The sequence below is a fragment of the bacterium genome (assembly GCA_013360195.1).
Classification (GTDB): domain Bacteria; phylum Electryoneota; class RPQS01; order RPQS01; family RPQS01; genus JABWCQ01.
Genome location: JABWCQ010000004.1, coordinates 57,672 through 115,342, shown reverse-complemented (window position 1 = coordinate 115,342; position 57,671 = coordinate 57,672). Strand labels below are relative to the sequence as shown.

Sequence of the window (57,671 nt, the reverse complement as noted above, 5' to 3'; positions counted from 1 at the left end):
CGATGATATTAAACTTATTCATCATCGACTCGATTCCACTTTCCAACCAGTGCTCAATGGCATCGGCTCCACGCCCAACCAACTCATGATAATCGGCTAGCTCTTTGCCGCGAAGCCGCTTCAACACGTAATTTCCGATATCCGCTCCGGGATAGCCACCGCCGACGCCCATTCTCATTCGCGGAATTGATTCGGTGCCAATACTTTGAATAATCGAATTTAAGCCCTTTTGCCCGCCCGGTCCTCCACCCTGACGAATGCGAAGCCTGCCAAACGGAATGTTGACGTCATCACATATTACAAACACGTCTTGAGGCCGTATCTTGTACCACCTTATCGCGGCGGATACAGGTCGGCCAGACAAATTCATAAATGAGAGCGGCTTGAAAAGAACTGTCTCAAATCCGGCTGGCATTTGTGCGGTCATGCTCTCTGCCACTGGACCCCTTCTAAAACTGACCAGAGCCCGCCTGGCCAATTCATCTAAGGTCGCAAAGCCTACGTTGTGTGGTGTATCGTCATATTCGGCACCGGGATTACCCAAGCCCACAACTAGCCGCATCTTAACTATTGATTATTCGGCAGCCGGTTTCTTCTCTCGAATCACTTCAGGCTCGGCAGAAGCGGCTTCAGCTGCCGCAGGTACGCCTTCTTCAGCCTTCTTTCCGCTGACATGTAACACAACTGCATGAGGATCCCCAAGCACAGTAATACCGTCAAGTTTGATGTCTTCGATGCGCAATGCATCGCCAACCTTCAGCTCGTTGACATCCAGATCGATATGCGCGGGCATGGCGTCCGGCAGGCACTCAATTTCTACTTCATAGATCACGATATCCAGAACGCCGCCCTGCAGTTTCACGCCGTAAGGAACGCCGACGGCATGGACTGGAACATGGACGCGGACACTCTTCGTCAAATCTACCCCGAACAGATCCACATGAATAATATCACCAAAAACCGGATGACGTTGTACTTCGCGAATTACGCAAGGGAGTTTCTGTCCACCGATCGTCAGATCAAGCACGGCCATTTCCTTGCGAAGAAGGCGATTAAGCTCGAATCTGTCAAATGAAACGTACTTGACGTCCCGATTTGCGTTGTAATACACTCCCGGAACTCGACCGCTCTTTCGCAGTTGGTGTCCTTTGGGCTGATTTGGAGTCCGCGACTCTGCGGACAAAGTTAAATGCTCAGACATTGAAGGTATTTTGAAAGTTAATTGAAAACGTTAATCGGAGGAAATAATCCCGGAAAGCATTTCGAGCTGTGCGGAATCAACCATGGATTCCCGGGACTCATCGTGGTCGTCAAGGAAAAGGTGACTAATCGACTCTTCTTCGTGAATCCTGCGAATGGCACCGCCGAATAGCTTTGCAGTCGAGAGTTTATGTATCTTATTGAACTGGTGCTCTCGAGGAGTCGGAAGCGTGTCGCAAACCCACATCGCCGTAATGGCACTGCTCTCAATGCGGTCGACTGCCTGTCCGGAAAGCACCGGGTGCGTTATCGCGCAATAGATATCTTTGCAGCCGCGCTCTTTCAGCATTGCAATCGTCGCCGACAGTGTGCCGGCAGTATCCACAATGTCATCTACAATTAAGCAGTTCTTGCCCTTGACATCGCCAATAAGGTTCAAAGCAACCGCTTGATTAGGTCCAGTCCGATACTTATCGACAATGACGAAGTCGGTTTTCATGTAATTGGCATAAAAACGGGCAAGCTTCGTTGATCCCACGTCCGGCGCTACAATCGTGAGATTCTCGATGGAGTGCATTGTAAACAAGTCGATAAACAGCCGGGAGGCCATCAAGTGGTCAAACGGTATGTTAAAGAACCCCTGAATCTGAGGTGCGTGCAAGTCCATCGTAAGGATTCGATGGATTCCTGCAGCCTGCAACAGATCTGCAACAAGTCGTGAGGTTATTGCTACTCGCGGCCCATCCTTGCGGTCTTGACGCGCGTAACCGTAATACGGGATGACTGCTGTTATCCGGCCGGCTGATGCGCGTTTGGCTGCATCAACCATGATCAGCAACTCAAGCAAATTCTCCGCGGGAGGGCAAGTCGGTTGTACTAGAAAAACATCGCGACCACGTATGTTTTCTTCGAATTGCACACCGATTTCGCCGTCCGAAAAGCGGCTAATCTTCACTTCCCCTAGTGGAAGACCGAGACATGCGGCAATCCGCTCTCCCAATGGTCGATGGGCAGTGCCGCTGAAAATTTTCATTTCGTAGCTGCGATACAATAGAGATGCTCCGTTACACCGTCAGCAACGCGATTTCTCGGAATTTTTGCATTGCCTGAGCCCATTCTCGCTGGGGCGGAAGGACTCGAACCTCCGAATGGCAGGACCAAAACCTGCTGCCTTACCAACTTGGCGACGCCCCAGTATACGCACTGTATTATCTGTCAAAGCCACTGCCATGGCCGGGTGCGACCGGACTTGAGGCTGCTTCGTCTGAAAGTCTTCTGAACTCTTCGAGGATCTGGTTTTCCATCTGCCGACGGAACTCGTTTGTAATCGGATGAGCTATGTCCTTGTATGTTCCGTCTTCTAACTTTCGGCTTGGCATACAGACGAACAGCCCTTCCTTACCCTCGATAATCTTGAGCCCGCGAATCACAAAAACATCGTCGAACGTGATGTTCACGAATGCTTTCAATTTTTCTTCGTCGCGGAGATTTACGTGAATTTCTGTAATGGTCACGATTCGACCCCTTGCTTCCCATGCAAGAATGACCTGGCCCCTCAGAGGGGGATGACTTTTTATCGATCACGGGCAACTGGTCGGCACACCTTAACCCGAAAATCCATTCTCTGGCTCAAGAGTCTTGCTGCATCCAGGGCTTCTGACTCCGAGTTATATATACCGAACAATGTGGACCCACTCCCGGATAATAAGGAGACAGGTGCACCCGTCTGAAGAAGCAGATCCCTGTACTCCCTGAGTACCGGAAATCTCTGGAAGACTATATTTTCCAAATCGTTACGCGGAAAAACTTGGGGGTAATCCGCACCCTCCTCCGTCCAGACCAGAGGCTTAAATATAACATTCTTCTCCACTTCTGTCAAGCGTAAGTCAAAATCCGCAAAGACACTGGCGGTCTCCACGCCAAAATCGGGCACCAGCACGAGAAGAGTACCGCGAAGCGAGCCTGGCATCGGCGAAATCAAGTCGCCACGGGATCTTCCTCGGGCAAGTCCGCCAAAGAGGAAGAAAGGGCAGTCTGCGCCCAATGATGCCGCAATCGGGATGAGTTTCTCAAGCGTCCAATCAAGCCCCCACAAATGGTTCAATCCAATCAGTGTCGTGGCTGCATTAGAAGATCCGCCACCGACACCTCCTTGGATCGGAAGCGACTTTAAAAGCCGGATTCGGCCTCGAAGTGGCCGACCCGAAACTCGGGACAGTTCTGAGGCCGCGCGAGCGACCAGATTCCTGTTGTCCGTGGGCAGGTCAGCACCGACTACTTCCAAGGAGAAACTCCCGGACTCCTCAAACTCCATATAATCTGACCAGTCTATTTCCTGAAAAACCGTATCCAGCTCATGGTATCCATCATCTCGCTTCCCGACGACCCGAAGACTCAAATTTACCTTCGCTGGGGAATGCATCGAGATACCATGGTCAGATGGTATGAAATCAGAAACTCGTGGCGGTGTCACAAAAGTTTGACGAGTGAACGAAAATAGCCGCTCCGTTCACCAATGTGAACGGAGCATTTTGGAGGGGTATGAAGTAGACTAAGTTGCGTCAGTTACATCTGGTGCCGCAGTATGAGGTCGTACGCGTTTCAACGCGTTCTTCCTCTTCCTTCTCTCACCGGACTCGGAGCCGTAGTAGTAATAGTACTGGTAGTAATGGAAGTAGTAGTAGTAGGTACCGTACATCTTCTTGATGTCAAGTCCGTTCAGAATGATTCCCAAGACGTTTGAACCCACGCTGCGGATCAGTCCGATTGCACGCTTCAGTTCAGATCGTCCGGTCATTCCTGAACTCACGACCAATATGGTCGCATCTGCGCGCGTTGTAAGTATCGCTGCGTCCGTCACTGCCACAACCGGCGGGCTGTCCAGGAGCACAACATCATAACGATTACGCGCCTCCTCGAGAAACATGCGCATTCTCTCCGAAGCAACCATTTCGGCGGGATTGGGTGGAATATCGCCTGCCGTAATCAAATCAAGATTCTCAACCTCTGTACGTTTTATGACATCGTTGAAGCTCAAGGAACCAATCAAGACATTACTAAGCCCATACATCTTATCGACGTTGAAGAAGCTATGAAGGGTCGGGCGTCGCAAATCGCTGTCAACAAGCAGGACACGCGAACCAGTCTGCGCAAAAGTGATCGCGAGATTGACACATGTTGTTGACTTTCCTTCCTTCGTCGCAGCTGACGTCATCAGAATAACACGTTTCGGATTGTCAATGTCCGAAAACTGAATATTCGTTCGCAAGCTCCGGTATGCCTCAGAAATCGGCGATTTCGGCGAGAAGCGTGTGATCATCTTGGATTCCAGCCGAACCTCGTCCTGTGCTGTCAGCTCCTTGCCTTGCCGCTTCAGTCGACGCCGAATATCTTCGATGTTTACAATTGGAATTGTTCCGAGCGCAGTTAATGCCATGCGCTCAAGTTCTTCCGGGGTTTTTATTGTGTCATCAAGCAAATCAATAAGTAAAGTTATTCCAACCCCAAGTGCGAGGCCAAACAACATCCCAAAAAGAATATTCAGCTTCTTCCGCGGCTTGATTGGAAACTCAGGCGGCTTTGCGGTATCAACAATTTCGACTCCGGCCGACTTCGCGGCTTCACTGATTCGGGCCTCCTCATACTTCTCGTTCAGCATGAGGTAGAGCTCTTCGTTCAGTTTCCTGTCGCGGGTGAGCCGGGCTAACACCAATGTTTTCTCCGGGAGCTGCTCAAGGTCGTAATCTACATTGGCTATTGCTTCGCGAAGCGCCTCTGCACGTGCGGTAAGAGCCTTGATCTCAACCTCGCTCTTGAGAATACTCTCAAACAATTCCTGCGAAGTCTTCAGCGGTTCAAGTGAACCTGCGCCGCCTGCAATCTTTCTTACTTCCTCAACAAGCTTGCCCTTGATCGTTTCGATTTCGTTTTCAAGAGCGTTTATGGTTACTTCTGTGCCGGGGCCAGGATTAGATACTAATGCTGCAAGTCGCGACTGTTTGTCCGCTATTTCCGATTGGAGCGTCTCAATAATCGGACTCGTGATATTGCTCATATCCTCGACAAGAGATCCCCTGACATCCTCCAGCTGCCGCTTCAGATAGTCCATTCTACGAAGCTCGGCGTTCAAATCGCTTTCGGTCTGATTATAGATAGCATGCAAATTCGTTGACTGCTCTACCATTGTGCGGGCTTCGTCATCAAGAGACGATACTCCACGGCTCTCCTTATAGGCACGTTCGAGTTCTTCCGACTGCGATAGTTGATCGCGAACGACTTCAAGCTGTTGTTCAAGAAACTGTCGGATTTCAGATATCTCGCCCCGTGCGCTCCGCAGCTTGTAGCGGTAATACTCTTCGGCAAGCGCGTTTGCAAGAAACGACGCTTCAAATGCTGAAGGCGCCCGTACAGAGACGCGCAACACGTCTGTATCCTTCAGATTCTCAACGCTTGTATTCTCGCGCAGCAACCTAACCCTGTCATCAAACGTAATCGTGTTCCCTTGCACATCCGTATCCCGCATAATCGCAAGCTCAGTTCGATACGGCGATTCGGCGAGTGACCTCAAGACGTCTTCGGCAATTCTCCGGCTGCGGAGTAACTCCGTTTCGTTCAAATTTCTCGATTTTCTAAACGGAGCCGGATCGGCATTCCTCAACGTAACGTCCACCGGATCAACATCGAGTATCATCACGCTTGCCGAGGCAACGTAGACCGGCTCCATGCGGTAGGTTAGGTATGTCGTCGCAGCGACAACCGCAAAGAAGCAGCCAATGATAATCCAGCGGCCGCGGAACAGCACGCGGAAGTACTCAGAAAATCGACTTGTATTGTCTCTGAACTCCAAATTCACCTCTCGGCTTACGAAATTCTACTCGATACCGGCCTTGGATTGCCAAGATTCGGCTCGTCCAGCCCTTCAACTCTTGGTGTATGAAAAGATAGTCCATACTTCCAGAAGAAAATCAGACCAACAACTGTTAGCGGAATGTAATTCAGAGCATGCAGAAGCACAGCGAATCCGGCGGCTCTGTCGCCCGGAACATTAAACAAGCTAAGTCCTAACACCGCAATGCCGTGATAGGTGCCTACAGCACCGGGAGCGCCCGGGATCACAAATCCGATGGTTGTGACAACAAGCATTACCAGAACCGAACCAATTAGATCGTCATGAATCAGCGGATAGCTCGGACCCGTTAGTCCCACCGCGGCCATAACAAGATAAACCATGTAAGTGTACATTGCCCAAAGCGCCAGGGAAGACAAAGCTAACCGCCAGAACAAATCACGACTTCCCATTACCCCGAGTCCTGCGCTAAAAGTTGACAGCACCTCGAGAATCCTATTTGCAGCGCTTGCAGGAAGGATGCGCAAGGCCAGATTCGCATATTTCAGGGCACGTTCCCTATCAAGTCCAAGCCAGACACAGAATCCGCCAAGAAGGAAGGCTGCCGCAGACAATAAGTAAGCACCTGTCTGCAATCGTTCAGGCAACGGATAAATAATCAATGCTGCCGCAATATACGGCACCATGTACACAAGGTCTATCAGACGTTCTGCGACGATGGTGCCAAATGCTGCGGGGCGGGATAGTCCGGTCAACTGGTGAATCACTTGCGCCCTGTAAACTTCTCCCAGTCTCATCGGCAATAAGTTGTTTGCCATATAACCGATTGTCATCGCACCAAAAGTTGGGAGAAGCTTTATCTGCGTCAATGTCAGCAGAGTTAGTCGCCAACGCCAAGCTCTTAGCAACTGCGTCGCATAAAAAACCACCCCTGCAACCAGTATGTAAATCCACTCTGCATTCCTAATTACGGCTCCGAGCTCGCCCAAGTTAAACCTTGGCGATCCAAAAAGCGCTATGAACGGAGTCATCTCGCCACTAATCAGCGAGATAAAGTGCGGCTTAAACGCAGTCAGATACAGAAAGAACAGACTAATTGCGAGGCTAAGCAGAATTTTCGAGAACCGATTCTTCATCAATGAATGCAATTAGGGTGTTCTAAAATCAATTGAGTTTTCTTCTGGCACTGACGGCGGAACGAACAGATTGCTGTCAAGCTGGACAGATTCATGCCACATCAAAATATCGTAACTGCTAACAGTCAGTCCCTCATCGTCGATAAAGGTAATTTGCTTGGGAGAACGCCTGCCCCGTTCAAAAACCATTTCGACCTGTCCGGACACTTCTGCGGAAACTGCATCAAGAGTAAGTATCGTGTCACCATTTGAACCAGCCCTCAAATCAACCGGAATCAGATCGCGGTTCAAACTTAAAAGCACTGCTTCGGGAGACCACTCCGAACGAGGCTGCGGATCCTCAAGCAAGAGCGTCTGCTGCTCCTTCAATAGTCGCCATTGCAGATTTGAAGTTTCACAATGGGTCCATTCAGGAGTATCGTGATAAAACGCACTTGGCCTTTGCAACGCAAGCCTTCCAGCCAGACCTTCCGAAGGAAAACTACTGCCTGTTGCCAAGTAGCCGATTTCCAGTGACGGCAAAGAACGCAAATGTTGTTCCACCGAAGCGTAAAACTCGTCTGCCAGGCCATTTGCAAATGCTGCCTGCAAATGCAGAAGTGTCACTAGAACTTTCTTAATGCTGCTCAAGGTCCATTAAAGTCTGTTCATCAGCAAGTACTGCCCGGGCTTTCGACCCGTCGAATGGTCCAACTATGCCCGCCCTTTCAAGCTGATCTATCAATCTTGCAGCTCTGCTGTAACCAACTTTCAACCTTCGCTGAAGAATTGAAACACTGCCTTGGCCGGTTCGTACGACAATTTTTGCCGCTTCGAGGAACAAGGGATCGCGTCCTTCCTGCATCCCATCTGCCGCTCCGCCACCTTCACGTTCGTCCTGCGGATCCAACGGCAGCACCAATTTGTTCTTAGGTGCAGGCTGTCGTCTAATGTGTGTGATTACTCGGGCGATTTCGCTCGACGTCAAGAGAGCGCCCTGTACACGCTGCGGCGCAGGTTCTTCGGGATGCTGGAATAGCATGTCACCTTGACCCAGCAACATTTCAGCTCCATTAGTATCAAGAATCGTTCTTGAGTCCACTTTCATGGCGACACGAAACGCAATTCTAGCAGGGAAATTTGCTTTGATTACACCTGTAATGACGTCAACAGAAGGTCGTTGAGTCGCCACAACCATGTGGATTCCCACAGCTCGCGCCAACTGTGCCAATCGTGCTATCGGCTCTTCCACTTCACGTTGTGCAGTCACCATCAAGTCGGCAAGCTCATCGATGATAACCACAATATACGGCATCGGTCGTTCGCCTTCTCTCGGCGAATCCTTGACCATTTCGTTGTACTCTGATAACTGCCTGGCGCCTCGCTCAGCGAGCAGATCGTAACGGTGCTCCATCTCAACGAGACAGCTTCGAAGTACCTTTACTGCTTCATCAGGCTTGGTAATCACATGCTCGCTCAAGTCAGGACGGTGCGTTAGATGGTGGATCCGCAATTCGTTATATGCGGCAAGCTCGAGTTTTTTGGGGTCCACCATTACGAACTGAACTTCTTCTGGTGTTGCACGAAGGAGTATTGACGTTATAATTGCATTTACGCAAACGGACTTGCCCGATCCTGTGGTCCCGGCGATAAGTAGGTGCGGCAATGATCCTAAGTCTGCAGTCAGTATCTCACCGTTAACGGTTCTTCCAAGTGCAATGGTGAGTTTGGACTTTGCTGACTGAAACTGTGACGACTCAACAACTTCACGGAAAGTAACCAACGCCGGTTTTGGGTTTGCGATTTCAACACCGACCGCCGCCTTGCCTGGAATCGGTGCAAGGATACGCAGTCCTCGCGCGCGAAGTGCGAGGGCGATGTCATCCGCAAGCGCCTCAATTCGCGACACTTTCACGCCTGGTGCAGGGGCAAGTTCGAACTGTGTAATGACTGGGCCTGGATTCACTTGAGTAACTGTTGCCTTCACGCCAAATGTCTCCAGACTCTTCTCGAGAAGAGCCGCATTATGCTGCTGCTCGTCTTGCTGCATTCCGCCTATTCGATCTGGAGGCGGGGCGTTAAAGCAATCTGCCGATGGAAAGACGTAACCTGTTTCGTCATCAACGGGCATCGTAATCTGTTCAGGCCTCTTTGAGGACGTGAGCCTTGCGCCTGTGACAGGGTCGATTCCGTCTCCCAGGTTATGGATGACCTTGCCGGGGGCACCGTTACCTGCTGCTCCCTGTTGGATTTGCTCTGATACCGTATCTGCTGTGGCTTGCGTGGCGAAATCGATGTTTATCTCCGGAATTGAATCCGACTTTGATCGACGAGTAGAAAGCCACTCCCGCATCAACCGCCACGCCGGTACGAACGACGGCAAGGGAAGGTTTCGCGCTCTTCCCGCCAAATTCGCCGTTTGTGCGGCTCTCCGTTCAATCCACTCACTGAAACCTGCGACCGTCATAGACAATCCGACGAGCATGAGCACGCACATGATGAGTACTGCGCCGAATCTTCCCGTAAGCTCTTTCAATTCTTGAGCTGCCCAGTGTCCAAATTCTCCTGAATGCGTGTAGTAATTGGCGACATTGTCTCCATGTATGAGATCCCCCAAAACACCAATCGTTGCGGATGTCCAAAGTCCGAGCGCCAATATCCAAATCGTGAGCACTAATGCGCTGCGGCGAGAATGACGTCGGACGAATGTCCAGCCCCATATTCCGGCTATCATCGCTAAAGTCATGGACGGCCACTGGCCCATGAACATCGGACCAAGCACAGCAGAAATGAACTCTCCGAATCTTCCGACCGCATTTTCCGCCCTTGGGCCAAAGTCCTGATACGGGAAGTCGCTTCTCGAATGTGATGCTAATGCGGCAATGACGAGCACGGCAAATCCCAACAACAAAATGCCCGCCACGATTGGAGTGGACGAGCGTTCAATTGGCTTCGATGAGTTCTCGTTGACTTTACGAACCGCCATTTGTTCTTGTAACCCGGATCTTGCCTTCTATGAGTGCTGGAACAATCTGATGTATATCCACTTTTGAGCAGTGGTCTAGATCATCACTAAAACCCAGACCTGCGAGATACTTGCCGTGATAACTATTTCGAACAACTTCGGCAATCTGCGATCGATAGTACCTGAACAGATCAAGCGACCCCTGAGCACCGTCATTGCCTATTCCGTTGCCATTCTGCAGACTATCCACTATTTTGCCAGCGCAGACAAAGTCCTCGATGGAGAACTTTCCGTTTCGGCCCGAACACAATACGGAGACGTCAAGTTCGCTCTTGCGCGCTTCAGCTGCAACCGCTGTGAAATTATTAAAACATCCCACGACAATCATCTCTGCCGGCTTTGCGCGAACAAGTGTTGGTGAACCATTCGTCGAAGCAAAGACAACTGTGCGGCCGGCAATTTGTTCTCGAGTGTATTCAAAAGGCGAGTTACCCAGATCAAAACCTTCAATCTGCTTGCCGTCCCGCTCGCCACCCAGGATCACGTCGTTGCGGCCGGCTTTCACGGCAAACTCTCCTGCCTCAGCCGGAGTGGCTACCGGAACCACTTCGCGCGCACCGTTCGCCAGCGCCTGCGTAATCGTCGAAGACGCGCGAAGCACGTCGATCACGATTGCGAAGGATCCGCGCACATCATCCTCAGTCCACTCCTTCGGAGTGGCAAAAACACGAATGTTTGTCACGACTTCTGCTCAGTATGGACGCTTGTAGAACGGAGGCTTTACGACCTTCGCGGGAACTGACTTGTTATGACATACAACAAAGACGCTTGAACCAACTCCCGACAACTCCGTGGGTACATAGCCCATTGCAATCCCTTTGTTCAAGCACGGAGACACCGTACCAGAAGTCACGTGACCAACTGTATTACCTGCACTATCGTGAATGACATAGCCATGCCTGGGGAATGCATTGCCCTCGAGTTCCATTGCCACGAGCTTTCGTTTAATTCCGGAATCGCGCGCGCGCAGCAGAGCATCCCTGCCAATAAAATCACCCTTGTCAAGCTTTGTAATCCACCCAAGTCCTGCCTCAAGAGGGTGGGTAGTATCATCAATGTCATTGCCGTACAAACACATCTTCATCTCAAGCCGCAGTGAGTCTCGCGCACCTAGGCCAATTGGTTCAATATCAAACTCCCTACCTGCCTCCAAAACAGCTCGCCAAATTGTCACGGCGTCTTCGTTAGCAACATAGAGTTCGAACCCGTCTTCGCCAGTGTAGCCCGTCCGCGCTATTACGGCAGTTCGACCGAGGAGTTTACCGTGTATGAAATGATAATTGGCGACAACTGACAGGTTGGACTCGGTTAATTTCTGAACAACTGCGGCGGCATTTCGACCTTGCACAGCCATAAGCGACGTTTGCTCAGATCGATTTTTGAGAATCACATCACCCATTGTGTTGCTCGAAAGCCAGCTCCAGTCCTTTTCCAAATTCGAGGCATTGACAACAACCATGATGTGATCTGCACTCTTGTAAATCAGCAAGTCATCTACGATTCCGCCGTCCGGTTTGCACATACAAGAATATTGCGCCTGGCCGATGTTCAGACCCTTCACGTCGTTTACCGTCACTCGATTCAGATACTCCTCTCTGTCCTTTCCGGTGACAATGAATTCACCCATATGTGAAACGTCAAATACTCCGACTGTATTCCGAACCCGAAGATGTTCAGCCCGAATTGAGTGATATTGAATTGGCATTCTGTAGCCGGCAAAATCCACCAGCTTCGCCCCGAGCGCTTCATGCTCGGCCGTAAGCGCCGTATTCTTCAAAATAGCTCCGTTTATGTAATTTGCTGCCTTGTATTTCTATATGAGTATGCGGCTTTCAGCCATTTCGCCGCGAAAACGTATCGACTGTTGACGTGTCAATCTGTTCAGAACTCTTTAGCTGAATGATGCGGACTGGCACAGATGCCGGTCTGTAACCCTCGTTCATGACCATCTTCTGACCATCATTGGAAACCAGAAATGTCAGATAACCCGCAGCTACATCGCTTTTCATGTGCGTTGTCACATATGTGAACGTCGTCATGAACGGCCAGCGAGGTGATTCCAGAATCGTCTTCGCGTTCGCGGGTATCCGAAGCTCGTCTTGTGCCCAACGCAGTTTCTTGTAACCTACAATATCCGCGGGCTTCTTCATGTAAATCAACAATGCGCCGGGGTCATGTTCTGCAAGTGATATCATTCTACTGTGCGTTGAACACACGACCGCCGCGAGAGAATCGAACTCGCCGAAATACGTCTGCAGCGAAGTCCATGCTCCGTCGCCGGGCAGCGGTGCATAAACTGTCAATGGAATGCCCGCACCGCCAATCTCTTTCCACGAATCAACTTCACCCTGTAATATCCGCCGCAAGTTTACACTGTCGAGATGCTCAACCGCCAGACTCTCACGCACCAGCAGATACACAGGATAGTGCGCAACGGGATAGGAATACAACTTCTTGCCAAACTTCGAAAATGCGAGCGATTCTTCCTGACTCAATGCACGATCAAGAAACGCTTCCTCGATTCGGTCGTTCAGCAAGGAATCCAAAAGTGACTGGGTTGAATGCCTCCAAACACCTACGTGGGCAGCTGCATGCAAATCAGAGTACTCCGTTGCTACAAACCGAGCCAATTCGAAAACAGCGTCGCTGCAGCCGATTTGTGCCGAACCTTTTGTAAATGACTCCTCCGGCTCACGTTCCTTGCAGCTCATGACTGTTAGCGCGAGTAGCAAGGAAATCCAGAATATTCTTGTCACGTTAATGCTCCCATGGCCGTCCATAATCGCCACCATATCGTCTGCGCTCGCCTTTCGGTGTCCGGGAGACAACAAACCGATGAATACCCAGCAGAATCACAGTCACACCCATGATTGGACGAAGACCTGTTCCTTTCGGGAGTTCTTTGAGTAACGTCCCTGTCAGTATTAACACACCAAGAACCGCGAACGCAGCCGGCAAAATCCAGCGCGTTATCATTTGCAAGAAAGCACTAGTTTGAGACCTTGAACTTAAATGGTATTGCAACCCAAACGGCGACGGGGCGATTCTGTTGCAGTGCAGGTGTGAACTTCCACTTTGGAATCACACGCGCAACTTCATCCTCAAAGCCGAGGCCTGCCGGTTTGACATCCACTACGTGCCATTCAGTCACATCACCCTTTTCGCTAATGTGAACCCAAACAAACACTCTGCCGCTCATCCCGGTCCGTCTTGCAAGTTCCGGGTAGGCTGGCTGCGGATTGATTTCGTACAATGCGGCTGGTGCGACTTCGAAAATCGAAAAACCCGTTTCCCATGGGGGTTTGATCCCCGCCAAACCCTCCGAGGTGTCGATGCCTTCCACCCCACCCTGCCCAGACGCTCCGGTATCAATCGTTCCATCAAGGTGACCGTTGCTGCTCAGAGGAGGCAGTTCCTCTTCCGGTAACGCAATTGAATCCAATGGCAATTCATCTACCGAAAGTACCTTTACAAAATCCGGCTGCTGAGGTGCGCTGGGTCGAATTCTCTCCGGCACCGGAGGAGGAACTATGTCTTCGCGAACCGTTGGGAAACCCGTGACTTCAATTATCACATCATTCGCAACAGGTTTCTGCGTTTCCGGCCATAACCCCAGCAGGGCAACGGCCGCACTGTGCAGGAACACGCTGACAACAAGTCCTTGCAGCAGATAACGTCCAAGATTGCCTTTCAAGTAAAGTGCACCAAGCGGCAGCCTCTTTGTCTTCGTTCCGGTTTCCATGACACCTCCTTGCCCGCAAATGCGGCGCAATTAAGAATGTAACTCCGGGACCCACACGAAGGAAACAAGTATTTTACAGAGCGCAAGACCGCACGACGAATCGCCGCGCGGTCAAAACAATTTTGCGGCAGGATTACTGAACTTTGAAGTTAAAAGGAATTGCAATCCACACACCGACCGGATTACCCTGTTGAATTGCCGGTGTAAACTTCCATTTTGGCAGTACCTTCTCAACTTCTTCTTCAAATCCAAGCTTCTCTGGCTTTGCCTGCACAATCCGCCACTTCTTGACTTCACCTTTCTTGTCAACATAAACCTGTGCGGTCACCTTGCCAGACACGCCTGCTTGCTGTGCTAATTTCGGAAATGCCGGTTGTGGACTGAAATCAGGGAGCGGCTGCGGCGGTACCTCAAAGGGAATAAATTCTTCGTAGCTTGGAATATCATCGCCGGATTCTTCAAGCACAAGCTCAACACCTTCGCCGATACCTAGTGTATCCGTGCCGTACTCTTCGACGATTGCCGCCACGAGTTCTTCCTGTTTCATGATTTCAGGCTGCTCTTCTATCGTCTCTTCACTTACGGCAATCGGAACAACGACCTTGGGAGGTGCAAGTTTCGGACGCTCAATCTTCGGTGGCGCCTGGTTTGGGTTCAGCCTCTTGAGCTTTTCAAGGATTGATGGGTCAACAACAACCACGCGATCCGGTGGAGGTATCTCCTCCTGAAAAAGCGAGGCCACAAACGGTGCAGCCACCACGGCAGTGTGCACTGCCACACTGAAGGCCAGACCGCGAATAAGGTTGCGACCGACGATCTTCTTCAGCTCAATCGCGCCGTATTTGCCTTTTTCAAGTTCTTCTAAGAAATTCATAATTCACCGCCCTTTCAACCGGCGTGAAACGGCATTTAGAGTTGTTGACCGGGAGGCGCGAAACGTGCCTCAATTTCTTCAGGCGTCGGTAGCCCTTCTGCTCCGGCCGTTTGAAATCCTGCGGCTCGAAGCATCGAATCGTCCAATGTCGTGTAATGATCGATCGAAAATCTCGTCGTGCCAACCAAATTGAACTCATCTACCAAATCCACCAAGGACATGAACTTTGCTTTTGGATGGACTCGGGCAACGACCACGACACTGTCTCCATAGCGATCATAGCGAGATTTCAAACTGTCCCGCAAGTCGGTCCACATCAAGGGTTTCGCCAGCGTATCGCCGATCTGCAGCGCCAACGAGTCATTATTCAACACGTAAAACTGGAGAAGCTTTTCCTTGAAGACCTTCCCCGGCTGAGCCACCTCGTTTGGCGGAGGCAAGACCATTTCCATTGCCGTCGGCAAACGGAATACGGTTGTCACCATGAAGAATATCAACAGCAGGAACGCGATGTCTACCATCGGCGTCATGTCAATTCGGATCGCGACTCTGGGCCGCTTCCATGCTTGACCGCCGCTCGATTTCTTGGGTCCACCTACATCTACAGCACCCATTTTCTATACCTTAGCTTTCTTCAACTTCGGTGACCATGTTCACGAACAGAAGCTCATTCTTCTGAAGAGTCTGCAGCACTTTTTCGATCGTGCCATAGGAAGCGTCCTTGTCCGCTTTCAACACGACCTTATCAACTAGTCTCTTCAGCATCAACCTTTCAATTGGTTTCACAATCGAATCCGGCTGGAATTCGATGCCACGGGTCGTTAAACCCTTTACTTCTGCCAATCCGTTCTCAACGTCCAGTGCGGCATTGTCCAGCGTCATGAAGACCCGGTTGTCTTTTGGAATCGTGATTACAATAATTCCCGTTTCCGGCAGCGGTCGTATCGAATGTGATGAAGGAGCCTGAACGTCTACTTCAGCAGGCTTCTTGAACACCGTTGTTGACATGAAGAATATCAATAAAAGGAATGCAATATCCACCATCGGTGTCATATCGATGGATATCGGAATCCTGCGTTTCTTGGGAGCAGCCATAAGTTGTCCTTACTTGTTTGTGCTTGCCCGGACTCCGATTACACTTCCTTGTCCTTCAGGATCTCCACCATTAAGTACGCAGCTTCATCAATCTCATAGTTGAACTGGTCAACCTTATTCACGAAGAAGTTGTAGCAGACGATACCGACGATTGCCGCAAACAATCCGAGAGCGGTGTTCACCAGCGCCTCGGAAATACCACGTGCAAGCTCGGCGGCATTCGGCGCGCCCTGCGTGGACATAGCGGCAAACGAACGGATCATTCCGATCGTCGTGCCTAGCAGTCCGACCATCGTAGCCACTGAAGCTATCGTAGAAAGAGCAATCAGATTTCTTTCCAGGAACGGAACTTCAAGCAGTCGTGCTTCATTAATCGCTCTTTGAGTTTCCGAGATCTTCTTCTCCATATTCACCGACTTGTCATTCGCCACACGAATCCACTGCTCCGCGCCTGCCTTCAAGACCGCGGCAGCTGATCCACGCTGCTCGTCCGAAATCTTTACAGCATGGTCATACTTGCCATCCCGAACTGCTTTAGTGAATTCAGAGAAGTAGATCGGCAACGGACGGGCTCCGCGCGCCTTGCCCAACGTGATGATGCGCTCAATAACGAAAGTCAAGAGCATCAAAGTCAAAGTAATCAGAAATGGCACGATGGGTCCGGCCAAGGCAATCTGGTGAATTAGGGGCGTTTCCTCTGGGCCTTTGTCCATGGTCGGCAAAATACCCCAATAGAAAATCGAGGAGATGACCAGCGCTGCGAGAAGCGTGATCGTCGTAAAAGTTCCTTGCTTCATGCTTTAGTTCCTTTTTCCAATCAGTTGAAACCCGGGATTGGAGAGTTTATCTCATCTGCTTTAAATAATTTCCGACTTCTTCACACTTTTCCTGTCCGGTCGAATTGCCAAGACTCGCCGCACGACAATAGGCATTCTTTGCCTTCTCCACTGTTGCCTTGTCCGGTTTGTCTACCGAGAAAAAGTAGCTGTCCCCCAGAAATACCCATAAGTCTCCGCTGTTCGGGCATGCCTTCACACCCTCCAGCAAAACGTTTATCGCGGCGCCGTAGCGCTCGCGTTTCAAATCAATGTATGCATTAAGCTGATGCGCATCACAATTCCCCGGATCGCGCTCAATTACGCGGTTAACTGCTTCCCTCGCCTTGTCGTACTGTTTCGTCTCGATATAGCTGTTAACCAGGATCAGCCCGTATTTGTCTAGCATCGCGGTGTCCGCCGCAAGAACATTCAGATATTCCGCCAACCGGGCCTGATCATCGAGCCGCTGCAACAGGCTGATTTTTCTCGTAACATCACTCGCAGAATTCGGTGTTAGCTCCAGCTGCCTTTCTGTGTAAAACAGTGACGAATCGAGCTTCTCAAGTTTGTCGAAGGCACGTGCGATGCTTGCATACACATCCTGAAGTTTGGGAAGCTCTTGAGAGCTGTACATTGCATGCTGCATGATTGCAACGGACAGTTCAATCAACTCGTTTTGCAACGGATGCTTCCCATCAAGCTTCGCTGCCGGATCGCGCAAGGTCATCTCGGCCGACCGGTATTTTGCCACAAGCGCAAGGGTTTGAGCTGTACGCTCTGCATCGGTAACTACTGGAATCGAAGGGACGGATGGGACGGATCCGTCTCCCACGGGCACCGGGGGTTTTGGCGGAATGGGTACTTTGGGCGTTGCCGCACTGGCCTCAAAGCTTTCCGCCTGCTTCTGAAACTCATCTGCCAGCCGGATTTTTGATTCTTCAGACAGTGAATCCTGCTGCGACGTAAAAAACAGCGAACGCCCGACAAAATACTCCGCTTCTGCCAGGGATAGCTCAATGTCTGTACGGTCCGGCCTGAGCATCAGCGCCTTCCTCAACGGTGCAAGAGCGGCGGAATAAAAATTCTTCTTTTCCGTCTTGGAAAGATCAACGTAGCTTCGTCCCAGCCAGTAATTCGCCAGGAAGTTCTCCTGGTCCTTCTCCACCGCTTTCTGAAACTCAGCCGCGGCCTCAGCATATCGCTTCGCAGCAAACCTCAAGCGCCCGCGAAGATAGTCGACTTGCTTGTTGTCAGGGTCTCTGTCCTGTACAATCTTGAACAGCTTGTCGGCCTCATCATACTCCTTCAACGCAAGAAGTGTTTGACCATATTCAAAGGCAATATCGGGATTTCCCTCGTCAAGACTCCAAGCTTTGGCGTAGTTATCCTTGGCAAGCGTCGTGACCCCGGCGTTGCCGTAAATTCGGGCAAGAATCAGTGGATATAATGGGTTGTCAGGGTGCTTTGCTGTGGCACTGGCAAGAATTGGAGTTGCTTCGCCAATCTTGTTCTGCTTTCCCAGTATCAAAGCCCGGGAGACTTTGATCTCGTCAATTTTACCCTTAGGGTCTTTCTTTTCTGCTGCAGAGACGATGCGGTCGGCATCTTCAAGACGATTCAAAGCAACAAACACAGTTGTCAAATCAACTACTGCATCCGCCTGCTTTGGATTCAACGCAAGTGCCTGCTCATAGTACTGAATTGCCAAAGTCGTATCGCCGAAGAACAATTCGGCGCGACCACGAAGCCGCCAAGCCTCTTCGTTCTTTGGTTCGAGGTTTGCCCCTTCTTCCGCTAATGCGCGGACTTCATCCCAATTGCCGGTTTTGGCAAGTTCGCGGGCCCTGTCGAGTGGCGGATTGGCTGCATAAATGCTCGCACACGCCGAGAGAATGGCCGCTAAGTTAAGTATGTTTTGAAATCGTAAGCGCATTCACGTTGAACATTTGTCCCCCAACTTGAGGGACAAGTGGAGCGGCGGGGTTTTGTGAGGTTTTTTGAACCTCTCAATATACCCAACCGAAGCAAAAAGAGCAAGTTAGCAAACATTTTTGGGACGCTTTTGGACTCTGCAAAGGAGAGTCCTGTCTCCTTCAGTCCCAAACTGATGTTGCTGTAATACCTGTAGTTAATTCTTGTTACCCGGGCGAGTCTTCACAGATGACGAGGCCACTGCCTTGGCCTGTTCGAACATGCCCATCGCAGCTTGTATCTGCTCGTCATCTTGGAGCCTAATCAGGTTGTAAATATCCCGATTGTTGAACACTAAACCGGCAATTTCACCTTTGAGCTGAGTCTTGGTAAAGGCAATATCCTGTTCCCAACGCGGATCGTCAACTTCGATCTTGCGATCAATACAGAATTGCTTGAAGTCACCAAGCATCTCATCAGTCACTTGAAAACTCTTCGCAAAATCCTCGTGATCCTTGCTGATATTCGGGTTCTTGACCACGTATTCTGATGCCCATTCAAAGTACATTCTCTTACTGAAAAGCTGCGCGGTCAAAGTGTTTGTCTTGCTTGGTACCACCGTGCTGTCCGGAGTTATCCCTCCGCCACCATATACAACTCTGCCGCCATCGGTCAAGAACTGCTCGCGGGGAGTCGTATCTTGCTCAGCAATCTCCGGTGCATTCGGATCTTCTTCGTCACGTCCCCCCATGACATACTCGGCAAAGCCGTTGTCATAAGGTCGCTGAATCAGCCTGCCTGTTGGCGTGTAATAACGCGCTGTTGTTATACGCACTACCGATCCGTCCGGCATCGGATACGGTGTCTGAACTAGCCCCTTGCCAAAGCTGACTTGACCCACGACCAATCCGCGATCATGATCTTGAATCGCACCGGATACAATCTCTGATGCAGATGCGCTGCCATGATTTATCAGGCAAATCAAAGGCATATCGTATTTGGCTCCGATGCCTGTTGAACGAAACTCTGAGTTGGACTTCGGCGTGCGTCCCTTCGTGTAAACCAGTAGCATGTCCTTTCTCGGCATAAAAAGATCCGCAACCCGCCAGGCTTGATCAAGATACCCGCCCGGATTCCCACGCAAGTCGAGCAACAATTGTTTCATCCCGATTGCCTTGAGGCTGTCCAATGCGGATACGACTTCATCCGTGGTTGTGGCCGTGAACTGGCTGATTCGGACATACCCTGTTTCCTTGTCGGGCATTAAGAAAGCTGCACCAACTGAGAATATGGGAATCTTGTCTCGCACGATTTCGAACTCTAGTGGAACTTCAATCGTGGGTCGCTCAATCGTCACTCGGACTGTTGAACCCTTTTCACCTCTGAGCTTTTCAAAGACCTCTTCATTCGAGATCCCGTACGCGGAAAGCCCGTCTATATGCGTGATTCTGTCTCCTGCACGAATTCCAAGTCTGTCAGCGGGCGTTCCGGGTATCGGCGAGATCACTGTCAACCAGTCATTTTGAATTGTGAACTGAATTCCAATCCCTTCAAAGTCGCCACGGAACTGCTCCGTAATTCGCTTCTGCTGGTCCGCCGGGATATACACTGAGTGCGGATCAAGCTCCTTCAACATTCCTTCAATTGCGCCTTCAAGCAGTTTGGCGGCATCAGGCTCTTCAACATAGTTGTCCCGCACTGACCGCAAAATGTAGTTCAGCTTATTCAGCTGCATGTTGACGTCGCCGCTGTTGTCTGCAAAGAGAGCTGGGCTCCACAACAGACCTATACCGCCGACAATGACACCCAGGACCGCCATGATGAAGTAATTTCTTGTTCGCTTCAATCTAATTCTCCTGCTTGACGATGTTCGAGTAATGCTCTTTCATTAGCTCGATCTCTGCCTCTGTTAAATTCCGGCCCCGACGACTCATCACCAGCCTGGCTGATTCTGCAGTTCGCTCAAACGGTTCAACATGAAAACCGTCGCTGCCGCCCCATGAAAAACTTCTTATAAACCGAGGCGGATAGCCGCCCCCGTAAACGTTGCACCCTATGCCCACCACCGACCCAGTATTGAACATGGTGTTTATTCCTGTCTTCGTGTGGTCCCCGCAAATCAGTCCAACGAATTGCCTGCCGCTGTCCACAAGTTTCTGATTCACTTTCACTTTGACATTGCCGTAGTCATTTCTGAGATTTGAAACGGTGGTGTCTGCGCCCAAATTTACCCATTCTCCAAGGTGACTATTGCCAAGAAAACCTGAATGCTGTTTGTTGCAATAGCCCTGCATGACACTCGCGCTGATTTCCCCTGAGATTCGGCAATGCGGGCCGAACGTGCTTGCACCATATATTGCAGCTCCCGCCTTAACCCGGCAGTGATCACCTAGTGCAAGAGGGCCCTTGAGGTAACAATGCGGTTCAATGACCGTATCCCGGCCAATCCAAACAGGCCCTTCCGTCGTGTCAAATACAACTCCGGGCATCACCACAGTGCCGTCACCAGCGAAAACCATTGGAGTCCCTACTATTTGGACACCGCCAGAGACCTCGAGGTTTCCTGAACCCATTAACTCTTTGTACTCACCCGCCATCCCTACAGCAAGGAGTTTCTGGTTAAGGGCCATGTAATCCCATATGAAGTGGGCAGCTTCCCCGCCAAATGTGGAAATCTCAGCACTCGCCCGTATTACTTTAACGAGCGATTCCGCAAGCAGGGTTCCTGATGATCCTGACAATTCTGAAACGGTTTTCCCGTCCAGCTTCGCCCAAAGGACTTGTCCAAACGAGTCGACAACCGCTTCAGGCAGTGGAGTCTTGGTGGCAGGAAGGTGCAAGACTCGCCCATTCAGGAAGACGATGGGTTCCTGCTCGCTTGGCCAATCGTCGTCAAATCCCGCCAGTTCTCGGGAGCGCAGAGTAAGTGAAGAACGAGGTCGGAGGGACACGGAGTAGCCCGCGAGGCGAAGCTCGGCCAGCCACTGCCCAAGGGACCCGAGTCCTGACCGGATTTCCCAGGACGGACGGAGCACGTTCAAAGGAAACAGGTGGCCGGCAGTGAACTGGTCTTCGAAAACAACAAGTCTCTTGCTCGTCAGCCATTGCGGAGCAATGTATTTGTGAACAACTTCAAGCACGCACGAAGAACTTTCCGGGAAGCTGTTTGATGTAACCCTTTAGCTCCATCATCAGGAGTCGGCTCAATACTTCACCCGTTCCCTGTGATGCCTTTTCAGCAAGGATGTCAATGTGTATCTTATCTGATGAAGGAATCAGCTCCCAAAGCTTCAGTTCAGGTTCGGCAAGCGCAGGCGCCGGGGCCGCTTCGACTACATCCACGGCTCTCGTCGATATTTTTATCAAATCCAGAATATCCTGACCTGAATCAATCAGCGCTGCTCCTTCCTTTATCAACTCATGGCAACCCTTGGCTTTACCGCCAACCACAAACCCGGGAACGGCTCCTACTTCGCGACCAAAGGACAGAGCAAGTCGGGCAGTTATAAGTGCTCCTGACTTCTCAGGTGCCTCAACCACTATCGTTGCCGATGACAGACCGGCAATGATGCGATTTCGTTGTGGGAACGTATAGACCGTCGGAGGAGTACCCGGAGGGTATTCGGAAACAAGGGCGCCACCGGATGCGACAATTCGCTCCGCGAGTGCCTTGTGGCTTTCCGGATAGACAATATCAATGCCGCAGCCAAACACGGCTTCAGTGGGAAGACCGCGGTCCAATGCCGCCGCATGTGCCGCACCGTCAATTCCACTGGCAAGGCCACTCATGACGTGAATTCCCGAACCGGCAAGCGATGAAACGAGTTCCCGGCACGCTCTTTTCCCATAGTCGCTCGCGCGGCGGGTCCCGACAAACGCAACTCTGCGAGCATTCAACTGGAGGTTACCTTTCACAAACAAGACAGCAGGTGCGTCTTGCTCAAGTTCTCTGAGTAGCGGAGGGTACTCCTCATCCCAGAAACTGACCACATTTGCGCCATGACCTGCTGCCGCCACAAATTGCTTGCGCCCTGCTTCACCCTGCGAAGCAGACTTGTGGATCGCCTCAATCGCCTTTTCCCCTATTCGAGGCACCGATCTGAGCGCACCATCACCGGCATGAAACACTTTCGATGGCAATCCGAACTCCTTGACCAGACGAATGGCGCCCCACGCGCCGATTCCAGGTATCGCCAACAAGTTCAGTAGTGCGACCTTCTCTGTGTCGTTTAGTCCCACTCGTCCTCAAACTCCGATTCAATTGCCTTCTTGCCCGGCTCCGGCAAATCATCCGGCTCTCGAAATATCTTGGGGATGGGCGCACTCTCCAGCAATAACCACAGCTTCTTGATCAGCTCCTCGATTCCTTCGTGTGTTGCCGATGAAATCGAATGCTTCCACGGACCCTTGGGAAGAGGTTCGCCCTCCGGCAGCAAATCCTTTTTTGACAGGACTATCAAGCTCGGCCTCTTTAATAAGTCCGGATTCCATTGCTTCAGTTCAGCCTTCAGAATCTTCAAGTCCGCTTTTATGTCCGTGCTCGTCGCATCAAGCAGAAACAGTAGGATTCTTGTTCGCTCCACATGTCTCAGAAATTCAAACCCCAGCCCTTTACCCTCCGACGCCCCTTCAATCAGCCCCGGCAGGTCTGCCAGCACGAAGCTCGTATACTCCGTTGGACGAACGATACCGAGATTCGGTGAAAGAGTCGTAAACGGATAAGGCGCAATTTTTGGCCTGGCGGCAGTCAATACGGATAAGAGCGTGGATTTTCCTGCGTTGGGCAGACCGACCAACCCTACATCTGCCATCAGCCTTAGCTCAAGCAGAAGATTCCGTTCAACCCCCGGTTTCCCGTTCGTGGCTTTTCTCGGAGCCTGATTTCGGGCTGTCACAAAGTTGTAATTGCCTTTGCCGCCCCTGCCCCCTTCCGCAATGCACAAGCGCTGTCCGGGTTCCGACAAATCTGCGATCAACCCCTCGTCAGTGAAGACTTGAGTACCAACGGGCAAACGTAATTCAAAGTCCTTACCGCCCTTACCACTGCACTTCTTTCGCCCGCCCATTTCGCCATTTTCGGCATAGAACTCAACCTGATGCCGTAAGTCCATCAGCGTGTGCAGCTGCGGATCGGCAATCAACCATACCGAGCCACCATCTCCGCCGTCGCCGCCATCTGGTCCCCCGAGCGGTCGGTAGGCTTCGCGCAAAAACGAAACCCTGCCATCGCCGCCATCGCCGGCTTTCACATATATTTTGGCTCGATCAACAAACATTCTTTATGTAGTAGTTTTATTAGCAACACCACTTGCGACACTGCCCGGCGATCATCTCTTGCAATTGTCTGTATCACTTAAAGTATTAGGGCCGGGTGCGCTTTGGTTCACACCCGGCCCCTACAAGGACTCAAACCGAATCTAACTGTGTTCCAGCCAGATTACTTCATGAGCATCATCTTGCGCGTTGCGGAAACTCCATTGGCCTCGAGACGGTACATGTAGACGCCGCTCGCAAGCCTTGAAGCATCAAACGCGTAAGTATGAGCACCTGCTGACAACGCTTCGCCGTCAACAAGTGTGGCAACCTCTTCTCCCAGCACGTTGTAAACCTTCAGCGTAACCTTGGATGCATTCACAAGATCAAACTGAATGTTCGTGGACGGGTTGAACGGGTTCGGGTAGTTCTGGAACAGCTGGAACGCCGTCGGTATGCCTTCGCCGCCGCGGCCAACAGACGTCGCGCAAAGATTGTTCGGATCAAACGGAACCGCACCAGTGCCTGTGTGCTGGCTTCCGTCAACATGCAGCGTCACCGTGTTATACGGATGCGGCGTTGTGAACTCAAGATCCGCAAGCGGTATGCGCTGGTAGTATACGTTGTTTAACGTCGTGGCACCTTCAGTCTGCGGAACACCGCCGACATCCGTATCCAATACGTATTCAAGATGTAGGAAGCCTTCTGCACCGTCATAGGTCACCAGCGGAGCCAGCGACTGATCACGTTCATGCAGGCACTCACCCGGCGCTGCGCCAACCGGAGTCACCGTGTTGGTCACGTTGATAGGTTCAAACCACGTACGGCCGTTATTGCAGGAATAGGCAACCCAGATATCGGCGCTCATGTAGTAGTTCGCCGAATACTGTGAGGAATCGTGCCAAATGAATGAGCAGTACATGTCATCGCCGCCGTTCAGCGTGTCAAATGCCATGCTCGGACGCTGAACCATCAACTGCCACGCGTTGTCGCCTAGCAAGCTGTCGCCATTCGAGAAAGTCGCAAACTGATTGTGATTCACGATGTTGGAAAACTCGTCCGTGTCCTCACCCCAGTGCCAAATGCTGGACATGTTGATGAAGGCCGTCGGCGGAGCGTCGTAACCCGGATAACCGAATTCATACAGCGTGCGGGTCGTGAAAGCGACGTGAATGTTGTCGTTGTAGTCAAATTCAACGTCAAGGCAGGTGTAGGGACGAAGGGTATCGCCGTTGCAGGCAATCGTGTCGCCCGATGCGCAATCAAAGTCCGGCTCAATCCAGTCCGTCAAGTCGATCGGCGGAGCGAAGTTCATTCCGCCGTCTTCTGAAATCACCAGCTTGAGGTCGTTGTTGATCTGCGTAATTCCGCCTTCACCACCGCGCGAATCATTAAACACGACCGCAACACGATTCGATACGGGTGATGCCGCAACGTCCGGAGCAATCACTTCACCGTTGCCCAGAACTTGATACTGGTCGCCCGTGCCAAATGTCGTGAACTGAATCTCAATACCGAATCCCGAGTCATAAATCGGGGTCGCTTTCCAGTAATGGTAGCCCTGATCGGTATCCGGATCCGAGGTCGAAACACCGTGCAAGGTGCCGTCGTCGTCACGGACAATCTTCGGCCAAATCACTTGATTTGCGCCAAACGGATTCTGCCAAAACGGTGTAAATGCTCCTGCCGCTCCTTGGAAGTCGATGGACGCATGTGTCGTCAATACTGACTCACCAGGAGGAGTAGAGTGAAACGACGGGAACGCAAAACCGTTCGGCAGGACGGTGTTTGTGACATAACCGGCACGAACCGTATTAGCGGCTACACCGCCGTCCGGAATGAGTTCCTGCCAGTCTTCCGTGTTCGGATCCCAGCAATTGTAGTAGGCATCGCGCTGTGCAAATGACTCATCGAGTCCGTTCATCCAAACGACATGAACGAATCCATTTGCGTCCACGCCAACCATGCGGCCAACAGTACCGTTGTGCTGGTAGTCGTAGTAGGTCGTGCCGGCTTGATAAAGGTCACCGATGACGTCCAACCGGGACGCGTCCGGGATACGGCTAACCGCCGTCTGTGTGTGGTTTACCTCAGTTGCATTTCCGACTACAGGCGTCTTGTGGCTGGTATCCACACGCTTGGAGGTAGCAGGTGCTGCCCATGCTGCCGCGGCAACCGACAGCACAAGAGACAAAACCAAGTACTTCTTGATCATGGATTACTCCCTTTCTTGCTCCTGCGGGTTACGCAGGGTGTCTATGCAGGTGAATTTTTGGAGATTTGCTTATATGCAGTTCACAATAAAATACCCAGCAACTTCTAAAAAGTCAAGTGCTTCTTCAGAAACCGAGCATTTTCAGATAGGCCTCGATAAAGCCCCTCCCCCAGAATAAGCATACGACCAAACCGGCCGCCAGAAATGGACCAAAGGGGATCGCCCTGTCCATGATGCTCTTTCGTAAAGTCAATAAAATCAACGCAACAAGAGTCCCGAGCGCAGAGGCCACAAAGATCATGAGCAACGTCAACTGCCAGCCTAAAAAGCTTCCCGCCATCGCTCCAAAGACCACATCGCCCCCTCCCATGGCTTCCTTCTTGAAAACATACTTCCCCCCCAGCAACATCAAGAGGAATATCCCAAAACCGACCGCCGCCCCCACTAACGACTCCGACAGAGGCAGCATGTCGAAGAAGGCCGCCCCTGCGAAGCCGATCAGAGTAAGCGGAATCGTTATGGCGAACGGAAGCAGCCAATGCCGGAGGTCAATGATGGTCAGGGCCAATAACCCGATAAAAAGCAGCCCATGGGCCATTCCTGCGAAGGTCGCACCCCACTTCCACACTGCAAACACCGCCAACCCTGCCGAGGCCGCTTCAATCAAGGGATATTGCGCTGAAATTGCAGTCTTGCAGTTTCTGCATTTACCTCCCAAGATCAGCCAGCTCAGTACCGGGATGTTGTCATACCATGCAATCGGGCGTTCACACGACGGGCAGCGTGACGGTGGCTGAAGCAGTGACTCCTCGGCAGGAAGCCTGTAAATCAAGACATTTGCAAAGCTTCCGAAGCATGCGCCCAGGAAACCAGCCACAATCAAAACCGGTACGGCCGGCAACGGCCCCCACGGAGTTTCTACGGTCAAGTGTTCTTCCTCCCTGTAAAGAAAAGGGTGACTGCCTCAATATGCAGTCACCCTTCGTAAATTGCAAGCCCTGTGCCTTACGAACCTGACTGAATCGCGCGGCCCAACATGAACACCGGGAGGTAAATTGCAATCAAAATGATACCAATCACGCCGCCAATCAAAATGATGAGCAACGGTTCAATAAGTGATGTCAAGCGGCCGATTGTGGCATCCACCTGCTTCGAATAGAATTCTGATACTTTCTCGAGCAGCTTGTTGATTTCACCGGTCTCCTCGCCGGTTTGAATCAGCTGTACCATGATAGGCGGAAACACACCCGTTTTCTTCATGGCAACCGAAATCGCGTAGCCGTCCTTAATCATGTGCTGAGCGTCGCGCAAGGCATTTCCAATCACTCGGTTCTCAACAACGCGAATGGAGTGACTAAGAGATTCGAGAACGGGTACGCCTGAGCCGATTAGAATACCAAATGTACGCGCAAACTTGTCCATCAGTGACGACATCAGCAGCCCACCGAAAACCGGAAAGCGCAGCTTCATGTTGTCCCAAACTAGACCGCCACGCTTCGTCTTGGTCAGCACCCACAAACCGACGATAGTCGCCACCGCAAAGAGAAAGACCAGCGGTGCCTGATTAACCATCAGCTTCGAAATATTCATCAGCACCAGCGTGGCAAACGGCAATTTAGCCGAGAATTTCGAATAGACATCCTCGAACATCGGCACCACGAATATCATCAGGAATGAGATCACTCCCGTCAGGAATATCACCGAAAACACGGGATACGACATCGCTGAAACGACCTTTCGCTGCGTGTCGGCGACTGATTCCAGATAGTCGGAGAGCTGCTCAAGAATTACGTGCAGGTTACCCGAGACTTCACCCGCATGCACCAGCGCTACGTACAAATTCGAGTAAACACCCGGGTGCTTGGCGAGGCACTCGGACAGAGCGTATCCCTTCTTCAGGTCCGTCGCAACCTGTACAAGCACTTTCTTGAACTTATGGTTGCGCTCTTCCTGAAGCAAATTCTGAATCGCGCGCTCAATCGTCAAACCCGCGGAGAACATCGTGGAAAGCTGCCGCGTGAAAAACACCAGGGTCTTGAGAGGAACGCGCGTCCGCCAGCGATAAACCGCTAGGCTTAACTGCTCGCCGACGCTCATCTCGTCAAGCGCAAGACCTCCCTTGATTTCCCGAACTGAGACAATCTGGGCCGCACCCTTGCGGCGAAGAACCTCTACCGCGGCCTCATAGCTCGCGGCCTTGATATTGTCTTCCTGACGGTTGCCCGCAGCGTCTTTGATGACGTAACTGTATGTCGGCATCGCCTGTTTTGCCCGTCGCTTTGAGTTAGATTTCCTGAACCGTCACGCGCAAGAGCTCGTGACTGGTTGTAACCCCTGCAAATATTTTCTTGAATGCTGCATCGCGCAGCGTCACCATGCCGTTCGCCAAGGCCGCATTCCGTATCTCGTCCTGATTGGCGTTATCGAATACCAGCGATCGAATATTGCGGCGCATCTCCAATATCTCGAAAATACCCGTTCGACCGTGGTAGCCGGTGTTCCTGCATTGCGCACAGCCGCGACCACGCCAAAACTTTCTTCCCTTCAAGAAGTCCTTGTCTATCAGCAGCGCCTGCATCTCGGCTTCATCCGGTTCGTATTCAACCTTGCAGTGCTGGCAAATTCGACGCACAAGACGCTGGGCCATCACAAGGTTCAGCACCGATCCGCATAGGAACGGCGGAACACCGATGTCCAACAATCGTGTAATTGTGGAGGGCGCGTCGTTCGCGTGAACAGTTGAGAACACAAGGTGTCCGGTCAATGCGAACTTCACCGCGATGTCCGCCGTTTCTTCGTCTCGAATTTCGCCGATCAACAGCTTGTCGGGATCCTGACGCAAAATTGAACGCAGCGCCGCCGCAAATGTCAATCCGATTTTTGCCTTGGTCTGCACCTGATTAACGCCGGGAACGTGGTACTCGACCGGGTCTTCCACAGTCGTAATGTTGTCTTCGACACTCTTGATTTCATTCAAAGCCGCGAACAGCGTCGTGGACTTACCCGCACCCGTCGGACCCGAAATAATCACCATGCCGTACGGCTGACGAATCCAGCGGCGGAAGATCTTACCGTCTTCTTCCACAAAACCGAGCGTTGCCAAACTGAAGGCGAACGCAGATTTGTCCAGCAAACGCATCACTATCTTCTCACCGGTCACAAGCGGAAGGATCGATACGCGCATGTCAATTTCCTTCTCCGCCGTCCGCACCGTAAAACGACCGTCCTGCGGCAAACGCTTCTCGGCAATGTTCAGTTTTGACAGAATCTTGATACGTGAGACGATTCCTGCATGCGACGCCTTCGGAGGGCGCATGACTTCCGCCAACACACCGTCAACACGGAAGCGCACAATCAGTGATTCTTCCTGAGGTTCGATGTGGATGTCGGTCGCGCGCGATTTGATCGCGTCCTGCAGCATCAGGTTCACGAGCTTGACGACCGGAGCGTCCTCCGCAGCCGCCGTCTTGCTCATGTCCACGAGACTCTCGTCGTCCTCGTCCGACGTCGCAAAAAATTGCAGATCGCCGATTGCCTCGGTTACTTCACCCGCCTTGCGAATCTTCTCATACGAGTTCTCAATCGCATTTAAAATTGCCAGTGGAGATGCTAATTTCGCATCCACACGCTTTCCAGACAATTTCTCGAGATTGTCAACCGCAACAATGTCATCCGGGTCGGCCATCGCGACGATTATCGTCGAATCGGTCAACCCCAAGGGAATGACAAGGTGCTCCTTTGCAAAGCCTTCCGGTACGACTGCAAGTGCGTTCGGATTCTTAGCGGTCAGTGTCTCAGCCGGGATATACTCAAATCCCCACTGCTTCGCCAATGCCGCGTACACGTTTTCCTCAGAGCAATGCCCCAAAGAGACAAGCGTCTCGCCGATCTTCTTACGGGTTTCTTTTTGTCGAGTCAGCCCATCATTGAGCTGTTGCGATGTGATATGGCCCAAACGAACCAGTATCTCGCCAAGCTTTTCGCGCATAATTTCGTTTTATACTTCCTGTCGTCGGTCCAATATGGGCCGGAGCCGGTGTTTGTCCGGCTCCGGCCACTTTAGTTCAATCTATCATCGCCTCTGCCTTAGCGGCGGAAGTTGATAACCTGTGAGTCCGTTGCGTCCTGGTAACCCACAACTTCTACTCGAACCTCACCCGGAATTTCCGGTGTCAAAGCATCGGGGAAAATGAAGTTCACAGAGTCACAAAGGAAGATAGAGCATTGACCATCCGGTTCACCGAACTCCGGTCCCGTGAAATCCATGCTGATCGGCTGACCTTGAATCTGCGGATTCGGCCACATGCGGCCGCGATTCGCGGCATAGTAAACCTGCTGACCATTGATCAAGACTTGGTGGCCGTCCCGAACCGTTGCTTGAAGCTCTATGCGGCACGGATTGCCGTTCGCCACAAAGTGCCACGAACCCGGCAAGCAGTTCACAACAATGGTCGGCTCTTGAATCGGCAATATGAAGTCCTGGGTTGCCACGATACCGTTTGCCGTACGTGCAGAAACCGTAACGAGGCTGTTTGTCGCGAGTGAGTTGTAGCGAAGTGTTGTGAACGCGACACCCGGTCTGACATCACCGTCCGCATTTTCATTGCCTACAACCACGGCCTCCGACAGAATCTGCGCAAGTTCAACCGGCTCAACTTCAAAGAAGACCGCCGTGCCGTTAATGACGTTGTTTTGCACAGCATCCTTCACCAGCGCGCTGATTTCAACGTCCCACGCGGCGCCGCCGGCATCTTCGCCGACTTCATCGAGTCCAAGGTCAATTTCCGCTGGCGGTCCCGCTACCACCGATCCGGTAACCGGACTGCAAGCTTGCTGTCCCCCTGCTACTCGGACACAGGCGACGACAGAAACAGGCCCGGTTCCGGTTCCTGCATTCAATGTCGCTACGGCAACACCGTTTGATGTCTGCGAAGAATCCAGACTGCCACGGTTGTTAATATTGACACCGGCAGGGGCATTGGGTCCAATTTCAAACGTCACCCACGTGCCGTCTTCCACCGGATTACCATTGGCGTCATAGGCTTCAGCCTGTATCTGGGACCAGTCCTGACCGCCGGAGCCGCGAGCCAGCAGGCTTGGCGGGTTCAACGTGGTAACCACTCGATTCGCTGAACCTGACGTGACAATCAGAGTCGTCACCGCACTGTCCACGCCGCTGATCAAACGGGCCTGAACAATACCGATACCGGATGAATTTCCTGTCGCGAGGTTCGCAGTCGCAATTCCGGTTTCATCCGTGTTCACATAAGGTGTGATGGTTCCAAGTGTCGTGGTAAAATTCACCACTTCTCCGGCACGAACGGGATTACCAAACGTGTCGGCAACCGCAGCGCGTACGTCAACCACATCGCCAATTCCAACTTGCGGAAGCGCAAACAGGAAGACATAGGACGGATCGCCCGGATTAATATTAATGGTCAAAGGTTCAGAGACAACTCCGTCCACTTCCACTGTGATTTCCGGCGGGGATTGCGGTATCGCCGTGCAGAGATAGTAGAAATTCGCGGAATCGGGGCGACCGTCCACGAGACGTGTCGAGTCGTACTTGAAGCTTCCGCATTGGGTAACGCGGAACTTGGCATAGTAACCGTTCACTCGCGTGCCGTTGGCGAAGAAGACGTTCAAGTTAAGCTGAATCGAGTCCCGTCCGGCGATTCCCGACGTAGCAGGTGCCGACAGGTTAATGTCACCGATACCGGCTGCCGGAACGATGCGAATATTTACGGTGTCGCGAAGACCCCAGCGCTCATAGCGGGCGACCACCATGGACGAGTCAATGGGATCCTGATCATTCGGAATGGACATACCGCAGAAATTCACCGTGGCGACACCAAGTGAATCCGTAATGGCATAGGGCTGAACTGCGCCCAACACCGGTGCTCCGAAACGTATGGTATCACCGCGAACGGCTTCTCCGAACACGTTCTTTAACGTCGCCGTGATATTGGCGGCAGTAATACAACCGTCCGCTTCGACAAGTCGGCTGTCGGTGGCCACACGCAGCGTACCAAGCTCGCGCGGAACCTGTGCAACAGTTACAATCGCTGAGTCGCGCAACGAACCTGCGCGAACGAAAATCGTAAACTCACCAAACTGACGGTTATTAAACCACCAAGTCGTCGTGCGACCGGACGCGTCAGTGACCGGCGGCTGGACGAGAAGTCCGCCCGTCGCCGTCAGATTCAACGCAACATTGGGCACGCCGCGATTTCCTGAATCAACAATTCGCACATCAACTCTCGCGGAATCGTCTTCAAGCTCCGAAGCTTCGATGTTCTCAGGCGTGACAATCATCGTCACCGAGTTGATTTCCTGATCCGCTTCACGAATCACCAACGTGCGATTCGTGGAAATTCCTCCGGAAGAAGCGGAAATAATCTGATTGCCCGCTTGACTGTAAACTCGGAACATGCAGTTCACGCGGCCGAGGCTGTTGGTCGTGTCAAGCAGCTCGGTATCCAGAAATTCAATGACGCCAAGATTCGGATTTGCGAGCGTGATGTCAACCTTTTTCCCGGGCAAAGCCAAGCCGCGGGTGTCCGTTACGATTACCACTACAGACGTTGATGCCGAGTCGTTCGGCAGAAACGCGAGTGTGTCATTGGTTGTGCCGGTTACGATCTGAATTGAACCGACTTCACCGCTTGTGCCGTCATTACCGCCGGTACTTGTCTTTTCCTGACAACCGACGCCACTTAGCAGAATCGCCACCATGGCGACAAACATTGCTGCCCAGCGGATGAGTTTCATTCTTGCCTCCATAAGTCCCTCCAGGTCCTTTTCTGTTTGGTTTGGGAAACCGACCGGAAACTTCCTTCACGAAAATCTCCGATTGATCCCTGTCCCGACCCTGAGGTTATTGTTCTATTTCTTTGTTGCGGTGTCCAACACCAAGACAATCGTTGCGGCCTGCGCGGCCACTTGAATAACATCCTTGATGCGCTCCCATCCCGTTGTTCGCGGCCGCTGGGGAACAAACAGCACGTCGCCCGGGTCAATTGATAATTTTCTCGTGTATCTAAGTTGAGAACCGTTTCTCGCCTTCAAGACCACAGTTCGCCCCTTCCAGCCCGCGCTGTTCTTGCCGCCCGCCTGTGCAATGTAATGATTCAATGTCGCGCCTTCTTGCCAAGGCACCTCTCCGGCATTGTTCACATAACCAAGCACCCGGACCCCCAGGGGCTGAGACGGCACTTCCAAATGATCGCCGTCCTGGAGAACCACATTCCCGGAAAACCCGGATTCACCTTCACTCGCAGATAAATCAAGGACAACTGTGCCGTAATCCCACCGCGAAAACTCCGCCGACATTTCAAGGTCGGCAAGCATAATCGGATCGTCCTTCACCATCGTCTTGAGCGGATTGGCCGCCACTCTTCTGCGTTCATTGACAACCCGGTCATCGGACTTTCGAATCAGCCTGGCAGACTGCGATGCGGCATCCTCCAAAAGTCCCCCGCACTTGTTCAGCAACTCGGCTACCGTCGTTTTTCCCGGGACAATTGTATAACCGCCGGGATGACTGACTTGTCCGCTGATCGTGACCGAACCCGTTATGTTAGAGCGAGGTTTGCCGCCGACATACACCCGGTCACCGACGTGCACAGGCATCGCAAGCGAAGACGCCGAAAAATTCAAAGATTCAACTTCACCGTTGCCGCGTTCTATGCTGAGCATCGATGAGTCTGCAAGCTCCGTTAGGCCTCCGCCCAAAGCAAGCAGAGTTTCTACATTGTCACCTTGCGCGTGCTCATACAATCCCGGATTACGGACTTCACCAAAAATCCCGACTTGAACCCCGCTTTGCGCCGGAGGTACGAATATCACAGCGCCGTCCAAGATGTATGGATTACCGGTGATGTCTCCTCCCTGAAAGAATCGCTGAAGGTCCACGACGCTAACTGCGCCCGTTTGACCATTCCGCATTTCGATTCTGCGCATGGATGCCATCGGTACCATCACCGAATCTCCGGCCCTGAACTCCAACACCGACTTCAAGCCGCCGGCGAAATCAACCGCATCGGCTACTCGTGACGTTGCCGGCATCGGGTAGGTACCTGGGAACGTCACCGCGCCCGTGACGTGGATCCTCGTCTTGCGAGGTTCAAAGAGCGTTACGGACACGCGGCCACGCCGAAGAGCTGACTGGAACTCCGCCGAGATCAATTCCTCGGCTTCTGCCAGTGTTTTTCCCGTGACCTCAACCGGTCCTGCAAACGGAACCGCCACTCGGCCATCACCGGAGACAACCGCAGGAGTCTCCTCATAGGTTGGACTCCAAATCTGAAGAATCAGTTTGTCGCCTGGCCCTACGCGATAGCTGTTTCTGTCAACAGCGCCTTCATAAACGGCCTGACCAAACTCCGTTGGCAATACGGATTGGCCGGACATCCGTTTCAAAATGTCCGACTTCAGCGAAGTATTGCTGGACTGGCTTGTCTCTTGTGCCCACCCAGATGCGATTCCAAAGATCAACAGACCAAGCCAACTCAGTGCCGCGACCTGCACTCGCGGCGAGCGCTTACTCGTTGCCTTCACCACTCTCCTGAGGCATGAACTTGTCCTGAACTTCCTTCACGCGCACAGGCAGATCGATGGCGTAGCCCGTTCCGATAATGTGCGGAGTGACCTGAATAATCAAGTCTGTCTTGCGAGTGGAAGTGGATTTATGACGGAACAAACTGCCGATGAAGGGTATGTCGCCAAGGAACGGGAAGCGATGCTCCGTCTTTGATGCTTCAACTCCCAACAGACCGCCGATAATTACCGTCTCGCCATCCTTGATGCGAATCGTAGTGGAAGACGTGCGGCGCTTTACCCACGGCAGCTGAGTATCCGAGGATTCGAGGAACTGGAAAATTGACGACAATTCAGGCTGAATGCTGGTCGTGATATATCCGTCCGAGTTAATCTTGGGCGTCACGCGCAAAAGCGCGCCGACAATCACCTGATCGATCTGAACCTGACCGCCGACACCGCCTGAGCGGGCAACGTACGGAATCTCGTCCACAACTTGAATGGCGGCTTCCTTGTTGTTCAATGTAGCCACCGACGTATTGGCAAGCACTTCAGCACGGCCGGTGCGCAACAAAGCGTCAAGCGCAACTTCAAATGCCGTGGCCTGCTTCGACCAGTAACCAAGTCTGCGAGTCTCCATCGGGAAGAAAGGCATCCGAGTAGGAAGTCGGCCGCGAACGGACGGGTCAATACCCGACAGCGACGCCGCGCCTTCCGAGTTCACCGGATTACCATATTGATCCACCGGAGTCTCGGAGATAACGGTCTGGACGGACGAAAGCTTGTTCCAGTCCAATCCAAGAACTTCCTCGTTCTCAACTGCCACTTCAATCATCCGGCATTCCAGAATGATCTGCAGCGGCGGAACGTCAACTTCCTGAATGACTCGCTGGATGTCCGCCAGCACTTTCGGGCTGGTCACAACAAGCAGCTTGTTGCCTGTCGAGTCAATAGTGATTCCTGCCTGCATATTGGCAAGCATCTTGGCCACCGTCGGAGCGTCGGTGTACTGAAGATCTATCACGTAGGAATTCAATCCCACCTGCTTCTCCAATTGCTTCTCAGGTGCAACGAGGAAAGACTTGCCCACAATTTCATAGGACAACCCCGCCGCGCGGACCACGAGGTTCATGGCCTGCTCGATGGGAGTGTCTTTCAAGTGGATCGAGATTCTCTCTTCCTGATTCACTTGCGGACCGGTGACGATGTTAAAACCGCTCTCGGCTGCAAGAATGGAGAGCACTGACGGCAGAAATGCATCGTCGGCGTCAATCGTCACCAACTTCTGCAGTGCGTCATCGCCTTGCGCTCTGACGGGGGTCTGGGCAATCAACGTCCAGACCAGCGCGGCTATCAAGAGCCCGCCGCGCCAAGCGAACGAACCGATGGTCCGCCCGTGAGAATTACGGAGAAGCGTTGCCAGTTTCAAAAGCCTATTCCTTTATCTCGGCTAAAATTTGCTAATTTCAAATTGATAATGATACGCGTCTATGCGGCCTAAAAGTTCGATCCGCCGACGGAAGTGTTGCCTTCGGTAAACTCGCCTTCCGGCGCCGACTCGTTGACCAGCACCAAACGCGAACCGCCCTTTGTCAGAACCATTTCCGCCGGTCCGATAGCCGCCACACGGAAGCCGTTCAGCTCATCACCGATGCGAAGCACGTGACTCTTGCCCATAAACTTCACGATGCCCGATGGATTTTCGCCCATCACCGTACACGAGAGTCGCATCCGTCCGCGCTGCTCGAGTGTCTCGCGCAAGCCAAGACTTGCAAGAAACGACTTGCTCTGAATCGTGCGAGTCAAATCGAGCGGGTCCACCGTGACATTCGTCACGTAGGCTATGCGATCGTTCAGGTCCTTTTCAAGCGTGTTAACCGTCTCTTCGAGCTGCTGGTCGGTACCCAGAACAATGGCCTTGTTCCGCATGACCTCAATCCGCTCGGAAATTTTGTAGTTCTGCCAGCCCATCCAGACCATCGTCACCACCAGCAAGGTGAGCAGGATGCCCCACAGAACGTTCAATCGTTGTGACATATTTCGTATGGCCTTTTAGGCTTATTTCTGCTTGATCAGAGTCAAAGTGGACAATTCTATCATCATCGGCCGCTTGTCCGTCAAGCCGTTCTTGGCCATGGCCTGAACCTGCTTGACCTGACTGGACAATTCGAACTTGTCCACCGTAACCAACCGATTGCTCTTCTCGACATCATTCAGGAAATTCACCAGCGACTTGTAGCTCGTATTCACTTCCAGATTATACGGAGTCGCGATGTATGTATTGTAGTTTCTGCGCCGCCCCGGTTCTATCGACTTCAGGTCTATATTGTAGGCGCGCAGAATGTCCGTAACCTGATTCATGAACGGCAGCGACGCGTCCTCGGCCAGCGAGTCGCGCTGCGACTGCGCAAGGTTGCCTTCGATCAGGCGTGTCACCTGCTGCAGTTCGTTGGCGATGATCTGTGCCGCGATGAGCTTCTCGTTCTCAACCCGGATTTCCTCGTCCAACTCGCGGACAATCCCCGGCTTCGGCTTGTAAACAAACTTCAAATAGTAGTAGAAGCTGCCGGCGACTACGATCAGAAGAATAAGTGCTGCGATTGCTTTTCTCATTTGTCTGATCTCCCCTTACGAGCCTTGTACGATTGTCTTCGACGGCCCGGCTGCCGCTTTCTTCTTCTTGCCGCGGTCCGGATCACGAGTTATGCACTCGACCGAGAACATCAGCGCATCCTGATCCTCGACCACCTTGCGCAGCGACTTGTCGAACTTGATTTCATACATGCCTTGACGGAAGTCAGGAGTCGTCTTCAGCAGATCAACAAAGCTCGAAATGATGTCGAACTCCTTCTGTGAAGAATCCACCTTCGCGATGCAATGCAGGTAGAAACGGTTGTTATTCAGCTCCAGACCCGTGACCGACATGCCGGGAGGCAGCACATCCGCCAGAACCTCGAGGCGGCGCGCCCATAAAAAGCGTTCCGTCTCCAAATTCGCAAGCGCCATCACGTCGTCCTTGGACACGTTCGTGCCTTCCCGCTTCAAGCTGTCAAGCTCGTATTTGATGCGATCCAGCTTGTCGCGGCGGGATTTTATTACGTCGTCCAACGCTTCATTCTGAGCCCATGTCACTCCGCCGAGTACGGCGAACACCAGACCCATCAGGAACAGAAGCAAGAAACTGCGGCGCTCCTGCTTGCGTTGACGAAGGACGATTTCCCCTTCGCCCTTGTTCAAATTGATTGTAAATAATCTTACCATTGCTCTTGGTCAATTGCCTTGCGGCCGGTGTTTAGTATATCGCCTGCGCGCGCAGCGCCAAGCCAACTGCTGTTGAAAATTGCGGGTGGTTGCTGACATCAGCATGACCCTCGAGAACGCGAAACGGATCGTAGGCTTCAACCGGAACGCTGAAGCGGTTGGCCAAAAAGTCGCACAACTCCTGAGACGTGGCCGTGCCGCCGAACAACACAAACTTCATGATACCGCTCTGGCCGGTTTCTTTCACATAATAGCGAATCGAACGATTGATTTCGTCGTACAGCTTGTCCAAAGGCGACTTGTCAGACAGCGCAAGACTGGATGCCAGAGTTTCCGCTCCGCCTGAAGCCATCGGCTTCAAGTCTTTCGCGGTCAGTCCTTGACGCTTCTTGATTTCCTCAGCTTCCGCGAAGGTGCAATTCAGCTTGTTCATGATGTCTTCGGTGAAACTCCAACCCGCCACCGGAAGATCACGGCTGAAATACATGTCCTTGCGTCCGAGAATCACCAAATTCGTGCGGCGCGCTCCGATATTCAGAAAGCACAGCACGCCGTCGTCGGGCAACTCATTGCGCACAATGTACGAATTGACACACGCGAGAGGTTCGAGATCCACCACGCCGGGTTTCAAATCGAGTTCGCGTAAGACGTCAAGGTGAGCGTCCAACGTGCGCTTGGTCGTCACTGCGAGCAGCACCCGAACCTTGTCGGCTTCACGGGTGTCGTCCCCAAGAATCTGGTAGTCCACCAATAGCTCTGAACCATCGAGCGGCAGATGCTTGCGGCCTTCCTGATTCAGCGCGCTTGCCATTTCGTCATCCGGCATAGACAAGGAGCGAATCTCCTTGGTGGCCATATTCAGTCCCGAAAGACAGGAACCTAAATGAGCGACCCTATTCGGCTTGATGCCGGCTTCGCGGAACATGTCCAAAACGAGCGGTACGATGGCGCCCTTCTTCGGGCCGTCCAAATCATAGCGCTCATTGGCGGCACTGTAAATATCTCGCGACCATGCGCCGATTAAACGGCTCTTGTCATGGTGCTTTTCGGTCACGACCAGTTGGATCGCGTGTGAGCCGATATCCAGACCCACGCGAACATTTGATTTTAATCCAAACACGGGATCTCCAAAGCGAGAGAGGAAATCAAGAGGGTTTCTGCTCTAAGTTGTCGGGCGAAGCTGCGGCAGATCATTTTCAGGGTAGGATGGGCCGCTGCACGAAACAGATTGGCCTGCAGGCCGCGCGGGCCTGCAGGCACAATCCATGATTTTTTGAGGGAACGGATCACCATGATGCGCGCTCCGCCGTGTCGCTCGGACACTGCGTGCCGCTCCTCACGGCTGGTAACTCCTAATTATACCGGAGTCGCCTGTTTGCCGCCACGTCCACCGGGTCCTCTGAGGCTTGGCCCCACTGAACCATATTGAGGAGGACTCGCCCGTCGTCATCCGTCGCACCGAGGAAACAGGGCGGACGCATGTAACGGAAGCGACTGTCATAATGGTAAACTTTGTTGTAGCCGGTGCCACCGCGATTGGAGCGGTGAACATAGCCGCGGCGCCACTGCGTAATTGAACCCGTCATCACAATTTCCCCCCGTTCGTCCGGTGCCGGACCGATATAGGGGTCGTTGACGTCGTTCATCTGCTCAAGCTGAAAACTGCCTCGGAGTGATACGATGGCGGCGGTCAGCACGATATCGGAACCCTGAGCCTGATTTTCGCGGCCATTCTGCCACGTATTGGCAATATATATCCACTGCTCAGAAACGATGCCGATAATGCTGCCGTTCGGACCTAACGCGTTTGCAGGCAGCTGCCCGGAAATCGGGTTCGTCCCTTGCAGCATAACGTTGTCAATCAGGCGAATATCCTGTGAACAGCCGACCGTTAACTTGCAGCCAGTGGCATTCATGACTCCGCGCATGTCAAGCTTGCCGTCCACAAAGACGCAGGCACTTGGCGAACAATTGACTTCCACAAAGGGCGCGTCCAACGTATCAAGCTCGGTACCGATCGGCCAATGATAAAACCTGGCGTGACCGCCATTAATTGAACAGTACCACTCTTCGCCGGTTGCCGACAAATAGTAATCTGCATTATTGCGAATCGACTCGGCCAATTCGGGCATGCGAACCTGCGGAGCATTGAATCTTGGAGGTCCGCCGCGGAAATCGAACGCGGGATTGGGAGAACCGGCGCGGAAACTCGGTTTGGTCGTGGATACGATGTCAAACGCCACCGGTAATCCGCCGACGTTTTGGGTTGTAATCCAATCGTTGGAATGCACTCTCCCCCAAAGAGTATCACGGCCGAAGAATCGAACGACGTCACCCGGGAAGGTGGCCGAAGTCTCGTAGTTGGTCAGATACAGATAGTCCACAAAGCTGCGCACCTGAACATACAAGACGGCCTTGACCGTATCCCTCTTCGCATCCCGCTCTTCCCACGGCGAATCCACGATACCGTAAGCCTGAATACGGAATTTCTCATCGAAACTGAAGTTCGAATTGTCGTCAACCGAACCGAACACAGGAGAGACGCGAACATCCTTGTATCGTCCGACACCGGGTATTACCCCGTCACCCAATCGTGTTTCCGTACGCGGTAGAAGTCCCGCCTGCTGCTGGTTCAGCCACGTCAAGCCTTGTTCGATGACTCCGGCTTGCGCGACATAATATGCTTGCATACGCGCGTGCGCATGCTGACCCTGAACTGCTTCATCGGTTGCCCATTGCATAAAGGCAATACCGGTGCCCAAGAGGGACGCTACCAGCGCCATCATGGCCACGAGGACATATCCGCCATCCCGGCGAGTTGCAGTGTGTTGTGAGGTCCTGATCATGATCCGTTCCCTGTTGAATCTGTGATGGACTTAATCGTCTTTCGGAAAGCCCGACAGCCAATTGGCAAAGCTCCCGCTCTCTGGTTTCTCGCGAAGCCAGAAAGCAAAAACTCATGCCGCTGTCAAACCATCCGCCACTGGAACAATCAATCCATGAAGCGATTTCAACAGTATGCATACCGGAGGCGTCGCACCGCACGATGTCGGTGCGACGCTGCTCCGGAAAGTCTCTGATTTGTAAAGATCGCTGGCCGGACGGCGACGGTTAGCCCGTCGCTCCGGTCAAGACAAACTCTTTGTAGAAGCGATTATCGGAAATCGCACTGCCCCAATTCAAGGGGCTGATCGAAGTTTCGTAAACGCGCTCGCGAATGTAGTCGTCACCAAACAGGCCAATCGAGTCCGACGAACGATAGCGATATTGCATGACCATCTTGATGCGAATCGTCGAACGGGTGAATTCCAAAGGGTTAGCTTCGTAAGTCGCGCGCGGGTCATTCAAGAGCGGATAGTCAATGGAAAACTCCGTCACCCGCATACGGTCGCGCTGGTCAAACGCTGAAAGCTCTGTGCGGGCATTGCGCGCCTGCCTTGCCGACCAGACCCATTGATCCGCGGCAGAACCGGCCCAATAGGGCTCACGCTCGTTAATCAGGATACCGCGGTCAATATTGTGGCTTAATGTCACAAAACCACCGTAAGTCTTGTGGTCGTTGACAAACTGACCGGTGGTGAAGTAATTGTCCGTGATGTACGGAAAATGTCCGCCCGCCCGGTCAATGCTGTTTAATCCGCCGTTTTCATTGACCTGCTCACCGATGGCAATGCGCCAGCGGGGATTGCGGCCGCTGGTAATCTGATAGCCGCCGAGCGACCATTGCAGCAAGTTGACCATTTCCGTCATGGCCGTCTGAGCGTATTGGTCCATCTGCCGCTCGGCATTGGACACACGCCACTGCATGGAAAAGTCACGGTAGGCTGCCCAACCACCTAATAGCACAGTGGCGGCGACAAACACGGATACCGCCTGCGACGCGAGGGTGAAACCCGCTGCGCGTCTGAAATTGTCGAGTCCTGCCTTCCGGAGGACTTGATTGATCTTACTCATCTTTTCCTCCTTAGCCGGGTATGACAAATGTTGATTGCAAGGTAATGGTGCGCTCCGGTCCGACGCGATCCCGTTGATCGCCGAATTCGTCTCCGGCGATAATGGGTTCCTCCCAAGTCGCCGTGCACACGACTCGATAGTAATCGGGGCTCATGCTGGTCAGAACGTTATCCACCAACTCAAACGGTCCACGCCTGAGAGTGGCAATGGTCCGCACAGCCTGACCATCGCGGTCAGTGCGCGTGTCCAAATCCACTTCGTCTTCTTGCGGGGTAATCACCCAGGCAAGGTCGTTGCGGTAGCTGGCCGTTGACGACCCGGTAAAACGGATACGAGCCGTCTGCTCCTCCATAAAGCCTCGCAGCTTATAGAGGGCAACTTTGTAATGTTCCTGGTGAATTAGGGCTTGCCGCCCGTACAGGAGGGAGTAAGAGGTCCCAATCGCGGCAATGGCGACAATCGTCATTCCGACGGCTATCGTCACCAGATCGGCGGCACCACGCTCCAGTTTGCGAATGCGTTTGCTCATTTTCGGCCTCATTGATTGATTCCAGTGGTCCAAGGCCCACCCCCCGGAATTACTCCGAGAGATTAACCTCGAACAACTTGGAATTCTCAGCCACATGAGCTGCCGTTTCACGGCTGATCAGACCCTTGTGCATCAATCGCATCAAGTCCTGATCAAGGCTCTGCATACCGGATTTTCCGCCCGATTGGATTACGGAAGGTATTTGATAAATCTTATCTTCGCGAATCAGATTTCGAACCGCAGTCGTCGCCACCATGATTTCGGAGGCAACCACCCGGCCCGTCCCATCCTTTTTAGGAAGCAGTTTTTGTGCCACCACCGCTTCCAGCGACTCGGCAAGCATCGAGCGAACCTGAGTCTTTTGGGCGGCGGGGAAAATATCAATAATACGGTCGATGGTCTTGGCAGCACTGGACGTATGCAATGTCGCAAACACCAAGTGACCCGTTTCTGCGGCAGTCAAAGCCAGCGATATCGTTTCCAAGTCGCGCATTTCGCCGACCAGAATCACGTCCGGGTCTTCGCGAAGTGCGGCACGCAATGCGTTGGCGAAACTATGTGTATTCGCCCCCAGCTCGCGCTGGTTCATCATACAGTTCTTCGAATCGTGGAAGAACTCGACCGGGTCTTCGATCGTGATGATATGAAGTTCTTTATACTCATTAATCCAGTCCACCATGGTCGCCAAGGTGGTGGTCTTGCCGGAACCCGTGGGACCGGTCAACAACACCAGACCGCGATCGCGGTCGGCCAAGTCGCGCATGACTTCGGGCAGACCCAACTCTTCAAAAGAGCGAATTTCCGACGGAATCGTACGGAACACGGCACCATAGCCGTTGATTTGCTGGAACACGTTGACACGAAAGCGGGCGATATCCTCGAGCTTGGCCGAGAAGTCGATTTCCTTCATTTCGAGGAAGCGCTCGAGCTGCTCGCGTGTCAGGACTTGCTGGACGATATTCTCCAGAGTGGCGTGCGCCATTTTCGGCAGGTTCAGCTTGCGCATGCGGCCGTGCACTCGAATCATCGGAATGGACTCACTCGAAAGATGCAAGTCCGATGCGCCCTGGTCTACGGCAAACCGAAGCAGCTCAAAGATGTTAATATGTGTTGCCGTTGCTACTGCCACGTGTCCTTACCTCGCTTCCTGAACCCTTATACCAATTCTACCCCAAAAGCTGCGCTGAATCGAACAAGTGCGGAGCGGAAACACTCCGCTCCGCACCATTAGATATCTTACTCGCTTTCGTCCGGCTCAGGCAGGCCGTAGCCAAACCACTTGCCTTCCTTCACAATGTACTTGACTTCCTTGCCGGCGCCGCCTCGCATCTGGTCTGTCGAAGTGGCGATAATCTCGTCCGGCGGATTGCCTGTAAACGAGAAGGTCCATTGCAGCATTGTAGACTCAGAGAGTTTTACATACTTGGAGTCCTGCAGATCTTCCACCGTACCGGGGTATTCGCCGCGGTCCTGATAATAGATCTGAGCTGCCTGCCAGATTGAGCTGATGGCCGTCTTGGCATCGCTGGCACGGGCGCTTTCGACGTATTCAAGATAGATTGGCACCGAAATCGCCGCGAGAATGGCCACGATGACCACCACGATCAAGATTTCGATAAGGGTAAAACCCTTTTGGTTCTTGCGCCGACGGATGAGTCGGTTCAACATGATACTTCCTCCATACATATGGCTTACCGTTGCAGATTGCCCGTGCTCGTGTCGCATGCCTTGCACGGTCCTCCATGAACTTAGTAGCACTCAACTTACGATGAGAGCGCGAAATTATCAAGTCCTCAGAGGCTCGTCAAAAAACTCAGGTTCCTTGCAACTCAATAACTTACGGCAATTTTCAAGCCCTTTTGAGGTTTAATTTTTGAAACTTAAGCTCAGTAAAATCAACCCTGCCCCTTCTCAATTGGTGTGCAAAGTGTGCAAAAGGTGCATATTATGCATCGAGAGGAGAATGATATTTTTCTCGGTTTTTGGGCTTTTCCAAAAAGAGAGGCAGACATCGAGAGGCGTATTCATTAAAAAGATATTACAGACTGTTGTTGTCAGCTTTTCAGTCTATTCCTTTTTGAGTGCTTCAGATAGTCACTCATCGCCCTTAGCCCGGAATTCAGATGCAGACGTAACCGGTTAAAACGATTCAACCCCTAATTTACGACATTTTGAACATATGGTCAAGAGAAATTTTCAAAATATTGAACTTAGGAAGAGATTGATAAATTGGGAGTTGGGGATATTTCAGGGGATTGGGGAGGCGAAGAAGGGATGGATTGGGGCGCCGCAGCGGGGGCGCCGCGGGGAAACCTCTCTCGTAAGTCAAAATTTCTAATTCTTGTCAGCTTTCGACTCCAGCTCTTCCAAGCTCTGTCTTTGCCGCAAATACACCGCACTATCTGATGAAACACCAGTCACGGAAGGTACAAGGCCATAGGAGGAGAAGCATCTATCCAAATACGCAATAGCCCTTTCATACATCCCCTGAGATTTTGCTGCACCCAAACAATAAACAAATACACTTGCAGAAGTATCACCATTTGCAATCAACTCCTCTGCGCGTGAGAGTGTTTCCGCACTATTGCCAGTAATGAATGAATCAAAGAGATAGGATTCTTTTGCTCTTTGTATGTCGGACGGTGAACAGGGTGCTGTGACATGAATCAGCATGGGTTGTGGTACAGCTCTCCCAATCCCAACTGGCATGCTTCTAAGGCTTCCCCATCTTGGGTCGATCCAAGTCGCAGTCACGCAGATTGTTTGACTGACAAGTTCCTGTGGAACCTCGAAGCTCATGTGGAGTTCCGGTTTCAGTAAGTAGTCTGGTGGCAGTTCACCAGTTACACGCCAAACGCTGTCATAGTACATCTTCTGAGTTGTATTGACAATATGGAACCGAAACAGGGTCGCCAAATTAGGACTATATAAGCATGTCCTGCTGGTCTCATCCCAATAGCCGATCTCCAGAGTTAAGCCCTTTGGAACTTCAGTTTCTGCCCCAACGTACTCCACATTGTTTCCGGCACTGCCATGTCCCCGAACCATAAGCACGAATTGTGAAACCGATCCAGTAACCAGATTTCGTATCTTAGTATTGGAGAGATCTGCCTCGGTTGAATCACAGTCATAACCACCAAGCCCTCCTATGTCAATCAATAGTCGATGTTCAACTGAATGAGCAAGACTTGTGGCCATTAACACAATCGCAATGACTTTTGCGTACATATTGCTCCTCGCTTTGAAATTACCGCCGCGTCCACAGCGTATCCGGCGGCTGCGCCTGCACCAATACGACTCCCCCCAACAACAAAAGCGCGAACCCCACCCGCTTCAAAAGATTGAATGCAGAAAGAATTCGCGTCATGGGTGTGGCTCCGAGGTTGTTGGGGAGTAAGTTAGGGAGGAAAAGTTTTAGATGCCAGTTTTTTGTCAGAATCGCGGATTCCGGCGGGGAACCGCTACGCTAAATCCCCGCTCGGCGAAACGAAGCGATCCCCGCCCGGCGATTTGGTGCGGCGCAGGCAAAGAGCCAAAACCGAAAAACAGGTGCGGAAACACCTGTTTTTTATAGTCGGGGCGACTGGATTCGAACCAGCGACCCTCTGCTCCCAAAGCAGATGCGCTACCGGACTGCGCTACGCCCCGAGGTCGAAGGAACCCGCAATGTAACGGAGTTTGGTGGGAAATGCAACTACATGAGAAGAGCCTGCCTACCGGCAGGCTCTTGTGCCCTCAAGATTTGCCCTCTGCGCTGCCTACATTGCGGCTACGCCCGTGGAACGCTCGCGAACCTGCCGACGGCTTGAAAACTGGGCCAGCAGTTCTCGCAGCTGTGCATCTCCGTTGGAAATGACGCCTCTGTCCTGCAGGAAGTTCAAGACGGTGCCGTAGTCCTTGTTCGCCAACCGCAGGTAGCGCTTGACGGTGTTCTTGGACAGGTTGAAATCACGCGCCGTAGCGCGGATGCCCTGACCCGTCAAGAGGCTGCGATATATCTTCTCAATGGTATCCCAATCGAGACGGGAATCCCAAAACGGAGTTCCCTTCAATTCGCTGAAAGTCTTCCCGCAGGTCTTGCAAATCAGCAAGCGAACTTGCTTGCGGCCGTAGCGGGTATAGAGATTAATATTCCCCCCATTTGACTTGCCGGAATCCGGGCAAGTGGGGTTCGGACAGGAAAATTGATCCAGGTTCATTAGTGGCTCACCCGGTTTCTGAAACGCTTATTACCGTTTGGGTTATCGGCGAGACATCCTCTTCCCTTTAATTGTGCTGCACCATGTTTAGAAAGTGGTCAAATTGCACATAAGCGGCAAGTTCATTTTAATTCATAATTTAGGCCAAGTAAGCTCAAAACTTCCTCATTGATTTATTCATAGTGTTTAAGTATTTTCAAGACTTATCGGTTTGCCTCCTCATCATCTCCTATCTAGAACCCACATTAATCATGCAAGCCATTCAGAAAAGTAATACAACCCCCGGCCTGAGTTACCTGACGGATGTTGCCAAGCCGGAAATCACGACCCCACACGATGTCATCGTTAAAGTTAAAGCTGCCGGCATTTGCGGTACTGATGTTCATATTTATTCCGCCAAACCATCTTTAATGTCGCGAATGGGCAAGGTCGTTCCCATGACCATCGGCCACGAATTCTGCGGTGTTATCGAAGACTTCGGTCATGGAGTCGAAGGACTGCAACGCGGCATGTTTGTTTCAGCTGAAATGCACTGGACATGCGGTCAATGCTATAATTGCCGGACGGGCAACGGCCATTGGTGCCTGACGCAATCCGTCGGCGGTATCGACAAGCCGGGCGCATTTGCAGACTATGTGAAATTGCCTGCCACCTCAATTGTACCGCTTCCCAATAATCTGGCCGTTGAAGTTGCGGCCTATCTCGATGCCATTGGCAATTCGGTTTACACTGCACGCACAGCGGATGTAGTCGGTAAGGATGTCGCGGTTCTGGGCGCAGGGCCGCTCGGAATTCTTGCCGTGGCTCTGTGCCGCATCATGGGCGCAAAGAAGATCTATGTGACGGACATTTCGGATTATGTTTTGAAGGTTGCCAAAGAGGAAGGTGCGGACGAGGTTTTTAACGTCAAGGACGAAAAGCAGCATCAGGAGTTCCTGAAAGTTGCCGCATCAGATTCTGCAAAGCGCGGACTTGACGTTGTCCTTGAAATGTCGGGCGCCCCTTCGGCATATGCGGATGCGTTCAAGTCGTTACGCATGGGCGGTGATTTCGTCCTTCTGGGCTTGCCGTCGGGTGAGTTGTCGGTGAACTTCTCAGGTGACGTGGTCATGAAGGGAATCACGATTCACAGTATTTTCGGGCGAAGAATTTTCAATACGTGGGCCGATATGCTGGCGCTGCTTCAAGGGGAGTTCTTGAAGACGGCCAAGCGGCTGGTCACGCATAAGCTTGCGCTGTCAGACTGTGAGAAAGGCTTTCAAACAAAGTTAGCGGGGGAAGGACTGAAGGTCGTTTTCTATCCGGAAGGCGCACCCAAGGCTTAAGTGATGGTTCGCCCCACGACCACACCGACTCAGCAACCTGAACCGGAGGACGACAAGCTGTCTTTCTTCAGAAGGATTCAGCGTGCCCTATTAGGCAGGCGATTGAATCCCTTTGATCCGGCTGTCTTTCACAATATTTCGCTGGTTGCGTTTTTCGCGTGGGTTGGTCTGGGGGCCGACGGAATCTCATCGGCAAACTATGGTCCTGAGGAGGCCTTTCTGGCGCTCCACGGGGCAACGTTCCTTGCACCGATTTTGGCCTTGATGATTGCCGTAACAATTCTGATTATTTCGGCAGCTTACGTGCAAGTGATCGAGGAGTTTCCTAACGGCGGTGGTGGCTATTTGGTTGCTTCGAAGTTGCTGTCACCCAAACTCGGCGCATTGGCAGGCACGGCACTGGTCATCGACTATGTGCTAACCATTGCAGTATCGATTGTTTCTGGAGTTGATGCGGTATTCAGCATGGTTCCACCGCAATTCGACTACCTCAGAACTTGGGTTGCCATAGGAGCGGTTGTCTTTTTGATTACGCTTAACTTGCGTGGCCTGAAAGAGTCCATCCTGGTGCTGCTTCCGATCTTCCTCGTGTTTGTCATTACTCATGTCGGTCTTGTTACTTACGGTCTCATTTCCCACTTGCCGGATTTTTCGGAGCGATCCGCCGAGAATCTAAACCTTGCTTCTGAAATGATTTCCCAGGATGGCTGGTGGGTTATCATTGCCGCGCTTCTGCATGCATTTTCAATGGGAGCCGGCACGTTGACCGGTATTGAAGCCGTCGCGAACGGAATGCAAACACTTAAAGAGCCTCGTGTCCGAACGGGCAAGCGTACCATGTTCTACATGGGATTGTCCTTGGCTTTCCTTTCGGTGATGCTTCTCCTGAACTTCTTCCTGTTTGACACGCAGCATACTGAGGGCAAGACACTTAATGCATCGTTGTTCTCACAGATAACCGAAGGCTGGCAAGTCGGAGGCTTCGACGCCGGCGGTGCTTTGATCAGCATCATGCTGATATCTGCGGCATTACTACTCTTCATTGCAGCTCAGACGGGTTTCATCGGCGGCCCGCGGGTGCTGGCAAGTATGGCGGAAGACTCGTGGGTTCCGCACCGTTTCGGCCACTTGTCGGAGCGACTGGTTACGCAAAACGGTATTGTGCTGATGGGCGCCGCCGCGATTGGATTCATCTTGTTCGCACGTGGTGACACGACGATTCTGGTCGCACTTTACGCCATCGACGTATTTCTTTGCTTCTCACTTGCGCTTCTCGGCATGTCGAAACTGTGGTACCAAAAGCGCAAGAGCGATCCGACTTGGCGGAAACACTTTCTTGTCAGCGGTGCGGGGTTAACGGTCAGTGTTGTACTTTTGGGAATCATGGTTGTCATTAAGTTCTCAAAGGGAGGTTGGCTAGTCGTATTACTGACCGGACTCTTCCTATTGTTGTGCCTCAAGATTCGGAATCATTACCGTCAGGTCGAGACGAAGGTGAAAGAACTGGACGACATTCTGGGCACGTTGTCGCTCGGTGATGCCGCAGTGAAGTCCGAGCCGCTTAAGCCAAGTGAACCGACCGCAGTGGTTCTCGTGCAGAGATTCAGCGGTCAGGGAATCCACCTCCTGCTGTCGACGCAAAGGCTGTTTGGAGGCCGGTTCAAGCAGTTTATCTTTGTATCGGTCGGCGCAATTGATTCCGGCAGATTCAAGGGCGTGAGCGAACTGCATTCGCTGCAGGAAGAGGTGCAGAAGGAAACCGAGAAATACGTCATGCTTGCGCGATCCTACGGCCTGAAGGCGGAAGCGCGCACGAGCTGCGAGCTGGATTATATGGCGGAAATTGAAAGGCTTTGCCTGCAAATTCACGAAGAGTTTCCCAACAGTGTTTTCTTCGCGGCAAAACTCCTGTTCTGGAAGGACACCTTCTGGACGCGTTTCCTGCACAACGAGACACCTATGACACTGCAGCGCCGGCTGATGTTCCACGGGCTGCAATTTGTTGTTCTACCTGTTCGACTACAATAACATACAGAATTACCATGTATAACGGTTTTAAGGAATTTTTGGCCGGAGAGCTTGTCGGTATTCGCGAGTCCGGCCTGTACAAATCAGAACGAATTATCGACTCTCCTCAGGGAGCAGAGATCAAGGTGCGAAACCGCGACGTCTTGAATTTCTGTGCTAACAACTACCTCGGTCTTGGTGACCACCCTGCTTTGATTTCGGTCGCTAAGGAAGCGCTTGACCAGCGTGGATATGGTCTCTCGTCCGTGAGATTCATTTGCGGAACACAGGACATTCACAAGAAACTCGAAAACAAGCTTGCCAAGTTCGTCGGAATGGACGATGCAATCTTGTACTCATCTTGCTTTGACGCCAATGGCGGACTGTTCGAGACTTTAATGAAGGAAGACGACGCAATTATCACGGATTCGCTTAATCATGCCTCAATTATTGACGGTATTCGACTCTCTAAAGCCAAGAGGTACATTTACAAGAATTGCGACATGCAAGACCTTGAGGACAGGTTGAAGGAGACTCAGAATTGCCGATTTCGTCTAATCGGAACCGACGGCGTTTTTTCCATGGACGGTTCGATAGCGCCGCTCCCACAGATCTGCGATCTTGCTGAAAAGTACAACGCACTGGTGATGGTGGATGACTCGCACGCGACGGGGTTCATGGGAAAACACGGACGCGGCACACACGAGCATCATGGTGTCATGGATAGAGTTGATATCATCACTTCCACTCTGGGGAAAGCGCTTGGCGGTGCGTCAGGCGGCTTCACAGCGGCGAGGCAGGAAATCGTTGATTTGCTTCGCCAGCGGTCGCGGCCATACTTGTTCAGCAATACTGTACCGCCGCCTATTATCGCCGGCGCGTCCAAGGCAATCGACATGCTCACGGAGACGACCGCGCTTCGAGATAAGCTGCATGCGAATACGAAGTACTTCCGCGAGGCCATGTCGGCCGCGGGATTTGATATCAAGCCGGGAGTACATCCGATTGTTCCGATCATGCTGTACGATGCGCACAAAGCGCAGGAAATGGCGGCGGCTATGCTTGAGGAAGGGGTTTACGTGATTGGATTCTTCTTCCCTGTCGTACCCAAGGATCAGGCTCGCATTCGGGTACAGATTTCCGCCGCGCATGACGGCGATCATCTCGACACGGCCATCAATGCCTTCAAGAAGGTCGGGAAGTCACTCGGCATCATTAAGTAAGTCATTCCCCCAATGACAAAAGAGCCCGTCAATCGACGGGCTCTTTTGTTAGTCATGTGACTAATGCTGTTAACTGTCAAAAGCAAGCCACAGAGTCTGATCTTTTCTTGCAACGTAGCGCTTCGGACGAATTGTGGCGCGCAGTTTGGGATCCTGCAATTTCTTCTTGTCCCGCTTTACATCTATTAGCTGCATTTGCCTGCCGAGTCCTCCCGCACGTGCTTTTGCGACAAATTCGGGATTCAGTTCAAACAGGACAAAATTACGTTCGTGACCGTCACCGTCATGATGACTTGCAGCTTTGCAGGCCAATCCCGCACTACCGGTGCCTGCAAACGGGTCAAGAACAATATCGCCGGGATCACTACTTTTTTCGATCAAGACGCGCAGAAGTTCAACAGGTTTCTGGGTTGAGTGGAAGCGGTGCGCAGAGGGAACATTATCGCATTCCATGACATCAGGATCCCGTTTGCCGTTGAGATGCCGTTTCCCTTTATGAGCGAAGATGATCATTTCATACTGCGGTGCGTAAGATCCGTTCAGATCCCCGCTGCCGTGATTATTCTTCACCCATATCAAACAATTCTTGACCTCGAATCTGCGGGAAATCTCGCTGAAGAATAGCGGATAGGTGTCATAACGAGTGAAACAATAGAAGTGAGTGTCGTTTTTTAACACACGATGTATTTCATCCACCCAATCGCTGACCCAGTCGAGACTTTGGTCATTTGCGAACTTGGGGAGTTTGTCGCGAGCCGTCCGACGATTCGACTGGTAGTCTATGCCATAAGGCGGATCTGTCAGGACAAGGTCTACACACTCGTCCGGCAACTCGCGCAGGAGCTTGAAACAGTCCCCGCATGTGATTGCGTTTAGCCAGTCTTCACGAATACTCATGTCCACTCAGAGAGAGGGTCACCTCACGAAAACTCGCGGTGACCCGAATTCTGCCTCGATTTAGATAGATTTCTTTTTAGCCCGCTTTGAACAAACTCTTGAATACGTAGCCGGCAAGCGCGGGGTTTTCTTTCAGCCTTCTCGTTGAATACCCGTACCAAGCATCTCCGAATGGCACGTACACCCGCATACGATGCCCGGACGAAACCACTTTGCTTCGTAATTCCGGCAAAACTCCGAGAAGCATTTGATACTCGTAGCTTGCACGATCTATGCCACGTGTCCTTATCATCCGTTCCGAATGCTCAATCAGGTAGTTGTCGTGGGTCGCAATTCCAACTTGAGAGCCGCCATCAAACATCAATTCGAGCAATTTCAAATAGTTGTCCTGTATCGCCTTTCGTTCCTTGAGGGCAATAGATTCAGGTTCGACATAGATTCCCTTGCAAAGCCGGAAGTTTGTTTTGCCGGTATCCATAAGTCGCTTCACGTCATCGGCGGTTCGCTTCAAGTATGCCTGCACAACTATGCCCAATCGAGGGTAGCCTCGAAATTCCTGAAAAATCGCCAAAGTCTCGGTCGTATATGGAGAATCTTCCATGTCAATTCGAACGAAGACATCCCGCTTTCCGGCGGCTTCTATCAGGATACGCATGTTCTCGCGTGCCAACTGAGGACTGATTGACAGTCCGACGGCAGTAAGTTTTACCGACACACCGGATTTCAATTTTCGGTCGGCAATCGCGTCAACAAGGCGAACATATGCATCAATTGCGCTGCGAGCTTCGGACGGATCTGAGACAAATTCTCCCAAAACGTCCACTGTAGTGTGCATGCCATTCGCGTTTAGTTCCTGAACGACACGCATAGCGTCTTCAAGAGTCTCCCCGGCAATATACTTGGAAGCCACACGACGTACCATCCAGCGCGGAACAAGCGGCATCGTGCGAACGACCAATTGGTCTAACAAAGACATGTTCAGTATGTATTAGAAGCGAATAGTGGCGCCAATTTGAGCTCCTTCTACACCCTCAGGAGTCAAGTTCGGCGAAACATCAATTTGAAACAGCTGTGCGTCCACGTATGCGTCACCAAGGGACAGAAGTTTTATTCCGGCAAGCCACCAGATATTCTTGTTTCTGGAACTGCGATAGAGTTTCTCTTCTTCAAAATTGTCAGCCTTTTTGGCGGCCATCATCCAATCATTGTATCGTGAAATTCCAACAATAAACAGTGCTTCCGTCACGAAAAAAGCTGCCGCTTTCACATAGGACTCATTGTAAGCCTGTCCCCAGCCTGGAACCGCAAGTGAACGAAAGACCGCACCGGTAGTGCTTTTCTTGGGTCTAACCCTTGAGGACTCGTCTGCGATTGCTCTTCCTGCACACAAAAGTGCTGAAAGAATCAGAACGAGGGCAACAGCGCGATACATTCGATTTCCACAAGAACATCCTTTGGCAATCCAGCAACAGCGACAGTGCTGCGTGCAGGCGGTGCTTTCGCGAACACTGACCCATAAACCTCATTGACCGCGGCGAAATCGGACATTGTTCGCAAGAAGATTGTCGTCTTCACAACATTGTCAAAGTCGGTTCCGGCCGCCTCAAGAATTGCCCTTAGATTCTTTACTACTTGTGTGCATTGCTCGGCCGCGGTATTCCCAACTATCTCCATAGTCTTCGGGTCCAGTGGTATCTGTCCCGCAGTAAACAGCAGCGATCCCGCAACCTTTATTCCCTGACTGTAGGGTCCGATCGCCGCAGGAGCCGCGTTGGTGGTAACAACTTCACGTTTCATATCATTTAATTTCCCTGAAATCCGCGTCTTCAATATCCTCATTGCGACGGGCTGGACCTGACGCACGCTGCTGCGGATTTCCCTTGACGTTTTGTTCGGGCGAACGCGAACGAAACAGATTCAGAAGAATCTTCACCGCGAGCACTGCCGCGACTACGACAAGCAGCATTCGCAGCATTCTAAATATCCACCGGGTTGAAGTAGCGCGTGCCGTGTTGTTCACGTTCGATTTCAGCCGTAATGGCCGCAAGATGATTTGAATTGCTTACAAAATCAAGCTGAGTCGTGTTCACGATCAGCAGCGGAGTTTCATCGTAATTAAAAAAGAAATGATTATACCCTTCATTCAACGTGCGAATGTACTCTTCCGACATGTCCCGTTCATAAGGACGACTCCGCATGCGTATATTCTTCATTAACCTGTCAGTCGAGCTTTGCAGATACACTACAATATCAGGCTTGCGCACCCGCATTTCCAAAAGCGACATTACCTTTTCATACAGCGTCAGTTCGGCTTCGCTGAGGTTTATGTACGCAAATATCCGGTCTTTCGGGAAAATATAATCAGAAATCAGCGTCGTATGAAAGAAATCCGGTTCAGGCAGTTCCTGCTGCTGCTTGAATCGCGACAAAAGGAAAAAAAGTTGCGTCTGGAAAGCATAGTGGCGCTGGTCCTTATAAAACTGTGCGAGAAACGGATTCTCATCATGGTTCTCAAGCACGAGACGGCCATTCAGGTTCTCGGAGAGAATACGTGCCAGCGACGTCTTACCGACGCCGATGACTCCTTCTATCGCAATGTACCGGTGGCGAGTCTGCATATACTTATTGTGTGGCTGGACCGATCACACTGATCAGTCTAATCTCGTCGAGCAGCTGCTTGAATGTCTTTCCCGAAACAGGATGAACTGAATCCGGAATCAATTCACAAAGCGGGATCAAATAGAAATCACGCAAGTGCATGCGCGGATGCGGAACGTGCAAATCAGGGGTGTCAATAATCTCATTACCCCACAGAAGAATGTCCAAATCACATGTTCGTGCATTGCCGTGCTTGTCCGTGGTTCCTCCGACGGAAAGCTCGATTGCCTGAAGCTGTCTCAGAAACATGAAACAGTTTTCTATGCGCCTGCACTCAAAGACCGTGTTAAGGAAATTTCCACCGGCAACTCCATCAACAGGCTTGGATTCAACAACCCTTGCGATTCTCAGGAGTGCAAATTGGCGGGTTAGAAGGTCGACAGCCTTATTGTAGTTCTCCCATCGATCGCCCAAATTGGTGCCGAAACCGATGTAAGCGTGCTCAATCATCCTTGCGATGGCGGACGACTTCAACTTCGACGCTGTTCAATACTCCACCCATCGGCACATGAGGTTTGCGCACCCGGATAGTCACCTCTTGCACAGCAGCGAATTTCACCAAGACTGCATTTGCAAGCTCAGAAGCGCACGTTTCGAGCAGCCGGTAGTTTTCAGCGAGAAAGGCGCGTTCGAGTTCTTTAAACAAGAGCGTGTAATCAACCGTCCAGTACAAGTCATCGCCGCTTGATCCGCCGCGACCGAAGTCACCGGCGACTTCGCAATCGAGTTCAAACAACTGTCCAAGTCTGCGCTCTTCATCCAAAGCTCCGTGGTGGGCGTAAATCTGAATACCCTTCAGACGGATTCTGTCTTGGGGAGAGCTCACGCTTCCCCCGCCTTGAGCGATTCCACGATTCGTACCAGGTCAGTAATAAATCTCTCTAATTCAGACAATGCAAGCATGTTGCCGCCGTCCGACAGTGCCTGTGAAGGATTAGGGTGAGTTTCAACGAAAACCGCAGAAACCGCGCCTGTCGCAACTGCCGCGCGAGCAAGGTGTCCTATAAATCGCGGACTTCCACCGGACACACCAGCACCCTGACCACCCATCTTCTGAACGCTATGTGTGGCATCGAACACTACGGGGTAACCGATATCGGCCAGCAGTACAAGGGATCGCATGTCCACGACAAGATCGCGGTAACCGAAACTTGATCCGCGCTCCGTCAGCAGAATCTTGTTGTTTCCCGTCGACGCAATTTTTGCGGCCGCGAACTTCATGTCCTCCGGTGCAACAAATTGCCCCTTTTTGACATTTACGGCCTTCCCTGTTTTTCCCGCCGCAACCAGAATATCCGTCTGCCGGCACAGGAATGCGGGAATCTGAAGAATGTCCACGACTTCGCCTGCAGAAGCCGCCTGATCTGGCAGGTGAATGTCCGTTGTGACGGGCAAACCTGAAGACTTACGGACATTCTCAAGGATGCGAAGGCCTTCTTCTAGACCCGGACCGCGAAAACTATCCACCGATGTTCGATTCGCTTTATCAAAACTTGCTTTGAAAATAGGCAGCACGCCCGTACGAGTCGCGATGATAGCAAGTTCTTCTGCGACATACATACACAAGTCTTCAGACTCTATGACACAGGGACCTGCGATGATTGCGAGCGGATAGAACTCGCCGCCGATATCAATTGAGCTGGTCAATGATGGCCTTTGTGATATCGGCTGTTCCGTGCGGAGACCCTGGCATCAGGTCCGGCGTCAAATATTTGCCTTCCTTGAGCACAGCGCGAACGGCGCTATTGACCTTTTCGGAAGCTTCATCTTCGCCCATATGCTTCAGCATCATTGCGCCTGCCAAAACCAGTGAGATGGGATTGGCAATTCCCTTGCCTGCAATATCCGGAGCGCTGCCGTGAATGGCTTCAAACATGGCCACGTTGTCGCCATAGTTCGCACCCGGAGCGACGCCAAGACCACCCACAAGTCCGGCTGTCAAATCCGAGATGATGTCGCCAAAGAGATTTGTCGTAACGATAACGTCATAGGTGTGTGGTTTCTTCACCAACTCCATGCACGCGGCGTCAATAATCTTTTCCTCGGCATTGATGTCGGGATAATCAGCGGCAATTTCCCTGAAGCTTTCAAGAAAGATTCCCGAAAACACCTTCAAGATGTTTGCCTTATGAATGCAAGTTACTTTCTTGCGGCCGTTTCTGCGCGCATAGTTGAAACTATACGAGCAGACCCTGTCCATCGCAGATCTTGTGTTGCAAGCAACTACAATCGCGGCCCGTTTGTCCGGATCGACATACATCTCCTGGCCTGTGTATAAGCCTTCGGTGTTTTCCCGGATGACAACTATGTCCGTATCAGGAAAGGGCGTTTTTATTCCTGTAAATGACACACAGGGTCGTACATTGGCATAAAGGTTCCACTTTTGTCTCATGGAGACATTCACGCTCTTATAGCCGCCGCCTACCGGAGTCGTGATCGGCCCTTTCAGCACCACGCCAGTCCGGTCAATCGAATCAGCGGTCTCCTTTGGAAGCGGGTCCTTGCCCGCTGCAATCGCGGCCAATCCCGCGTGACAAACTTCCCATTGAATGACAACGCCCGTCGCCTCCATGATGGCCACTGCGGCCTCAGAGATCGACGGGCCGATACCGTCACCGGGAATGAGCGTCGCCTTGTGGGTGCGCTGCACTCCTACTCCTCTATCACTGTTTCAAGTTTCTTCGCCGAAACCACATCCTTTGACTTCGGTTCTCCAAAATTCATACATGCACCGACGAAATCCCTGAACAGCGGATGAGGATGCGTAGGTCTGCTCTTCAATTCCGGGTGAAATTGAACTGCCAAAAACCACGGGTGGTTTTCCAACTCAACTATCTCGACCAAATCGCCACCCGGCCAGACACCGGTGCATCGCAAGCCGGCCTGCTCCAGTTGTTCCCGATACTGATTGTTCATTTCAAAACGATGCCGATGACGCTCAGTGATTGCATCGGTCTTAAAGGCCGCATGTGCCTTGGAACCGCGA

55 protein-coding genes and 2 tRNA genes (2 of these 57 cut by a window edge) are annotated in these 57,671 nt (G+C 52.0%); 3 read left to right on the top strand and 54 right to left on the bottom strand.

What is annotated here, in order from left to right:
* The 43 genes from HUU59_04845 to HUU59_04635 all read right to left on the bottom strand — a co-directional run.
* Window positions 1–562: the 5' portion of an aminoacyl-tRNA hydrolase gene (locus tag HUU59_04845; protein ID NUO18756.1), read on the bottom strand. It extends 23 nt beyond the left edge of the window; the window shows 562 of its 585 coding nt (coding positions 1–562); it begins with the start codon at window positions 560–562; its stop codon lies beyond the left edge, outside the window.
* 12 nt (window positions 563–574) lie between these two features.
* The gene (locus HUU59_04840; GenBank protein NUO18755.1) at window positions 575–1,201 is read right to left on the bottom strand and encodes a 50S ribosomal protein L25; all 627 of its coding nucleotides are present in this window, start codon (window positions 1,199–1,201) and stop codon (window positions 575–577) included.
* A 30-nt stretch (window positions 1,202–1,231) separates the two neighbouring features.
* Window positions 1,232–2,233 (bottom strand): ribose-phosphate pyrophosphokinase, encoded by a 1,002-nt coding sequence (locus HUU59_04835; protein NUO18754.1) that lies wholly within the window; start codon window positions 2,231–2,233, stop codon window positions 1,232–1,234.
* Between the two features lie 88 nt (window positions 2,234–2,321).
* A tRNA-Gln gene (locus HUU59_04830) sits at window positions 2,322–2,394 on the bottom strand.
* A 14-nt stretch (window positions 2,395–2,408) separates the two neighbouring features.
* Window positions 2,409–2,714 (bottom strand): septation protein SpoVG family protein, encoded by a 306-nt coding sequence (locus HUU59_04825; GenBank protein ID NUO18753.1) that lies wholly within the window; start codon window positions 2,712–2,714, stop codon window positions 2,409–2,411.
* 59 nt (window positions 2,715–2,773) lie between these two features.
* A complete protein-coding gene (gene ispE / locus HUU59_04820; GenBank protein ID NUO18752.1) occupies window positions 2,774–3,598 on the bottom strand; it encodes a 4-(cytidine 5'-diphospho)-2-C-methyl-D-erythritol kinase in 825 nt (274 codons plus the stop codon).
* A gap of 153 nt (window positions 3,599–3,751) precedes the next feature.
* Entirely contained in the window at window positions 3,752–6,001 is a 2,250-nt protein-coding gene (locus HUU59_04815) for a polysaccharide biosynthesis tyrosine autokinase (GenBank protein NUO18751.1), read from the bottom strand.
* Between the two features lie 59 nt (window positions 6,002–6,060).
* Window positions 6,061–7,182: a flippase-like domain-containing protein gene (locus tag HUU59_04810; protein ID NUO18750.1), complete on the bottom strand. Its 1,122-nt coding sequence runs from the start codon at window positions 7,180–7,182 to the stop codon at window positions 6,061–6,063.
* Window positions 7,183–7,194: 12 nt separating this feature from the next.
* Window positions 7,195–7,788 (bottom strand): hypothetical protein, encoded by a 594-nt coding sequence (locus tag HUU59_04805; protein NUO18749.1) that lies wholly within the window; start codon window positions 7,786–7,788, stop codon window positions 7,195–7,197.
* A 10-nt stretch (window positions 7,789–7,798) separates the two neighbouring features.
* Window positions 7,799–10,147: a DNA translocase FtsK gene (locus tag HUU59_04800; protein ID NUO18748.1), complete on the bottom strand. Its 2,349-nt coding sequence runs from the start codon at window positions 10,145–10,147 to the stop codon at window positions 7,799–7,801.
* Window positions 10,134–10,868: a 2-phosphosulfolactate phosphatase gene (locus HUU59_04795; protein ID NUO18747.1), complete on the bottom strand. Its 735-nt coding sequence runs from the start codon at window positions 10,866–10,868 to the stop codon at window positions 10,134–10,136. Before HUU59_04795 ends, HUU59_04800 begins: the two co-directional genes overlap by 14 nt.
* Before the next feature lie 9 nt (window positions 10,869–10,877).
* Entirely contained in the window at window positions 10,878–11,963 is a 1,086-nt protein-coding gene (gene gcvT, locus HUU59_04790; protein NUO18746.1) for a glycine cleavage system aminomethyltransferase GcvT, read from the bottom strand.
* 55 nt (window positions 11,964–12,018) lie between these two features.
* On the bottom strand, window positions 12,019–12,942 hold the full coding sequence (locus HUU59_04785; protein NUO18745.1) for a substrate-binding domain-containing protein: 924 nt from the start codon (window positions 12,940–12,942) through the stop codon (window positions 12,019–12,021).
* A gap of 233 nt (window positions 12,943–13,175) precedes the next feature.
* Entirely contained in the window at window positions 13,176–13,928 is a 753-nt protein-coding gene (locus HUU59_04780; GenBank protein NUO18744.1) for a TonB family protein, read from the bottom strand.
* A gap of 133 nt (window positions 13,929–14,061) precedes the next feature.
* Window positions 14,062–14,802 (bottom strand): TonB family protein, encoded by a 741-nt coding sequence (locus HUU59_04775; GenBank protein NUO18743.1) that lies wholly within the window; start codon window positions 14,800–14,802, stop codon window positions 14,062–14,064.
* A gap of 35 nt (window positions 14,803–14,837) precedes the next feature.
* On the bottom strand, window positions 14,838–15,416 hold the full coding sequence (locus HUU59_04770) for a biopolymer transporter ExbD (protein ID NUO18742.1): 579 nt from the start codon (window positions 15,414–15,416) through the stop codon (window positions 14,838–14,840).
* A 10-nt stretch (window positions 15,417–15,426) separates the two neighbouring features.
* The gene (locus HUU59_04765) at window positions 15,427–15,897 is read right to left on the bottom strand and encodes a biopolymer transporter ExbD (GenBank protein NUO18741.1); all 471 of its coding nucleotides are present in this window, start codon (window positions 15,895–15,897) and stop codon (window positions 15,427–15,429) included.
* Between the two features lie 38 nt (window positions 15,898–15,935).
* Entirely contained in the window at window positions 15,936–16,694 is a 759-nt protein-coding gene (locus HUU59_04760) for a MotA/TolQ/ExbB proton channel family protein (protein ID NUO18740.1), read from the bottom strand.
* A gap of 46 nt (window positions 16,695–16,740) precedes the next feature.
* A complete protein-coding gene (locus tag HUU59_04755; GenBank protein NUO18739.1) occupies window positions 16,741–18,648 on the bottom strand; it encodes a tetratricopeptide repeat protein in 1,908 nt (635 codons plus the stop codon).
* A gap of 195 nt (window positions 18,649–18,843) precedes the next feature.
* The gene (locus tag HUU59_04750; GenBank protein ID NUO18738.1) at window positions 18,844–20,472 is read right to left on the bottom strand and encodes a S41 family peptidase; all 1,629 of its coding nucleotides are present in this window, start codon (window positions 20,470–20,472) and stop codon (window positions 18,844–18,846) included.
* Between the two features lies 1 nt (window position 20,473).
* A complete protein-coding gene (locus tag HUU59_04745) occupies window positions 20,474–21,766 on the bottom strand; it encodes a hypothetical protein (GenBank protein ID NUO18737.1) in 1,293 nt (430 codons plus the stop codon).
* On the bottom strand, window positions 21,759–22,865 hold the full coding sequence (gene dprA / locus HUU59_04740) for a DNA-protecting protein DprA (protein ID NUO18736.1): 1,107 nt from the start codon (window positions 22,863–22,865) through the stop codon (window positions 21,759–21,761). Before dprA ends, HUU59_04745 begins: the two co-directional genes overlap by 8 nt.
* Window positions 22,856–23,902 carry a GTPase ObgE gene (gene obgE, locus HUU59_04735; GenBank protein NUO18735.1) on the bottom strand — a complete coding sequence of 349 codons (1,047 nt, stop codon included), beginning with the start codon at window positions 23,900–23,902 and terminating at the stop codon, window positions 22,856–22,858. Before obgE ends, dprA begins: the two co-directional genes overlap by 10 nt.
* A gap of 161 nt (window positions 23,903–24,063) precedes the next feature.
* Window positions 24,064–26,094: a T9SS type A sorting domain-containing protein gene (locus tag HUU59_04730; protein ID NUO18734.1), complete on the bottom strand. Its 2,031-nt coding sequence runs from the start codon at window positions 26,092–26,094 to the stop codon at window positions 24,064–24,066.
* Window positions 26,095–26,218: 124 nt separating this feature from the next.
* Window positions 26,219–27,022: a prepilin peptidase gene (locus tag HUU59_04725; protein NUO18733.1), complete on the bottom strand. Its 804-nt coding sequence runs from the start codon at window positions 27,020–27,022 to the stop codon at window positions 26,219–26,221.
* A gap of 77 nt (window positions 27,023–27,099) precedes the next feature.
* Window positions 27,100–28,353 carry a type II secretion system F family protein gene (locus HUU59_04720; GenBank protein ID NUO18732.1) on the bottom strand — a complete coding sequence of 418 codons (1,254 nt, stop codon included), beginning with the start codon at window positions 28,351–28,353 and terminating at the stop codon, window positions 27,100–27,102.
* 25 nt (window positions 28,354–28,378) lie between these two features.
* Entirely contained in the window at window positions 28,379–30,082 is a 1,704-nt protein-coding gene (gene tadA / locus HUU59_04715) for a Flp pilus assembly complex ATPase component TadA (protein ID NUO18731.1), read from the bottom strand.
* Between the two features lie 98 nt (window positions 30,083–30,180).
* Window positions 30,181–32,865: a hypothetical protein gene (locus HUU59_04710; protein ID NUO18730.1), complete on the bottom strand. Its 2,685-nt coding sequence runs from the start codon at window positions 32,863–32,865 to the stop codon at window positions 30,181–30,183.
* Between the two features lie 114 nt (window positions 32,866–32,979).
* The gene (locus tag HUU59_04705) at window positions 32,980–34,653 is read right to left on the bottom strand and encodes an SLBB domain-containing protein (GenBank protein NUO18729.1); all 1,674 of its coding nucleotides are present in this window, start codon (window positions 34,651–34,653) and stop codon (window positions 32,980–32,982) included.
* Window positions 34,637–36,061 carry a hypothetical protein gene (locus HUU59_04700; protein NUO18728.1) on the bottom strand — a complete coding sequence of 475 codons (1,425 nt, stop codon included), beginning with the start codon at window positions 36,059–36,061 and terminating at the stop codon, window positions 34,637–34,639. The genes HUU59_04705 and HUU59_04700 overlap by 17 nt, the downstream gene beginning before the upstream one ends.
* Before the next feature lie 68 nt (window positions 36,062–36,129).
* On the bottom strand, window positions 36,130–36,669 hold the full coding sequence (locus HUU59_04695; GenBank protein ID NUO18727.1) for a hypothetical protein: 540 nt from the start codon (window positions 36,667–36,669) through the stop codon (window positions 36,130–36,132).
* A gap of 21 nt (window positions 36,670–36,690) precedes the next feature.
* Entirely contained in the window at window positions 36,691–37,245 is a 555-nt protein-coding gene (gene pilO, locus HUU59_04690) for a type 4a pilus biogenesis protein PilO (protein NUO18726.1), read from the bottom strand.
* A gap of 15 nt (window positions 37,246–37,260) precedes the next feature.
* Window positions 37,261–37,893 (bottom strand): hypothetical protein, encoded by a 633-nt coding sequence (locus HUU59_04685; GenBank protein ID NUO18725.1) that lies wholly within the window; start codon window positions 37,891–37,893, stop codon window positions 37,261–37,263.
* A 31-nt stretch (window positions 37,894–37,924) separates the two neighbouring features.
* Window positions 37,925–39,013: a type IV pilus assembly protein PilM gene (gene pilM, locus HUU59_04680; protein NUO18724.1), complete on the bottom strand. Its 1,089-nt coding sequence runs from the start codon at window positions 39,011–39,013 to the stop codon at window positions 37,925–37,927.
* Window positions 39,001–39,216 carry a hypothetical protein gene (locus HUU59_04675; protein ID NUO18723.1) on the bottom strand — a complete coding sequence of 72 codons (216 nt, stop codon included), beginning with the start codon at window positions 39,214–39,216 and terminating at the stop codon, window positions 39,001–39,003. The genes pilM and HUU59_04675 overlap by 13 nt, the downstream gene beginning before the upstream one ends.
* Before the next feature lie 29 nt (window positions 39,217–39,245).
* Window positions 39,246–40,739, bottom strand: coding sequence for a hypothetical protein (locus HUU59_04670; protein ID NUO18722.1), 1,494 nt, complete (start codon window positions 40,737–40,739; stop codon window positions 39,246–39,248).
* 265 nt (window positions 40,740–41,004) lie between these two features.
* On the bottom strand, window positions 41,005–41,847 hold the full coding sequence (locus HUU59_04665; protein NUO18721.1) for a hypothetical protein: 843 nt from the start codon (window positions 41,845–41,847) through the stop codon (window positions 41,005–41,007).
* 10 nt (window positions 41,848–41,857) lie between these two features.
* A complete protein-coding gene (locus HUU59_04660) occupies window positions 41,858–42,376 on the bottom strand; it encodes a hypothetical protein (GenBank protein NUO18720.1) in 519 nt (172 codons plus the stop codon).
* Window positions 42,377–42,425: 49 nt separating this feature from the next.
* Complete coding sequence (locus tag HUU59_04655; protein ID NUO18719.1) at window positions 42,426–43,481, bottom strand: type IV pilus twitching motility protein PilT; 1,056 nt, start codon at window positions 43,479–43,481, stop codon at window positions 42,426–42,428.
* Between the two features lie 131 nt (window positions 43,482–43,612).
* A complete protein-coding gene (locus HUU59_04650; GenBank protein NUO18718.1) occupies window positions 43,613–44,044 on the bottom strand; it encodes a prepilin-type N-terminal cleavage/methylation domain-containing protein in 432 nt (143 codons plus the stop codon).
* A gap of 666 nt (window positions 44,045–44,710) precedes the next feature.
* The gene (locus HUU59_04645) at window positions 44,711–45,604 is read right to left on the bottom strand and encodes a hypothetical protein (protein NUO18717.1); all 894 of its coding nucleotides are present in this window, start codon (window positions 45,602–45,604) and stop codon (window positions 44,711–44,713) included.
* A 346-nt stretch (window positions 45,605–45,950) separates the two neighbouring features.
* Window positions 45,951–46,024 (bottom strand) — tRNA-Pro (locus HUU59_04640).
* 110 nt (window positions 46,025–46,134) lie between these two features.
* Complete coding sequence (locus tag HUU59_04635) at window positions 46,135–46,575, bottom strand: IS1 family transposase (protein ID NUO18716.1); 441 nt, start codon at window positions 46,573–46,575, stop codon at window positions 46,135–46,137.
* 251 nt (window positions 46,576–46,826) lie between these two features.
* Between HUU59_04635 and HUU59_04630 the strand changes: the two genes are divergently transcribed.
* The 3 genes from HUU59_04630 to kbl are packed head-to-tail and all read left to right on the top strand — an operon-like array spanning window position 46,827 to window position 51,130.
* A complete protein-coding gene (locus tag HUU59_04630; GenBank protein NUO18715.1) occupies window positions 46,827–47,900 on the top strand; it encodes an alcohol dehydrogenase catalytic domain-containing protein in 1,074 nt (357 codons plus the stop codon).
* Window positions 47,901–49,928 carry an APC family permease gene (locus HUU59_04625; protein NUO18714.1) on the top strand — a complete coding sequence of 676 codons (2,028 nt, stop codon included), beginning with the start codon at window positions 47,901–47,903 and terminating at the stop codon, window positions 49,926–49,928.
* 14 nt (window positions 49,929–49,942) lie between these two features.
* Window positions 49,943–51,130 carry a glycine C-acetyltransferase gene (gene kbl, locus HUU59_04620; protein ID NUO18713.1) on the top strand — a complete coding sequence of 396 codons (1,188 nt, stop codon included), beginning with the start codon at window positions 49,943–49,945 and terminating at the stop codon, window positions 51,128–51,130.
* 69 nt (window positions 51,131–51,199) lie between these two features.
* Here the strand turns inward: kbl and HUU59_04615 are convergent, their stop codons facing one another.
* From HUU59_04615 to HUU59_04565, 11 genes are all read right to left on the bottom strand, one after another.
* Window positions 51,200–52,027 (bottom strand): site-specific DNA-methyltransferase, encoded by an 828-nt coding sequence (locus HUU59_04615; GenBank protein NUO18712.1) that lies wholly within the window; start codon window positions 52,025–52,027, stop codon window positions 51,200–51,202.
* Between the two features lie 76 nt (window positions 52,028–52,103).
* On the bottom strand, window positions 52,104–53,003 hold the full coding sequence (locus HUU59_04610) for a proline dehydrogenase family protein (protein ID NUO18711.1): 900 nt from the start codon (window positions 53,001–53,003) through the stop codon (window positions 52,104–52,106).
* Between the two features lie 12 nt (window positions 53,004–53,015).
* A complete protein-coding gene (locus HUU59_04605; protein NUO18710.1) occupies window positions 53,016–53,459 on the bottom strand; it encodes a hypothetical protein in 444 nt (147 codons plus the stop codon).
* On the bottom strand, window positions 53,432–53,824 hold the full coding sequence (locus HUU59_04600) for a RidA family protein (protein ID NUO18709.1): 393 nt from the start codon (window positions 53,822–53,824) through the stop codon (window positions 53,432–53,434). Before HUU59_04600 ends, HUU59_04605 begins: the two co-directional genes overlap by 28 nt.
* A 1-nt stretch (window position 53,825) precedes the next feature.
* Complete coding sequence (locus tag HUU59_04595; GenBank protein NUO18708.1) at window positions 53,826–54,002, bottom strand: hypothetical protein; 177 nt, start codon at window positions 54,000–54,002, stop codon at window positions 53,826–53,828.
* 1 nt (window position 54,003) lies between these two features.
* The gene (locus tag HUU59_04590; protein ID NUO18707.1) at window positions 54,004–54,645 is read right to left on the bottom strand and encodes a deoxynucleoside kinase; all 642 of its coding nucleotides are present in this window, start codon (window positions 54,643–54,645) and stop codon (window positions 54,004–54,006) included.
* Window positions 54,646–54,649: 4 nt separating this feature from the next.
* Window positions 54,650–55,159 (bottom strand): 2-amino-4-hydroxy-6-hydroxymethyldihydropteridine diphosphokinase, encoded by a 510-nt coding sequence (gene folK, locus HUU59_04585; protein NUO18706.1) that lies wholly within the window; start codon window positions 55,157–55,159, stop codon window positions 54,650–54,652.
* A complete protein-coding gene (gene folB / locus HUU59_04580) occupies window positions 55,128–55,511 on the bottom strand; it encodes a dihydroneopterin aldolase (protein NUO18705.1) in 384 nt (127 codons plus the stop codon). The genes folK and folB overlap by 32 nt, the downstream gene beginning before the upstream one ends.
* Window positions 55,508–56,332 carry a 3-deoxy-8-phosphooctulonate synthase gene (kdsA, locus tag HUU59_04575; protein ID NUO18704.1) on the bottom strand — a complete coding sequence of 275 codons (825 nt, stop codon included), beginning with the start codon at window positions 56,330–56,332 and terminating at the stop codon, window positions 55,508–55,510. Before kdsA ends, folB begins: the two co-directional genes overlap by 4 nt.
* Window positions 56,316–57,335, bottom strand: a complete 1,020-nt coding sequence (locus HUU59_04570; protein NUO18703.1) for an NAD-dependent isocitrate dehydrogenase — start codon at window positions 57,333–57,335, stop codon at window positions 56,316–56,318. The genes kdsA and HUU59_04570 overlap by 17 nt, the downstream gene beginning before the upstream one ends.
* A gap of 2 nt (window positions 57,336–57,337) precedes the next feature.
* On the bottom strand, window positions 57,338–57,671 hold the 3' end of the coding sequence (locus tag HUU59_04565; GenBank protein ID NUO18702.1) for a CTP synthase. It continues 1,358 nt past the right edge of the window; only the last 334 of its 1,692 coding nucleotides appear in the window; the start codon falls outside the window, past its right edge; the stop codon is at window positions 57,338–57,340.

Bases quoted from the DNA above. Each gene is read 5' to 3' on its own strand.
- HUU59_04650 (NUO18718.1), bottom strand. From the start codon at position 44,044: ATGTTGAACCGACTCATCCGTCGGCGCAAGAACCAAAAGGGTTTTACC.
- HUU59_04835 (NUO18754.1), bottom strand. From the start codon at position 2,233: ATGAAAATTTTCAGCGGCACTGCCCATCGACCATTGGGAGAGCGGATT.
- HUU59_04760 (NUO18740.1), bottom strand. From the start codon at position 16,694: ATGAAGCAAGGAACTTTTACGACGATCACGCTTCTCGCAGCGCTGGTC.
- HUU59_04600 (NUO18709.1), bottom strand. From the start codon at position 53,824: ATGAAACGTGAAGTTGTTACCACCAACGCGGCTCCTGCGGCGATCGGA.
- pilO (NUO18726.1), bottom strand. From the start codon at position 37,245: ATGAGAAAAGCAATCGCAGCACTTATTCTTCTGATCGTAGTCGCCGGC.
- HUU59_04710 (NUO18730.1), bottom strand. From the start codon at position 32,865: ATGAAACTCATCCGCTGGGCAGCAATGTTTGTCGCCATGGTGGCGATT.
- HUU59_04670 (NUO18722.1), bottom strand. From the start codon at position 40,739: ATGATCAGGACCTCACAACACACTGCAACTCGCCGGGATGGCGGATAT.
- HUU59_04660 (NUO18720.1), bottom strand. From the start codon at position 42,376: ATGAGCAAACGCATTCGCAAACTGGAGCGTGGTGCCGCCGATCTGGTG.
- HUU59_04645 (NUO18717.1), bottom strand. From the start codon at position 45,604: ATGTACGCAAAAGTCATTGCGATTGTGTTAATGGCCACAAGTCTTGCT.
- HUU59_04765 (NUO18741.1), bottom strand. From the start codon at position 15,897: ATGGCTGCTCCCAAGAAACGCAGGATTCCGATATCCATCGATATGACA.
- HUU59_04685 (NUO18725.1), bottom strand. From the start codon at position 37,893: ATGGTAAGATTATTTACAATCAATTTGAACAAGGGCGAAGGGGAAATC.
- obgE (NUO18735.1), bottom strand. From the start codon at position 23,902: ATGTTTGTTGATCGAGCCAAAATATATGTGAAAGCCGGCGATGGCGGC.
- tadA (NUO18731.1), bottom strand. From the start codon at position 30,082: ATGCGCGAAAAGCTTGGCGAGATACTGGTTCGTTTGGGCCATATCACA.
- kbl (NUO18713.1), top strand. From the start codon at position 49,943: ATGTATAACGGTTTTAAGGAATTTTTGGCCGGAGAGCTTGTCGGTATT.
- HUU59_04810 (NUO18750.1), bottom strand. From the start codon at position 7,182: ATGAAGAATCGGTTCTCGAAAATTCTGCTTAGCCTCGCAATTAGTCTG.
- HUU59_04770 (NUO18742.1), bottom strand. From the start codon at position 15,416: ATGGGTGCTGTAGATGTAGGTGGACCCAAGAAATCGAGCGGCGGTCAA.
- HUU59_04615 (NUO18712.1), bottom strand. From the start codon at position 52,027: ATGAGTATTCGTGAAGACTGGCTAAACGCAATCACATGCGGGGACTGT.
- HUU59_04840 (NUO18755.1), bottom strand. From the start codon at position 1,201: ATGTCTGAGCATTTAACTTTGTCCGCAGAGTCGCGGACTCCAAATCAG.
- HUU59_04800 (NUO18748.1), bottom strand. From the start codon at position 10,147: ATGGCGGTTCGTAAAGTCAACGAGAACTCATCGAAGCCAATTGAACGC.
- HUU59_04605 (NUO18710.1), bottom strand. From the start codon at position 53,459: ATGTATCGCGCTGTTGCCCTCGTTCTGATTCTTTCAGCACTTTTGTGT.
- HUU59_04730 (NUO18734.1), bottom strand. From the start codon at position 26,094: ATGATCAAGAAGTACTTGGTTTTGTCTCTTGTGCTGTCGGTTGCCGCG.
- HUU59_04755 (NUO18739.1), bottom strand. From the start codon at position 18,648: ATGCGCTTACGATTTCAAAACATACTTAACTTAGCGGCCATTCTCTCG.
- HUU59_04665 (NUO18721.1), bottom strand. From the start codon at position 41,847: ATGAGTAAGATCAATCAAGTCCTCCGGAAGGCAGGACTCGACAATTTC.
- HUU59_04695 (NUO18727.1), bottom strand. From the start codon at position 36,669: ATGTCACAACGATTGAACGTTCTGTGGGGCATCCTGCTCACCTTGCTG.
- HUU59_04720 (NUO18732.1), bottom strand. From the start codon at position 28,353: ATGCCGACATACAGTTACGTCATCAAAGACGCTGCGGGCAACCGTCAG.
- HUU59_04610 (NUO18711.1), bottom strand. From the start codon at position 53,003: ATGTCTTTGTTAGACCAATTGGTCGTTCGCACGATGCCGCTTGTTCCG.
- HUU59_04775 (NUO18743.1), bottom strand. From the start codon at position 14,802: ATGAATTTCTTAGAAGAACTTGAAAAAGGCAAATACGGCGCGATTGAG.
- HUU59_04635 (NUO18716.1), bottom strand. From the start codon at position 46,575: ATGAACCTGGATCAATTTTCCTGTCCGAACCCCACTTGCCCGGATTCC.
- HUU59_04780 (NUO18744.1), bottom strand. From the start codon at position 13,928: ATGGAAACCGGAACGAAGACAAAGAGGCTGCCGCTTGGTGCACTTTAC.
- HUU59_04590 (NUO18707.1), bottom strand. From the start codon at position 54,645: ATGCAGACTCGCCACCGGTACATTGCGATAGAAGGAGTCATCGGCGTC.
- HUU59_04630 (NUO18715.1), top strand. From the start codon at position 46,827: ATGCAAGCCATTCAGAAAAGTAATACAACCCCCGGCCTGAGTTACCTG.
- HUU59_04595 (NUO18708.1), bottom strand. From the start codon at position 54,002: ATGCTGCGAATGCTGCTTGTCGTAGTCGCGGCAGTGCTCGCGGTGAAG.